This is a genomic window from Streptomyces sp. NPDC031210, from assembly GCF_055570395.1.
The window spans coordinates 230,263-286,781 of sequence record NZ_JBVIHH010000010.1 but is presented as its reverse complement, the minus strand read 5'-3'; the positions used below and the strand labels follow the sequence as shown (position 1 = coordinate 286,781).

The window sequence follows — 56,519 nt, the reverse complement described above, 5'->3', positions numbered from 1 at the left end:
CCCCCGCGGATGAGACGGACGCCGCGGCCTACGGGTTCCGCGGCCTCACCGGGACGCGTACGGCAGCAGCGCCATCTCCCGCGCGTTCTTGATCGCGCGGGCCAGCAGCCGCTGCTGCCGCGCGGTGACCCGGGTGATCCGGCGGCCGCGGATCTTGCCGCGGTCGGAGAGGAACCTCCGCAGCAGGTCGGTGTCCTTGTAGTCGATGTAGGTGACCTTCGCCGCGTCCAGCGGGTTGGGACGGGGCGTGGCCTTGCGACCGGGGTCGGGCCGGCGGCTCATGAGGGTGCTTCCTTCGGCGTGCGGGTTCGGTGTGCGGGTTCGGCCCGCGGGGTCAGCGGACGGGGTCGAGGAGTGCGTCGAAGGCGGGCGGCAGGCTCTTCCAGGCGGCGGGTCCGGCCGCGTACTCGGCGTCGGTGAGCACACAGGACTCCAGGAGGGAGGCGAGCCCCTCACGGTCCAGGCCGGGCGAGGTGAAGACCAGGTGCTGGGCGCGATCCCCGTGCTCGGGATGCCAGTCCAGCGCGGCGGCGGCCCGCCACACCGGCGGCACCAGCTCCCACGCCGCGTCGGGCAGCGAGGCCAGCCACGGCCCGGCGTTCTCGACGCACAGCGCGCCGCCCGCCGCGTCCCACGACAGCAGCGTGTCCGGACGGTCGGCCAGCCAGAACCGGCCCCGGCTGCGGGCGGCCGCGCAGGTCAGGTCCTCCAGTGCCGCGTGCAGCCGCTCAGGGTGGAAGGGGCGGGTGCGGTGCCAGACGAAGGTGCTCACGCCGTCCGCGTCGGCCTCCTGCGGCAGCAGCGCGCAGGCCGGATGCTGCCGGGCCGCGGCCGCCTCCGCGTCGAATCCGGCCCGCGCCAGGGCCGCCAACTCCCCTGATTCCACGGGCACCTGGCGCGCCGTCGGATGCAACTGCGCGAGCAGCGCCAGATCGGCGGGCTCGGCCTCCTCCTCCCCCGCCGCGAGCGCCAGCACCGGCGCGTACTCCAGTTGCCGCGCCCAGGTGTCGGCGACGGTGCGCTGGTCGGAGGCCGCGGCGGCGAGCCCGGCCTCGGCGAGGTCGTCGCCGCAGCCGAGGTAGGCGAGCACCAGCGCCGGATCGACGGCCGTGATCACTCCGGTCAGCGCCAGGCTCTCGCCGCCGCAGGCGGTGATCACCTCGGCCATCGCCTTGGGCTCGACCGAGTCCCACAGCTCCACGATCGCCAGATGGCATGTGCGTCCCGCGGCCAGCCGCTCCAGCTCGGGCACCAGGTCCTCGCGCAGCGCGCAGCAGGCGCAGTTGTTGACCAGCGGCGCCTCGCCCGCCGCGAGCGTCCCGTCGGCGTCGCGGACGGTGCGGTGGACGGTGCCCGCGGCGGCCGTCGCCAGGTCGTGGTGGAGGGCGACGCTGCCGGGGACGGCGCGCAGCAGGCTCTGGACGGCGGCCTGCCGCGCCTCGGCGTGCAGGCCGCCCACCACCACGACGTCGAGTCGCCGCATCAGCGGTCCCCGCGCTTGCCGTAGCGGCGCTCGAACCGCTCGACGCGGCCGGCGGTGTCCAGCACCCGGGCGGTGCCGGTGTAGAAGGGGTGGCTCGCCGAGGAGATCTCGACGTCGATGACGGGATAGGTGCCGCCGTCCTCCCACTGGACGGTCTTGTCGCTGGTGGCGGTCGACCGGCTCAGGAAGGCGAAGCCGGCGGCCCGGTCGCGGAAGACGACGGGCCCGTACGCGGGATGGATTCCGGGCTTCACAGGGCTCAGCGCTCCTCTCGGAAGGTGAGATGGCGGCCGGCGACCGGGTCGTACTTGCGCAGTTCGAGGCGGTCGGGGTCGTTGCGGCGGTTCTTGCGGGTCACGTAGGTGTAGCCGGTCCCGGCCGTGGACCGGAGTTTGACGACCGGGCGTAGTTCGTTGCGGGCCATGGGGCTAGTATACGCAAACGATTCTCATTTTCAATAAGCCCTCCCCAGGGGCCCGCCCGGAAGGACCGCACCATGTCCGCCCACTGCCAACTGACCGGCCGCAGGCCCGGCTTCGGCAACGCCATTTCGCACTCGCACCGCCGCACCCCGCGCCGCTTCGACCCCAACATCCAGCGCAAGCGCTACTGGCTGGCGAGCGAGGGCCGGCACATCCGGCTCACGCTCAGCGCCAAGGGCGTCAAAACCGTGGACATGATCGGGATCGAGGCGGCCGTCGCCCGTATCCGCGCACGAGGGGAGAAGGTCTGATGGCCAAGCAGAGCAAGATCGTCAAGAACGACAGGCGCCGCGCCACCGTCGCGCGCTACGCCACCCGCCGGGCCGTCCTCAAGGCCCTCATCCGCTCCCCGCACACCCCCGAGGCGGAACGCCGAGCCGCCCGGCAGGAACTGGCCCGCCAGCCGCGCGACGCCAGCGCCACCCGCGTGCGCAACCGCGACAGCGTCGACGGCCGCCCGCGCGGCTACATCCGGGCCTTCGGCCTCTCCCGCGTACGGCTGCGCGAGCAGGCCCACGCCGGCTACCTGCCCGGCGTACGGAAATCAAGCTGGTAGGCCCCTCGACCGGCAGCCCGGGGGCGGGGCCTACCTCCGCCCCCGGGCGCCACGGCGTGCGCGTCAGAGCTGATCGGTCCCCGCGACCCTGCCGAGCAGCTCCGTGAGAAGGCCCCCGCTTTCCTCGGGGTCCGCGCAGTACGTCTTCTCGTTGTGCGACATGCACTGATAGCCGATGGCGGCGGGCTTCTTCGGCTTGGGCGGGTCCTCGGGGGACTGCGCCGCCGCCGCTCCCGAAAGCGGGACCAGTGCGGCCGCGGCGATCACGGCCGCCGCCGCGGCACGTCCTGCGAATCTGCGCATGCTGCTCTCCTCGTGCGCGGAAATGAGTCGCCCCATGGGTACCGCCCGCCCCGCCCGGCCACCTGTCGCGACGCTTCGGGTGCGGCTGTTCGGGTCCTTCGGTTCGCCCACTTGCACCAGCTCCGCTCGCCACTGGCACCGAGGTGTGCCGGTCTTCGGGGAAACGCGGCGGTGGGCGCTTTCAAACGCCTGGGAGGCCGCACGTCCCACCAATGAGCGAAAGAACGATCCTTCCCGTGCCGGAGAGGGCTTTCACGCGTTGATCCGCACGTCCGTCGCACGACCCGCCGGGCGGCTTCCAGCCGCAGCGCCGCCCGGCGGCAGGGGATGCGACGGCGCGCGGTCGAGTCGTCCGGTGATGCCGACGGCCGCCTCGACCGGGCGGCCCAGGCCGAGCGGCCCGCCGGACCCGCTCGGCCGGCCGCCGAGAGCCCACCGGACCACCGATCCGGCCGACCCGCACACAGAAGCCGTACGGAGCCCCCGTACGGCTTCTGTGTGCGGGGCCTCACCCGAATCCTGCGCCCTCACCCCAAGAGGCGGCAGGTGCCTGCGCGCGGCCGGCATGCCAATGCCCCGGCAACCCCATCAATTCTGCGAGGGCATTGGCATGCGTCCCTCCACACACCCTTTTCAACGAACCGGCGGAGCACACGCAGTCACAAGCGAATAACAAAGGGAATGCCGCCGCAGTCGGAAATTCACACCGCTTACGCACAATCCGGCGGACAGCGAAAACCCGGGTCACCCGGAGGAAAAAGATCCGGGTGACCCGGGCGCCGATCAACCGATCACTGCTTACCCTTGGCCTTGCCCTTACCCTTGGCCTTGCCTTCGACCCGGGCCTGGATCTTTCCCTTGGCCTGCGTCGAGTTCTCGGCACACTGCCGGCCCTCCGGCGCGGACACCACGTTGATTTCCTGGAAGCGGACCGGGACGGCGTCGGCGAGCGGGCCGATCTTGTCCTTGGCGGGCAGCCCGAGGCAGGGCTTCTCCAGGGAACCCGGGAGCAGGCCGGCCTGCGGGCTCATCTTGCCGTGCGTGGTCGAGTTTCCGAACTTCTGCACCGCGCCGTTGCCGTTGACGGAACTCGCTCCCCGGTCGTGACCGAGGGCCATCGCCTCCGGGGCAGCGGCAGCGGCGACACCGACAAGGGAGGCCGCCGCGGCAGCGGACGCCAGAGCCTTGTTGATCATTGGTGATCCTTCGTATTGCGGAATGTCCTTGCGCCGGGCAATGGCGCCAGCGCGCAAGGGGAGTTTGATGGGCTCATTCACTGCATGAGCTTTCCGGGGTGCGGTGGTACCGCTCGCTCCGGTGATTACTTCACGAGGGAGATACCGCCGAGCAGCGGCCCCGCCTTCTTGGTGACGTCCGTGGCGCGCCCCAGAATCTTCTTGGGGTTGGCCTTCTTGACGGTGTTCGCCGTGTTCGCGACCGTCAGCAGCTTGTTGGGGTTGGTCCCCTTGACGTTCTTCGCCGTGGTCGCGACGTTCTTGACCGTCGGCCGGATCTGGTGGCCGTCCAGCCCCTTGCTGTGCAGCACGTTCTTCAGACCGCTGTTGAGGCTGACCACCGGGGTGCCGGGCGAGGCCGCGAAAGCGGGGGCCGCCGCGCCGAGCGCCATCACGGAACCGGCGATGACCGCTGCGGACTTCGCGTACTTCACTTTCAACTGTCCCTTCTCTGGCGGTGCTTGGAGGACCGCGACACAAGCGCCGCGTGAGCATTGACGTCGCTGCTCGACTCACCGCTTTCCTCTTACCTAACGAGGCCCGCCCCCCGGAGAAACTCTGCAGTTCGCTGTTCTTGGCGACGCCGCTCGGACAAGGCGGACGCGATTCAACTCCGGTGCTGCCGGGGACGCCAGGCACCGAACGGCCCCGGTGCGCATGGAGTGCGCACCGGGGCCGTTGACAAACAGCGGGGAGTTCGTTCTCCCGTGTCAGCGGTTGGTGCAGACGTTGCCGAACGCCGGGTTCAGCACGGTGACGAAGCCGACGGTGTTGCCGCAGACGTTGATCGGCACGTGGATCGGCACCTGAACGACATTGCCGGAGATGACGCCGGGGGACTTCTTGGCAACTGCCTTGGCACCCGAGTCGGCGAATGCCGGCGTGGCCGCACCCACTGTCATGAGCGTGCCGGCAGCGACCGCAGCGACCTTTGCGTACTTCACTTTCAGCCCTTTCGCAGCGGGTCCGTAGCGGACACGACCGTCGTGCCGCAACGGGCGCCAATCCGCTCGCCCGTAACTCCGCTGCCGCTATTGGTAACGAGTTTCCCTACCGTACGAAACTCCTCCGGAGGCAGTTTTCGAAAGGATCGCCCGAATGACGCAAGGGCGCGACGACGACTGCCACGACGTGTCACCACAGGGGAAATCCATCGGGCCCGAACAGGTGGGGGCCCGTCGAATTCGAATTCCTACGGAAAAGAGGTGGCGAGAACCGGCGGACCGGCCATCCCTCGAAACAGAGCGCTCCGGAGCTGGAGCGCCCTGGTCAACTCCCTTGGGGAAGTGCGGTTTCGCCCGTTCACCCGAATGCCGCGAACCATGACAGACCTCCGGGCGTCGTTGGGTCCCGGACGGCGGGGCCGGGCATGCCGAGGGCCGGTACGCGAAGACGTACCGGCCCTGGAATGCCGAAGGCCCGCCCGGCAGCGAGCGGGCCTCACCTTCCGGCTGTGGTCACTTGTTGGTGCACTTGTTGGCGAAGGCCGGGTTGAGGAGCCCGAACACGTTGACGGTGTTGCCGCAGACGTTGATCGGCACGTGGATCGGCACCTGGACGACGTTGCCCGAGATGACGCCCGGGGACTTCTTGGCAACGGCCTTGGCGACCGCGCCGCTGTGACCGTTGGTGGCGCTGGCGACACCGGCACCGCCGACGACCGCGACGCCCGCGGCGGCGGAGAGCAGGACGGCCTTGGAGACAAACTTCACGGCGAACCTCTTAACTGTGCAGCGTTCAGGGTCTGTAGAGACGTCGCCTGGAGCGACAAGCTGCTCAACGCCCCCGGTCCTGGGGAGGTATCGGTGCATTCGGGTGAACGTGTGTCCTGAGTGGACGAAGATGCTGTAGGGAACCAGCTCCGGGCCGGCCGGCGCCGCGCGGCGCTCCCTGGCCGGCTGCCCGCCCTCCTCGCACGCCGAAGCTGCTGGTCAGTGGCATTGTCAGACCCTGGTGGAAGACTTCGGGGTATGAGGTGGGCGGTGGCGGAGACGGGCGACGGGGGTGCGCGTCTCTGCCCGCTCGCCCCGGACGGCCGGCCCGCCGGGCCGGTGGTGGCGGAGCCCTCGATCGTCGAGGCCGTGCGGGCCCGGCCGCAGGTCGAGCGGTGGGTGTGGCGGTCCACCGCGGAGATCTACCGGCGGCTGCTAGGCGCCGGGGTGCGCGTCGAGCGCTGTTACGACGTCGAGGCCGCCGAGGCGCTGCTGATCGGCCACGAGGAGGGGCAGTCGGGCCAGCCGCGGTCGCTGGCCGCCGCCTGGGCGCGGCTGCACGGCCTGCCGGTTCCGGCGGACGCGCCGGCCCGGGCCGCCGACACCCAGCCCTCCCTGTTCGAGCCCGGACCGGTGCCGCTGCCGCCCGGCACGGACGGCCTCACGGCCCTGCTGGAGGTCTACGCCGGCCAGGTGGCGCGTACGGCTGCGGCCGAGCACCCGGAGCGGATGCGGCTGCTGCTGGCCTCGGAGTCCGCGGGCATGCTCGTCGCCACGGAAATGGGGCGGGCCGGGGTGCCCTGGCGGGCGGATGTGCACCGCGCGCTCCTGGACGGGCTGCTCGGCGAGCGCTATCCGGGCGGTCTGGAGCCCCGTCGGATGGCGGAGCTGGCGGAGGAGGTGTCGCGGGCCTTCGGGACACGGGTGCGCCCCGACCTGCCGAACGAGATCATCAAGGCGTTCGCCGGCGCCGGGATCGCGCTGACCTCCACCCGTAAGGGGGAGTTGGGGCGGATCGACCACCCGGCGGTGGAGCCGCTGCTGGAGTACAAGACGCTCTACCGCCTGCACACCGCCCATGGCTGGTCCTGGTTGCAGCAGTGGGTGCGGGACGGCCGCTTCCGCCCCGAGTACCTCCCCGGCGGCACGGTCTCCGGCCGCTGGACCACCAACGGCGGCGGCGCGCTGCAGATTCCCAAGGTGATCCGGCGGGCCGTGCTCGCCGATCCCGGGTGGCGCCTGGTCGTCGCCGACGCCGACCAGATGGAGCCGCGCGTGCTGGCCGCCGTCTCGCGCGACCGCGGGCTGATGGAGCTGGCGGGCAGCGGCAGGGATCTGTACGCCGATCTGGCGGCCCGCGCCTTCGGCGGCGACCGCGAGCGGGCCAAACTCGCCCTGCTGGGCGCCATTTACGGCCAGACCTCCGGCGACGCCCTCAAGCACATGGCCGACCTGCGCCGCCGCTACCCGGCCGCGGTCGCCTACGTCGACGACGCGGCGCGGGCCGGCGAGGAGGGTCGCCTGGTGCGCACCTGGATGGGGCGCACCTGCCCGCCCGCGTCCGTGGCCGCGCCCGACGAGGCGGGGCTGCCCCAGGAGGAGGAGCCGCCGACCGGCTACGGCAGCGGCTCGGCGGCCCGGGCCCGCGGCCGGTTCACCCGTAACTTCGTCGTGCAGGGCAGCGCCGCCGACTGGGCGCTGGTGATGCTGGCGGCGCTGCGCCGCTCGCTGTCGGCGGCCGGCCTCCGGGCCGAGCTGGTCTTCTTCCAGCACGACGAGGTGATCGTGCACTGCCCGCGCGAGGAGACGGCGACGGTGACGGAAGCGATCACTCAGGCGGCCGAGGCGGCGGGCCGGATAGCGTTCGGGCGGACGCCGGTGCGGTTTCCGTTCACGACGGCGGTGGTGGGGTGTTATGCCGAGGCCAAGTGAGGACGGTGAGGTGGCGCCGGCGGCCTGGCGGGCCGACGTCGCGCCCGGCGTCGATCCGGACATCCGCGGCCGACGCCTTCCCCCGAAGGAGCGGGACGCGCTTGAATCCTGGCAGGCGTGGGGCGAATCGGCGGCGGAAGGGGCACATCGGTCATGAGCGGTGAGAGCGGCACGGGCCGGGGCGGGGAGACGGGCTCCGCGCGCGGCGGCGGTGCGGGGCTGGAGCGCGTCAATCCGCCGCACCTGGCGCCGCCGACGGGCTTCAGCCATGCCGTGCGGGCCGTCTCGGGCACGATGGTCTTCCTCGCCGGGCAGACGGCCCTGGACGGCAGGGGCCGGATCGTCGGGCACGGCGTCGTGGAGCAGTTCGAGCGGGCGCTGGCCAACCTGTTGGAGGCGGCGGCCGCCGCCGGCGCCGGCCCGTCCGACCTCGCCAAGCTCACCGTCTTCGCCGTGGACGTGGCCGACTACCGCCGGCACGCACGGGACATCGGCCGGGTGTGGAAGCGGCTGGTCGGTGGCGACTATCCGGCCATGGCCGTGATCGGCGCGACCCGCCTGTGGGACGAGGCCGCCCTGGTCGAGGTGGAGGGCATCGCGGTCGTCCGCTAGGCCCTGCCGCGGGTGCCCGGCGGACGGGGGCGGTCCCCCGGACCGGGGTGGCCACCGCTCCCCTGCGACGCGAAGGCGCCCGCCCCCGGATTTCCCCGGGGACGAGCGCCCTCGAACCGTTCGTACGCTCACCGATGACGCGACCGCGCCTGCCGGGCGGCCGGCCGTTGGGTCATTTCCTGTCGCGGGCCGCTCCGACCGGGTCCTTCTTGAAGGCCCAGGTCATCTTCGGCTCCATCGCGAAGCGGAAGGCGCGCTGCACGGGGGGCGTGCACAGCACGGTGATCACGGTGCCCGCGATGAGCGTCAGCAGCACCGCGCCCCAGGGGGTATGCATCCACGGGTTGTCGTACCAGTCCCAGAAGCGGGAGCCCTTGGCCAGGAAGCCGTGCAGCAGGTAGCCGTAGAGGGTGCCCGCGCCGAGCGCCGTGCACCACATCGTGCGGCCCGGGATCCAGGCGAAGAAGCAGGCCACCAGCACCAGGGAGCAGCCGAACATCGCGAGGGTCATGACCGCGCCGCTCCACCACGGGGCGGCGAGTTCCTGCGCGGCGTCGCGGTGGTAGAACCACGCGGCGTTCATACGCGGCGCGGCCCAGTAGGCGAAGACCAGCGCGGCGGCGAAGACCGGGACGGCCACGATGCGGGCCTGGCGGCGGCGTACGAGCTTGAAGTGCTCCGGCCGCAGGCACAGGCCGATCACGAAGAACGGCAGGAACTGGAGCACCCGCTGGAGGTCCAGATCGTTGCCGATGTCCGGGGAGAGGGACGCCAGGACGGCGATGGCCAGCGCGAGGGGAACGGGCCAGCGCACGATCTTCCACAGGGGTGTGGTCAGCCGCCAGATGAACAGCGCCGCCAGGAACCAGGTCAGGTACCAGGGGTCGGTGAGGCTGATCGGATAGCCCGGATCGTCGTCCGCCCACCTCTTGAAGAGCGTGTAGGCCACTTCGAAGAGAATGTAGGGAACGGCGATGCCGGTGACGAGCCGTTGCAGGCGGTCCTTGCGCATGTCGAAACTGCGCGAGAAATAGCCGGAGATGATGATGAACGCCGGCATGTGGAAGGCGTAGACGGTGATGTAGAGCGCCGCCGCCGACCGGCTGCCGTCCCGCAGCGGTTCCCAGGAGTGGCCCATCGCGACGAGCACGATGGCCAGGTACTTGGCGTTGTCGAAGAACGCGTCGCGCGGCTTCGCCTTCGCGTCGGTCCTGGCGTGCGCCTTGCCGCGTCCTTTGGCGTGCCCCGGGCCCTTGCGCGCGGGAGCCCCGGCTCGCGGGTCGGCCTCGGGCCGCGGCTGGTTGGTGGTCGTGACGCCGGCGGGCGGCGCCATCGTGGCCGTCGCCGTGCCGGAGCGCGGCGCGTCATGGGGTACCTGCCGCGGCGGGGGAAGGGGCACCCGCCGGTCGCCGTACGCCGGAAATTCGTTCGTCAAGGGCCCTCCCGGAACGAACCCAGGGAAGGAGCTGGACGCTGGCCCGCACCGGGCCGCAAATCGGAACCCAAAAGCCAAATCCTGCGTCTTAGTTCTTTTACGGGGAGTGTGGCGGCGTCGAACATCTCAGGCACCTTAGCCCCGCCACGCGAATCCCGTAAATCCCCGCCCGCCGCAGGCCACACGCCACCCGTCCGGCCCACACACATCCTTCACGCGGCGCGTCCGACAGGCGGAGTACGGGTGATATGCCTGGCTGAAAAGTGACCGACGCCATTCAGACAATGAGCCCGTCGATGCCTCGAGTCGAGGCCACTCGCGCACTCATATTCTCCCCCACGTCCCAGGCGTAGACCTCCAACGGCCTGCCGTGCGCCCCGCGCAGTCGGTGCACGGCCGCGACCCAGCGCGAACTGGCGTCCGACATCCGGGGGTTGATCTGGTCGGCGAAGCGCGCGTAGCGGGCCAACTGCGCGGGGGCCGGGGCGCCGAGAATTCCCGTACGCACCCGTGGCGCCAGCTTGTGCACCCTTCTGACACACCGCACACAGAAGCTCTGGATCACCAACCGGTGCCTTACATGGGCACGATCCAGCCACCCGCGTCGGCGTAGTTCGCGGAGGGCCTGGGCCTCGATGCCGCGGTAGCGCTCGGGCGCCTTGAGTTCGAGCAACAGCCGCTGCCGGTTGCGGTCCAGACGGCGCAGGTAGGCGGCGAGGGTCGGCACCCGTTCTCCGGCGAACCGCTTGCCGAACCAGCTTCCGGCGTCCAACCGGGCGATCTCGGCGGCCGTGAAGTCGGCCACCCGCCAGGGCGCTCGCCGCGGGAACACCTTTTCGGCGTCCGTCGTCCGCTCCAGCGTCGTGTCGTGCAGGACCACCAACTGGCCGTCCTTGGTGCGCTGCACGTCGTTCTCGACCCAGACCAGCCCGCGCCGGTGCGCGGCGTCCACGGCGGCGAGGGTGTTCTCCGGCGCGTCGCGGGCGGCGCCCCGGTGCGCGATGACCAGCGGCGCGCGGACACCCTTACGGGCCCACCCGGCGGCTCCTGGTCCCCCGCCGTGGCCCGCGGACGACGGCATCGCCGCGGCGGACGACGCCACGGCCGCCGTGAGCAGGAACGCGACACCGCCGGCGGCTATCCGCCCCGTTTTCCGCAGCATGCACCGGCCTCCTGGTCGCTCGTCACAGACGACAACACCCGCGTCGGGCCCGGCCGCTGGGGCACTTTTGGCCATGCGCCGTGCCGGCCCACGCCCATGCCCTGCCGTCCGGGCCCGTTCGTCCGGATACGCGGCTTCTCCCTCAACATGCCTCCATCTGGCCGCGCACGCCACGCGAGCCCCTCACCCGCCCTGCGCCCCACCCGTCCCCCTCTTCACTTTTCCGCAGGTCAACAGGGCCGTCAGCCGGTTGCCGGACGGCCACCCATCCGTGGGCGCGGCATCCGCGCCCGGGCCGTGACCGTCAGTAAGTTGTGACCGTCCGCACCGTCCGGTCCGCGCGCTCGCCTCCCCGCCGAACCGCCCGGCCGCTCCCCGCCGCCAGGAGAGCCGATGGTCTCCCCCTCCCTCCGCCCCTTCCGCCCCGGTGACGGCCCCTCCCTCGTGGCCTCCTGGTGCCGCGCCGCCCCGGCCGATCCGATCACCGCCACCCGCTTTCGCACCCTGGTCCTCCTCGACCCGAATTTCGACCCCGAGGGGCTGCGGGTGGCCGCCCTGGACGGCCGGGTGGTGGGCGCCGCCTACGCCGTCCGCCGCCTGGTCCCCCTCGCGGGCACCGACCTGGAGCCGGAGCAGGGCTGGATCCCGTTCTTCTTCGTGGACCCGTCGGTACGCACCCGGGGCCTGGGCCGCCGCCTGCTCACCGACGCCCTGGACTGGCTGCGCGGTCACGGCCGTACCCGCGTCGACTTCGCCCCGTACACGCCGCACTACGTCCTGCCCGGCCTGGACCGCACCGCCTATCCGCACGCCGACCGGCTGCTGGCGGACCTCGGCTTCCGGCCGCACGGCGAGGCCGCCGCCATGGACCGCTCCCTGGTCGGCTACCGCGTGCCCGACGACGTACGGCAGCGGGAGGACCACCTCCTGGCGCGGGGGTACCGCTTCGGCACCCCCGCCGACGACGACCTGGTGGGCCTCCTGCGCCTGGCCGGCGAGGAGTTCGGCCCGGACTGGGCCGGGGCCATCCGGCGGTGCCTGTCCACCGGCACGCCCCTGGACCGCGTCGTCCTCGCCCGCGAGCCGGGCGGTCGCCTGGTCGGCTGGGCGATGCACGGCGCGTACGACGACGTGCACGAGCGGTTCGGCCCCTTCGGCGTGGCCGCCGAGCAGCGCGGCACGGGCGTCGGCAAGGTGCTGCTGCACCGGACGCTGGAGCGGATGCGGGCCGGTGGCGCGCACAGCGCGTGGTTTTTGTGGACGGGCGAGCGGAGCCCGGCGGGCCTCCTCTACCGGTCGGCCGGTTTCGCCACCACCCGCACGTTCACGGTGCTGCGGCGGGAGGCGGCGTGAGGCGGCGGGCGTTCGCCGCGGGGGCCGCGCGCGCACTGCTCTCCGGCGCGGGGGCGCGGGCAACCGCCGGGGCCCTGCTGTCGGCCGCCGGGGCCGCCGGATGCGGCGTTCTGGGTGACGACGGCGAGCGCGGCGGCGGGGAGCCGGGCGGCCCGCACACCGGCCACCCCGGCGGCCGCACCACCCGTGGCCGCACCCCCCGCGCCCCCGTCGTCCTGACCCTCCTCTCGCACTACGCCGGCGATCCGCTCGCCCCCGCCCTGCGCGCGGCCGTCGACGCCTGGAACACCACGCACCCGCACATCACGGTGCGCACCGCGGCCGTCAAGTTCTCCGATCTGCTGACCACTTACATGGTTCGCCAGGCGGCGGGACAGGGCGCCGACCTGCTGCACCCGTACTGCCTGTGGGCCGGGCAGTTGGTCCGAGCCGGCGTCCTGCGGCCCGCCCCGCCCGAGGACGCCCGCCGCATCCGCCGCGACTACTCCCCGGCGTCCGTGACCGCCTCCTCCGTGGACGGAACGCTCTACGGCTATCCCACCGAGGTGCAGACCTACGCGCTCTTCTACAACCGGCGGCTGCTGCGCCGCGCCGGTTTCTCCGCTCCGCCGCGCACCTGGCGGGAGTTGGAGGAGATCGCGTACCGCACCGCCCGGCGCGACCGGCACGGCAACACTCTGGTGCAGGGCTTCGGGATGTCGCGGGCCGACGACGCGACGGTCGTGGGCCAGACGCTGGCGCTGCTGGCCGCGCGCGGGGGCGCGTTCCTCACCCCGGGCGGCCGCCGGTCCGCTCTCGACTCCACCGCCTGGCGCGACGTACTCGACCTGGAGCGCCGCCTCATCGCGCGCGGGGCGAGCGACCCCGGCGTCCCCCTGTTCAAGGCGTTTCCCTCCGGCCGGGTGGCGATGGCGGTCAACGCGGGCTGGTGGACGGCCAACCTCAGGGCCCTGATGGGCGACGATTACGGCGACGTCGGCGTGGCGCCGGTGCCGGGCCGCGCCCCTGGCGACCGCGGCACCCTCGCCACCGGCTTCCTGCTCGGCGTGAACACCGCGTGCCGGCATCCGGAGGAGGCGTGGGAGTTCCTGCGCTGGCTCAACGCCGTACGGGTGCCGCTGCGGGTTCCCGGGCGGCCGGGGCAGCGCGCGGGCCGGCAGGTGACGGTGACGCGGATGAGCGCGCTCCAGGTGTCGGTCGGTTCGATGACCGGCCGTGACGCCGACATGCGGGCGCTGCTCGGGCCCGGCGGCGGAAGCGATCCCCGTCTCGGCCCGTTCCTGGACGCGCTGGCCTACGCCGTACCGGAACCGAACGGTCCGCGCGCCCAGAAGGCCAAGGCGCTGCTGCGCGGCAACATCGAGACGGTGTGGACGGGCCGCCGGTCGGTCGACGAGGCCCTGCGCACCGCCGCCCGGCAGATCGACCAGGAACTCTCGCGGCCCGGCTGACCCGCCGTGCCTCCCCGCGCGCCCCGCACTCCCACCCTCCAGAGAGGTGACGCCATGGCATCAGCCACCGGCGGCCCCGTACGGGCGGCCCGGCGGCGGCAGACCGCCGTCGCCTATCTGTTCCTGGCCCCCACCCTGCTGTTCTTCGCCGTCTTCCTCGCCCTGCCGCTGCTGTTCGCGGTCGTCCTGGCGCAGTCGCGCTGGGCCGGATTCGACCTGACCGCCATGAAGCCCGTCGGCCTGGACAACTTCGCCGCCCTCTTCGCGCGCGGCTCGACCTTCCTGACACCCATCCTCACCAACACGCTGCTCTACGCCGCCGGAACGGTGACCCTGGCCCTTTCGGCCGCGCTGGCCATCGCCGCCTGCCTCGACCGCCTCCGCTTCCAGGGGTTCTGGCGGACGCTGTATTTCCTGCCGATCGTCACGACCGTCGTGGCCGTCGGCAACGTGTGGAAGTACATGTACGAACCCGGCGGGCTCATCAACGGCGTGCTCAACGGACTCGGCCTGGACTCCCTCGCCTTTCTCCAGGACCCGGACACCGCCCTGCCGTCCGTCGTCGTGGTGCAGGCATGGGCGTCCGTCGGAACCGCGATTCTCATCCTCACCGCGGGGCTGAAAGCCATTCCGGAGGTCTATTACGAGGCGGCGGAGCTGGACGGCGCGACCGGATTCACCCTCTTCCGGCGGATCACGCTGCCCCTGCTCCGCCCGTCCCTGCTGTTCGTCTGCGTGACCCAATTCATCACCGGACTCCAGTCGTTCGCGCTCATCAACGTCATGACGGGCGACGGCGGACCGGGCGACGCCACGAACGTCGCGGCCCTGGAGATGTACCGGCTGGCTTTCACCTACGGCGACTGGGGCGTGGCCGGAGCCGCCGCCTTCGTCCTTTTCCTGGTGATCGTGGTGACCACGCTGGCGCAGTTGCGGCTGTTCCGCCGGACAGGGGAGGAGACATGAGAGGGAGAGGAGTCATGAAAAGGGGAGGAGTCACGAAAGGGAGAGGAATCATGAGCGGACGGGGCACGCCGAGGCACCGCCGTTTCCCCTGGGCCTCGTACACGCTGGTGGCCGCCGGCGCCGCCCTGACCGTCGTGCCGTTCCTGGACATGCTGCTGACCTCGTTCAAAGGCCCCGGCGAATTCGGCAGACTGCCCTACCGCTTCCTCCCCCAGGCATTCGATCTCACCAACTACCGTGCCGCGATCGACCGCTTGGACCTGCCCCTGCTCTTCCGCAACAGCGTCCTGGCCACCGCCCTCATCACCGGCTCCATCCTCCTGACGTCCTCGCTCGCCGGCTACGCGCTGGCCAAGCTGCGCTTCCCCGGCCGCGACCTGCTCTTCCGGCTGGTCCTTTCGACGATGATGTTTCCGCCGTTCCTCTTCTTCATCCCGCATTTCCTGATCCTGGTGCACTGGCCCGGGGCCGGCGGAAACGACCTGGCCGGCCGCGGCGGCGCGGGCCTGACCGTCAGCCTCGCCGCCCTCGTCATGCCCTTTCTGGTGTCCGGCTTCGGGATTTTCCTGATGCGGCAGTTCATGGTGGCCATCCCTGACGAAATGCTGGAGGCGGCCCGCATCGACGGCGCCGGGGAATTCGCCCTGTGGTGGCGAATCGTGGCACCACAGACGAAACCCGTCGCGGTCACCCTCACCCTGCTCACCTTCGTCAACGCCTGGAACGAATACCTCTGGGCCCTATTGATCTCCACCGCCAACCCCCACCTGATGACCCTCCCCGTAGGCATCCAACTCCTACAGGACCACCTCGACCCCGACCGCATGGTCCCCGTCATGATGGCCGGCCTCGTACTGAGCGTCCTGCCGGTACTGCTGCTGTTCCTGCTCCTGCAGAAGCATTACTTGCGGGGGGTGCTGCTGAGCGGGCTGAAGTGAGGGGCGTCGGTCTGCCTCGGGCGCGATCATGGATACGTTCCCAGTTGCGTTCATCGGTGCGTACGGGAACCAGCGGGCGGAAACGGCTCCGCGGCGTCCAGGGCCAAAACGGCCAGCGCCGTGACTTGGATGACGGCGTCCCACTCGTCCTGGGTCAGGTCCGGAAATTCGTCGAGCACGCTCCTGGGGACGGGGCAGCCATCCGCGCCCAGAAGGACCTGCGCGAAGGCGAACCCCGAGCTGCTGAGGCACAGGCGCACCCCTCGCCGCAGCCCTGTCTCCTGGACGCTGACGTGCTGAGCGGCGTCCCGGTTGTCGGGAGTCTCCGACGCGAAATCCAGCATCGCCGCAGCCGGGCAGTGAGCTCGTCGTGGTGCCGGTCTGCTCGCTCTGCAAGTGCGGCAAGCGCCTGACAAAACCGCTCTCTGGCTACAGACCGGGTCGACCTCATGGAGCGCCCCCGCTGCCGGCCGGCATCGTCGGGCACAGGCACAGGCTCCGGCTCCGGCTCGAGCACCATAAGGATGAGCTTGGAGACCAGCAGCACGGCTTCCCACTCGTCCTGCCCCATCGTCGGGCAGCCCTGCCGCACCTGCGGTGGGAGATCGCTCCCGTCTGCGCTCCAGAGCAGGTGTGGCAGCCCTACGTCATAGCTCGCGAGCCGCAGACCGAGGCTACGACCCCATCTGTGATCCTCGCCGGCGACGGTGACAAGTCCGACGCGGGAACGCTCACCCAGCGTCTCCTCGCCCAGTTCCCGCAGCGCGACGTCGACTTGGGCCCTGAGCTCCGCCTCGGAAGCGTCTCCCCTCTCGCCGACGTGCAGCAGGGCATCGCGCAGGCGCTCGCGCGGCGATGACGGCTTCATCGTCTCCTTCTACCAGTGCTGCCGAGTCGAGCGACTGTCCCGCCGGCGCATCCGAGAAAAGCAAAAGCCCCAGGTCACGGCGAGTGAGTCCTGGGGCTTCTACAGAGCCGCCTTCGGGATTCGAACCCGAGACCTACGCATTACGAGTGCGTTGCTCTGGCCAACTGAGCTAAGGCGGCGTGGTGCGCGGCCTAGTCTACACATGGCCAGGGGGTGCTTTGGCACCGGTTTACGGGCTGGTCAGGGGGGTGGGGTGGGCGGTGTGGGGTGGGTCACTTGCAGCGCTTGTTCCTGGGTGGGGTGGTGCCTTCCAGGAGGTAGGTGTTGATGGCGGTGTCGACGCAGTCGCTGCCGCGGCCGTAGGCGGTGTGGCCGTCGCCCTCGTAGGTGAGGAGGGTGGCGCTGGAGAGCTGGGCGGCGAGGCCCTTGGCCCAGGCGTAGGGGGTGGCCGGGTCGCGGGTGGTGCCGACGACGACGATCGGGGCGGCGCCCCTGGCCTCGATGCGGTGGGGGACGGCGGTGGCCTTGACCGGCCAGTAGGCGCAGCTCAGGGCGGCCCAGGCGAAGGAGTCGCCGAAGACCGGGGACGCCTTGCGGAAGGCGGGCAGGGCGGCGCGTACCTGGGCGGGGTTGGTGAAGGGGGCCGGTAGGTCGAGGCAGTTGACGGCGGGGTTGGCGAACATCTGGTTGGCGTACGCGCCGTCCGAGTCACGCTCGTAGTAACTGTCGGAGAGGCTGAGCAGGCCGCGGCCGTTGCCGCTCCGGGCCTGGGCGAGGTATTCGCGCAGCAGGGGCCATGCCTGTTCGTCGTACATGGCGGCGACCACACCGTTCGTGGCCAGGGATTCGGTGAGCGGGCGGTCCTCGCCGGTCTCGGCCGGGTGCGCGTCGAGCTGTTTGAAGAGCGCGGAGAGCTGCTTGCCGGCGTCCTCGGGGCTCTTGGTGCCCAGCGGGCAGTCGCTGTGCTTGACGCAGTCCGCGGCGAACGCCAGGAAGGCGGTGTTGAAGCCCGCCGCCTGATCGATGTTGGTGGCGCGGGAGCTGATCGCCGGGTTCATCGCGCCGTCGAGGACGAGGCGGCCGACGCGGGAGGGGTAGAGGCCGGCGTACGTCGCGCCCAGGAAGGTGCCGTAGGACGCGCCGACGTAGGTGAGCTTCTCGTCGCCCAGGACGGCGCGCAGCACGTCCATGTCGCGGGCCGCTTCGATGGTGGAGACGTGCGGGAGGATCTTGCCGGAGCGGGACTGGCAGCCCTTGGCGAAGTCGCGGTAGGCGGCGGTGAGCTTGTCGATCTCGCCCTGGTCGTCCGGGGTCTGGTCGGTCCGGGTGTAGGCGTCCATCTCCTTGTCGGAGAGGCATTCGACGGGCTCGCTGCGGGCCACGCCGCGCGGGTCCATCGCCACCATGTCGTACCGGGCGCGGACGGCCGCCGGCTGCGGCGCGTACTGCTGGAGGTAGTCGATCGCCGATCCGCCGGGACCGCCCGGATTGACCATCAGGGAGCCGATGCGGCTACCGGGGCCGGTGGCCTTCTTGCGGGCCACCGCGAGCTTGATGTCCTTCCCCGCGCCGGGCTTGGCGTAGTCCAGGGGCGCCTTCATCGTCGCGCACTGGAACCCGGACACCCCGCAGTCGCGCCAGCTGAGTTTCTGGGCGTAGTACGGGCGGAGGGCGGCCGGGGCGGCGGCGGGGAGAGGTCCGAGGGAGGGGTCGCCCTCGGGGGTGGCACGCCCGTCGCCGCTTCCCGTTTCCTGGCCGGAAGGTTCCCCGGTGCCGGGGGATTCACCCCCGGAGGAGCAGCCGGAGGTCAGCAGGGCGGTGACCGCGAACACGGCGGTCGCGACGGTGCGGAGCGGGCGGCTGGTGGCCATGGGCGTCCCTAGGTCTCGATCTTGATCTTGATCCGGACGGTCTCGGTCTCATTGTCGATCTCATTGTCGATCTCGGGCTTGGTGTCGGGCTCGATCTGGGTGGCGATCGGGTTCCGAACCCGGGGGGGAGGGGAGGGGCGCGAGGGCCGCGGTCACGGGCGAGGTGACGGGCAGCGTTGACGGGGGGGGTGACGTGGCGGCGTTGACGGGGGGGTGGTGACGTGGCGGCGGTGACGCCGGCGGTCGTAACCCTGGTGGCGGCTGGGCCTGTGGCTGGCTGTGGCTGGCTGTGGCTGGTGTGGCGAACGGCGGCGGGCAGGGAGGCGGCGAACGGCCGTTGGGGCGCGCGGACTCCTCGGCCGTCTTCGGAGTGTGAAGGGGCGGCGGGAGTCGTCCGGAGGGCCGTCAGCCGGCGCGTAGGGCGGCGGTCATGGCTTCGACGGCCAGGAGGGGCGCGACGTTACGGTCGAGGGCCTCGCGGCAGGCGATGACCGCTTCTATCCGGCGCAGCGTGCGTTCCGGGGTGGAGGTGGCGGCGATGCGCTGGATGCTGTCGCGGACCTCTTCGTTGGCGAGCGGGACCGTGGCGCCGACCTGGACGGCGAGTACGTCGCGGTAGAAGCCGGTGAGGTCGATCAGGGCCAGGTCGAGGCTGTCGCGCTGAGTACGGGTGGAGCGGCGCTTCTGCTTGTCCTGGAGTTCCTTCATGACGCCGGCCGTGCCGCGCGGCAGCCGGCCGCCCGTACCGGAGGCGGCGCCCAGCGCGGCGCGCAGTTCGTCGGTCTCCTTGGTGTCGACCTCCTCGGCGACCTGCTTGGCGTCCTCCCCCGCCGCGTCGATCAGTTCCTGGGCGGCCTTGAGGCAGCCGCCGATGTCGTCGATGCGCAGCGGGAGCTTGAGGACGGCGGCGCGGCGGGCGCGGGCCCGCTCGTCGGTGGCGAGGCGGCGGGCCCGGCCGATGTGCCCCTGGGTGGCGCGGGCGGCGAGGGCGGCGGCCCCCGGCTCGATGCCGTCGCGCCGGATCAGGACGTCGGCGACCGCGCTGATCGGGGGCGTGCGCAGGGTGAGCAGGCGGCAGCGGGAGCGGATGGTGGGCAGGACGTCCTCGATGGAGGGGGCGCACAGCAGCCAGACCGTACGGGGCGCGGGCTCCTCGATGGCCTTGAGCAGGACGTTGCCGGCGCCTTCGGTGAGGCGGTCGGCGTCCTCCAGGACGATCACCTGCCAGCGGCCGCCGGCCGGGGAGAGGGACGACCGCCGGACCAGGTCGCGGGTCTCCTTGACGCCGATGGAGAGCAGGTCCGTGCGGACGATCTCGACGTCGGCGTGGGTGCCGACCAGGGAGGTGTGGCAGCCGTCGCAGAACCCGCAGCCCGGTGCGCCGCCGAGCGCGCGGTCCGGGCTGACGCACTGGAGCGCGGCGGCGAACGCGCGGGCGGCGGTCGACCTGCCGGATCCGGGCGGGCCCGTGAACAGCCAGGCGTGCGTCATCTCGGAGGCGCCGATCCGCGCGGGCGTCACCGGGGCGCCGGGCGCGGCCGCCGCGCGGGAGGACGCCGTGGCCGCCGCGCGGTCGGCGGTCACCAGGGCGTCGGCGTCCCGTGCGGCGGCGGCCAGCTTCTCCGTCACCCGGTCCTGGCCGACCACGTCGTCCCATACCGTCATCGCGCTGCCCGCCGTCCTGTCCCTGTCCGTCCTGCCTGCGTGCCTGTTCGTTGCGCTGTGGGCCCGGGTCGCGTGCCGTGCAGCCGTGCAGCCGTGCAGCCGTGCAGCCGTGCGCCAGACGTAGCACGCACGTAGCACTCGCCCGTCACCCGTCACCCGTCGCCCGTCACCCGTCACCCGTCACCCGCGTCGGTCGTACGTCCCGCGCGTGCCGGTGCCTCGCGCGGACCCATGAGGACCCGCGTCCGGTGCCTTGCGCGCCGCCCGTGAACCACCCACGCCGGGTACCTCACGCGCAGCCCGCGAACCACCCACGCCGGTGCCTCCCACGCAGCCCGTGAGTCACCCACGTCCCGTGGGACATGCGCCTCCCGTGAGACACGAGCCCGCCCGTGAGGCACGCCATCCCGCGAGTCCCCCAGCCACGCCCGCCCTACGCCCGCGGCGCACCGCCGTGCGTCCGACCTGCCCGGACCCCCGGAGTACCCGCGTGGGACCCATTGTGGTGCAACCCACTGACAATCGAATCCCGGGAGCCGGCCACGGCCACCGCCACGGCCGCCGCCACACCTTCCGCCGCCACACCCTCCCGGCACCATCCCCCCGGCACCGGAAACGGCCGTGGGGGGGGGGGGGGGGGGGGGGGGGGGGGGGGGGGGGGGGGGGGGGGGGGGGGGGGGGGGGGGGGGGGGGGGGGGGGTGTTTGGGGGGGGGGGAGTCGTCCCCCCCCCCCCCCCTCCCCCCCCCCCCCCCCCCCCCCCCCCCCCCCCCCCCCCCCCCCCCCCCCCCCCCCCCCCCCCCTCACCAACCCCCCCCCCCCCCCCCCCCCCCCCCCCCCCACGGCCGGTGTCACCTGCGGGCGATCGGCTACCGGCCGCGCCGCCTGCCGTTTTCCGGGCCGTGGCGACCGTCGTCGCCGTGCGCGCCGGCGTCCGGGTCCTCGTCGCCGCGCGGGCCGAGGAGTTCGTCGGCCAGCGTGGGGAGATCGTCCAGCGGCGTCTCCTCCGCCCACTCGGGGCGGGGGCGTGCGCGCTGCTCCGTGGGGCGGCCGGTCGCCGGATCGATCTGCGGGAGTTCGCGGGTCCGTTCGACGCCGGACTCAGCCGGGCGGCGAGCCGCCGCCTCGTTCGTGTCCGTGGGCTCCTGCTTACGGAACATCCACGGCGGCACCCGGTCGGCCGGGTCCCCGCCGCGCGCCGCGTCCTGATGACGGGGAGTGGGGGCGCCGGCGGCACCGTGGGCCCCAGAGGTCCCAGAAGCCCCATACGCGGACTCCTGGCCGTACCCGTGGCCGCCGCCCTCACCCCGGTCACGTACGGGCGGCAGCACCGCCGTCTCGTCCGCCGCCGGGCCCGTATGCCGGGCGTCGCCCACCGACGGAAGGACCGTCGTCTCGTCCCCCGCACCGGCATCGCGCACCGGAGGAAGGACCGTCGTCTCCTCGCCCGCGCCGGGCGCCTGGTGCGCCTCCGGCCGCGGCAGCGAAGCCGTCCGCTCGCTGTCCCGGGAGCTGCCTCGGGAGTTGTCCCCGGCGGCGTCACGGGAGCCCGCCCCCGCACCGCCCCAAGAGCCCTCCCCGGAGCCGTCACGGGAGGTCTCCCCCGCACCGCCCCGAGAACCGCCCCAAGCACCCTCCGGCCCCGACTCCGACTCCGTCCCCGGCCCCGACTCCGCCACCCGCTTCCGCAGATCCGCCACCGGAGTCTCCGCCGTAGGCGCGTCCGCCGCCTCGGCCGCCTCGGCCGCCGCCCGGGCCTCCTCCGCGGCCGCCGCCTCCGCCGCCGCCACCCGGGCCTGTTCGGCGCGCAGCAGCGCCGCCTCGGCCTTGCGCTGCTTCTCCAGGCGGCGTTCCTCCGCCTCGCGCCGCAGCCGTGCCTCTTCCTCCGCCTGCTTGCGCAGCCGCTCCTGCTCGGCCTGGCGGGCCCGCTCCTCGGCCTCGCGGCGCTGCCGCTCCGCCTCCGCCGCCTGCCGGGCCTCCTCGGCGCGCCGGCGGGCCTCCTCGGCCTGACGGGCGGCCTCCCGCGCCTTGGCCTCCTCGATCTCCCGGCGCTTGCGCTCCTCCTCCTCGGCGCGCAGCCGGGCGAGCTGCTCCTGGCGCTCGCGCTCCAGGCGCTCCTCCTCCGCCTTGCGCGCGGCCTCTTCCTCGGCCTTGCGGCGGGCCTCCTCCGCGGCGGCCTTGCGGGCCTCCTCCTGGGCCTTCAGCTCCGCCTCGGACAGCGGCAGGACCTGGTCGAGCCGGTGGCGTACGACGGTCGTGACGGCCTCCGGTTCCTGTCCGGCGTCGACGACGAGATAGCGCGCCGGGTCGGCGGCGGCCAGGGTCAGGAAGCCCGCGCGTACCCGCTGGTGGAATTCGGCGGGCTCGGACTCCATCCGGTCCGGTGCCTCGGTGAAGCGCTCGCGGGCGGTCTCCGGCGAGACGTCCAGCAGCACCGTCAGGTGCGGGACGAGGCCGTCGGTGGCCCAGCGCGAGATGCGGGCGATCTCCGTGGGCGAGAGGTCGCGCCCGGCGCCCTGGTAGGCGACCGAGGAGTCGATGTAGCGGTCGCTGATGACGACCGCGCCCCGCTCCAGCGCGGGCCGGATGACGCTGCTGACGTGCTCGGCGCGGTCCGCGGCGAACATCAGGGCCTCGGCGCGGTCGGAGAGCCCGGAGGTGGAGACGTCCAGGATGATCGAGCGCAGCCGCTTGCCGATGGCGGTGGCGCCCGGCTCGCGGGTCACCACGACCTCGTGGCCCTTGTTGCGGATCCACTCCGCGAGCGCCTCGACCTGGGTGGACTTACCGGCGCCGTCGCCGCCCTCCAGGGCGATGAAGAAGCCGGTGGCGGCGGGCGCCTGGTCCGGGTCGCCGCCGCGCAGCGCCTCGCGCAGGTCGCGGCGCAGCGGTACGCCCTGCCGGTCGTCGGTCTTGCCGAGCACCCACGCGGCGACCGGCAGCAGCAGCGCGCCGACCAGCATCAGGGTGAACGCGGCGCCGCCGTGCGCGAAGTCGAAGGTGTCGTTGCCGACGCGGTGCGGGCCGATGACGGCGGCCAGCAGCGGCGCGACGATGACGGCCAGCGCGACGGCGAGCCGGACGACGGCCTGGAGATGCCCGGTGATCCGGGCCGTACGGAACTCCTCCGTCTCCTGCTCCAGCAGGATGTGGCCGGTGTTGGCCGCGATGCCCGCGCTGACGCCGGCCAGCAGCCCCAGCAGCAGCACCGTGGTCTGGTCCGGGACCAGACCCATGGCCAGCAGCGCCAGGCCCGTGACGGCGACCGCCAGGGCGAGCAGCCGGCGCCGGGAGAGGGCGGGCAGCACCTTGTGGGCGCCGCGGATGCCGGCGACCGTGCCGCCGGTCAGGGCGAGGACCAGGAGCGCGAACGTGACCGGTCCGCCGGTCAGGTCGAAGGCGTGCAGGGCGGCGAGGGCGACGGCCGCGGCGATCGCGGCGGCCACCGCGGCGCAGGCGAGCACCAGCAGCGGGACGGCGCCCGTACGTCCCTTGTCGACGCCGGACCCGGAGGCCGCCTTCGGCCGGCGCAGCCCCTCCAGAGGGGAGCGCGGACGCGGGGTGGGGACACCGGGGAGTTCGATGAAGTAGAGGATCGACACGGAGGCCGCGAACAGGCCGGCGGCGACGTAGGAGCCGAGCGCGGCCTGGTGGGTGTGGAACCAGTCGACACCGGTGCCCAGCAGCCTGCCGATCAGGGTGACGACCACCAGGGCGGCGGCCGCCAGGGGCAGCGACACGAAGGTGGTGCGCAGCGAGAGCCGGCGCAGCGCGTCCATGTTGTCCGGCAGCGGCCGTACGGCGGCGCCCTCGGGCGGCGGCGCGGGCAGCAGGCCGGGCGCGGCGCTCTCGCGGGCGACCGTCCAAAAACGTTCGGCGACGCCGACGACGAAGACCGTGATCAGCAGCCAGGCGAGGGCGTCGCCCGGCGTCCAGTCGATCCACAGGGGGGCGATGACCAGGAGTGCCAGCCGGATCCCGTCGGCGCCGATCATCGTCCAGCGTCGGTCGAGCGGTCCGGCGGGCGCGGTCAGCGCGGACAGCGGCCCCAGGAGGACGGCTCCGAAGAGGAGGGTGGCCAGCATCCTGGCCGCGAAGACCACGGTGACGGCGAGGGCGGCGCCGCGATAGCCACCGCCGAAGACGGCCTCGCCTCCCACCGGTACGTACAGCGCCGCCTGAAGGGCGAGCAGTACCAGGACAAGCATGGACAGGGCATCGCCGATGCCCCCGACGAATTGGGCGCTCCACAGTCGCTTCAGTGGGGGGAAGCGCAACAGGGCTCGCACGGCGCGCTCGCGGGAGTCCGCGGCAAGGGCGCCTGAAGTGGGGGTCACGACCGTTGGCTGCTCGGCACGCGTCATTTCGCCAGCCTATCGGGACGGTGCGCGCCCACGGGCGCCCGCCCGAACAAACGGGCGGGCGCGGCGGATCACTGTCCGCCTTGCCCGCCCTTGTCCTGTCCTCGGCGCCCGCCGCCGACGGCTTCGCGGGCCGCCGGCGCCGTGCCGCCTCAGTCCTCGGCCGAAGCCGCCGTCTTCTTGGCCGCCGCCGTCTTCGCGGTGGCCTTCTTGGCGGTCGTCTTCTTCGCCGTCGTCTTCTTGGCCGCGGTGGTCTTCTTCGCCGCGGTCTTCTTGGCCGTCGTCTTCTTGGCCGTGGTGGCCTTCTTGGCCGTGGTGGCCTTCTTCGCCGGCGCCTTCTTGGCGGTCTTCTTCGCCGGCCCCTTGGCCCGCTTGTCCGCCAGCAGCTCGTACCCGCGCTCAGCAGTGATCGTCTCGACGTCGTCGTCCCGGCGCAGCGTCGCGTTGGTCTCGCCGTCGGTCACGTACGCGCCGAAGCGGCCGTCCTTGACCACCACCGGCTTGCCGCTGACCGGGTCGGTGCCCAGCTCCTTCAGCGGCGGCTTGGCGGCGGCCCGACCGCGCTGCTTGGGCTGGGCGTAGATCGCCAGCGCCTCGTCGAGCGTGATCGTGAAGAGCTGGTCCTCGCTCTCCAGGGAGCGCGAGTCGGTGCCCTTCTTGAGGTACGGGCCGTAGCGGCCGTTCTGCGCGGTGATCTCCACGCCCTCGGCGTCCTTGCCGACGACGCGCGGCAGCGACATCAGCTTGAGCGCGTCCTCCAGCGTCACCGTGTCCAGGGACATCGACTTGAACAGCGAGGCGGTGCGCGGCTTCACCGCGTTCTTGCCGGTCTTCGGGGTGCCCTCGGGCAGGATCTCGGTGACGTACGGGCCGTAGCGGCCGTCCTTGGCGACGATCTGGTGGCCGGTCGCCGGGTCCATGCCCAGCTCGAAGTCGCCGCTGGGCTTGGCCAGCAGCTCCTCGGCGTACTCCACCGTCAGCTCGTCGGGCGCCAGGTCGTCGGGCACGTCGGCGCGCTGGTGCCCCTCGGAGTCCTTCTCGCCGCGCTCGACGTACGGGCCGTAGCGGCCGACCCGCAGCATCACGCCGCCGCCGACGGGGAACGAGGAGATCTCCCGGGCGTCGATCGCGCCCAGGTCCTCGACCAGCTCCTTGAGACCGCCGAGGTGGTCGCCGTCACCGTTGCCGGCGTCGGCGGCACCGGCCGCGCCGGTCTCGCCCTCGGCGCCCTCGCCGAAGTAGAAGCGGCGCAGCCACGGCACGGCCTGCGCCTCGCCCCGCGCGATGCGGTCGAGGTCGTCCTCCATCTTGGCGGTGAAGTCGTAGTCGACGAGCCGGCCGAAGTGCTTCTCCAGCAGGTTGACCACGGCGAAGGACAGGAACGAGGGGACGAGCGCGGTGCCCTTCTTGAAGACGTAGCCGCGGTCGAGGATCGTGCCGATGATCGACGCGTACGTCGACGGGCGGCCGATCTCGCGCTCTTCCAGCTCCTTGACGAGCGTCGCCTCGGTGTAGCGGGCGGGCGGCTTGGTGGCGTGCCCGTCGACCGTCATCTCGCGGGCCGCGAGCCCGTCGCCCTCGGAGACCTGCGGCAGCCGCCGCTCGCGGTCGTCCAGCTCGGCGTTGGGGTCGTCGGCGCCTTCGACGTAGGCCTTCATGAAGCCGTGGAAGGTGATGGTCTTGCCGGACGCGCTGAACTCGGCGTCCCGGCCGTCGGACGCCCGGCCACCGATCTTGACGGTGACGGAGTTACCGACCGCGTCCTTCATCTGGGAGGCGACGGTCCGCTTCCAGATCAGCTCGTACAGGCGGAACTGGTCGCCGCTCAGGCCCGTCTCGGCCGGGGTGCGGAAGCGGTCGCCGGAGGGGCGGATCGCCTCGTGCGCCTCCTGGGCGTTCTTGACCTTGCCGGCGTACGTGCGCGGCTTGTCCGGCAGGTAGTCGGCGCCGTAGAGCTGCGTCACCTGCGCCCGGGCCGCGGCGACCGCGGTGTCGGACAGGGTGGTGGAGTCCGTACGCATGTAGGTGATGAAGCCGTTCTCGTACAGCTTCTGCGCCACCTGCATCGTGGCCTTGGCGCCGAAGCCGAGCTTGCGGCTGGCCTCCTGCTGGAGGGTGGTCGTACGGAACGGGGCGTACGGCGAGCGGCGGTAGGGCTTGGACTCGACCGACCGCACCGCGAACGCGGAGTCCTCAAGGGCGGCGGACAGCGTGCGGGCGCCGCCCTCGTCCAGGTGGAGCACGGCCTCGCTCTTGAGGCGGCCGTCGGAGCCGAAGTCCCGGCCCTGCGCGACACGGCGGCCGTCGACGGTGGTCAGCCGGGCCGTGAGCGTGGCGGGGTCGGTCCGGTCGCCCTCGCGGCCGGTGGAGAAGGTGCCGGTCAGGTCCCAGTACTCGGCGGAGCGGAAGGCGATGCGCTCGCGCTCCCGCTCGACGACGAGACGGGTGGCCACCGACTGGACACGGCCGGCCGACAGCCGGGGCATGACCTTCTTCCACAGGACCGGCGAGACCTCGTAGCCGTAGAGGCGGTCGAGGATGCGGCGGGTCTCCTGGGCGTCGACGAGCTTCTGGTTCAGCTCGCGCGGGTTGGCGACGGCCTCGCGGATCGCGTCCTTGGTGATCTCGTGGAAGACCATCCGGTGGACGGGCACCTTGGGCTTGAGGATCTCCTGGAGGTGCCAGGCGATGGCCTCGCCCTCGCGGTCCTCATCTGTGGCGAGGAAGAGTTCGTCGGACTCGGCCAGGAGCTGCTTGAGCTTCTTGACCTGGTCCTTCTTATCGCTGTTGACCACGTAGATGGGCTGGAAGTCGGCGTCGACGTTCACACCGAGACGGGCCCAGGGCTCGCCCTTGTACTTCGCCGGGACCTCTGCCGCGCCGTTGGGAAGGTCGCGGATGTGCCCGACGCTGGCCTCGACCACGTAGCCCGGGCCGAGATAGCCCTTGATCGTCTTCGCCTTGGCAGGCGACTCGACGATGACGAGTCGGCGGCCGCCGCCCTCTGCGGTCTCGCTGGTCGGGGACAACTTCGCTCTTCTCTCCGGTCGACGCTTTCGATGCTCCCGGGCCGGACGCTCGGGGCGTACTGCGGTGACGCTTGACGCTGCGGAGTGTGACGGTACCTCCCGGCCCCGTGTCAAACGGAAAAACCCCGCAACGCCACTCGAACGGTAACCCGACTACATACCTTCATGCCGCCCGGACCGCTCCGGGCACTCCCCGCGGGCCCTGGACGATCTTCTCCGGCGCGTCCGGCGTCCCGAGACGTACCCCGCGCCGCCCCGCGCCGGCCGCCGCCCCGCCCCTGTCGGTGATCTCTCACAGTGACGGTGCCCACCCGGTCCGGCCCCCCGGTGCGGCCCCGGACCGCCCCTCCGCCTGTCATAAGGCGGCCGCCGATGTCGCCGTTGTCTTGATACGGCCCCGAAGGCGACTGGCAGGATGGACGCGGCACGGCTCACCGCTGGAGCCGAGGACTGCCGTCATCACGCACTCTCGGGGGGAACACCATGGCGAACCAATACCCCGGACCGCCGCCGGAGCAGCCGGGCCACAATCCGTACGCCACGCCGCAGGGCGGCCAGCCGGCCGACGGCGGCTACGGCTATCCGCAGGGCGGCGTCCCGGGCGAGCCCGGATACGGCTACCCGCAGGCCGCGCCGCAGCCGGGATACGGCTATCCCAAGGACGCCGGCCAGCCGGCCGCGCCGGGCTTCGCGCCGGGCGCGCCGCCGCAGTCCGCGCCCGGCGGGTTCGGTGCCCCGCAGCCCGCGCCGGGCGGTGGCGGCATGGCCCTCTCGCTGGGTGACATCGCCGTGACCGGTAACACGATCATGACGCCCGCCGGTCCGATGCCGCTCAGGGGCGCGGTGTGGACGGCGACGGACATGTCGCGGACGGAGGAGAAGATTCCGCCGCACGCCGTCGTACTCGCCATCGTCTTCTTTTTCTTCTGCCTGCTCGGCCTGCTCTTCCTGCTGATGAAGGAGAAGACCACGACCGGCTTCGTGCAGGTCACGGTGAACAGCGGGGGGCGGCACCACTCCACGATGATCCCCGTGCAGTCCCGTGAGCAGGTCATGTTCGTGCTCAACCAGGTCAACTACGCCAGGTCACTGAGCGCGTGAGTCACGCCGAGCCCACCGGGCCCGGCCGGCCCGCCGAGCCCACCCGGCCCACCGAGCCCGCCCGGCCCACCGAGCCGGCCGGGCCCGCCGAGGTCCGCCGCCGTACCCTGCTCGGCGCGGCGGCGGCCCTCGGCGCCGGCACGCTCGGCGCCGTGTATCTCTGGCACACCAATCCGCACCAGCCCGGGCAGTTGCTGCCGCCGTGCCCGTTCGCCTGGGCCACCGGGCTGCTGTGCCCGGTGTGCGGCGGAACGCGGATGGCGTACGACCTGATGCACGGCGAGGTCCTGGCGGCCTTCCACGACAACGCCGTGCTGCTGACGCTGGGGCTGCCGGCCGTCGGATATCTCGTCGTCCACCGCCTCGCCGCGGGGCTGCGCGGGCGGCCCTCGCGGCTACGGCTGTCCACCCGCGGCAGCGCCGTCGTGGCCGGAATCGCCGCGACGTGGATGGTCGCCCGCAACCTCGTCGGCTGACACCGGCGCGGACGGGGCCCGCCGGGGTCAGCGGACGGTGACCGCGACCACCGGGGAGAGTGTGCCGCCGGCGGCGATCCGGAGCTGGTTGACGCCCTTGAGACCGAGCTTGACGCGCACCGAGTACGTACCGGTGGAGTTGACCGGCGCCTGGGCGGGCAGCGAGACCCACTTGGCGCCCTGCTTCTGCTGCACGGTGACCTTGGTGCCCGCGGCGAGGCCCTTGGCCGCGCCGGATATCCGGAACTCCTGCCAGGCGTTGACCGTGCTCGCACTGGCCTTGGCGGTGAGCCCGGCCGCCGCCGGTGCCGTGGCCACCACCGGGGTGGGCGAGTGGACGTGCGCCGGCGCGGCGAACGCGGCGGCCGAGCCGCCGGCGAACAGGGCGAGAGCGACCACGCCGACGGTGGTGTGGCGAAGTGCACGGTTCATGCCGGATTCCTCACTGCTGGGCTGTTGACGACCTTCACCCAGGAACACGGACGGAATCGGACGAAGGTTCCTGCCGACCCGCGCACTCAGGCCACTCGGCGGCGAACTGGCCGGAAACGAAAGGGAGTACGGCAGCCGGGACGGGTGCGGCAGACGCCGAGACGGTCGCCGAGGGAACGTCGGCGGACCCCTGAGTCGCCCGACCCCTGAGTCGCCGGACCCCTGAGTCGCCGGACCCGCTAAAGAGACGCCAGCAGACCCCACCCGGCGGCCAGGAACGCCACCGCGAACAGCACCGCCACGGTCGTGCCCAGGGGCCGGCTGACGCCCTCCGCGACGGGCGCGCCGGTGCGTACGCTGACGCCCGTCCACATCAGCAGTCCGGCGCCGAAGAGTGCGAAGGCCGCGCCGGCGAAAGCCTCGGGTCCATTCTCCATGCGGGCAGCGTGGCACCTGCGGGCGGCGCCCGGGCGAACGGCGGATGAACGCCGTCCGCTTGTTCGGGCGCCCCCCGCCGGCACGGATCGCGACACGCCGCTCGCCTCCAGGCCACCGGCCGCTCAGCCCGCCGCGACCACCGGCTCCAGGAACCCCTGCTCGATCAGCATCCGGATGGACTCCGGCGTACGGTCACGCAACAGGACCGGGTCCTCGCCGACGAGTTGGGCGATGGCGTCCAGGATGCGCCCGGCCGGCAGCGATCCGTCGCACACCCCCGCGAAGCCCGCGCCGACCGTGTCCACCTTCGTCGCGCGCCGCATCCCGCGGTTCTGACGCAGCACCACATGCTCGGGGTCCTCCGCCCCGGGAAGCCCGACCTGCTCCTGCACCACCTCGTCCGCGAGCCGGAAACGGCCGGCGAGCAGCGCCGCGTCATCCGTCGCCCGCAGGTAGTCCTGGCGCTCGAAGTGGCGCACGACGCTGTCCCCCAGCGGCTGTTCGACCGGATGCGGCCATTCCTCAAGGGTGATGGAGGGCGCGTCGGAGCCGGACTTGCGCAGGGTGATCCACCCGAAGCCGATGGCTTTCGTCTTGCGGGCCTCGAATTCGTCGAGCCAGGCGTCATACCGCGCGGCGTAGGTGTCTTCCCCGGCACGGTGGTCCCCGCTGTCGCGCAACCACAGCTCGGCGTACTGCGTGGGGTCCTGCACCTCGCGCTGCACGATCCAGGCGTCGCAGCCGCGCGGGACCCAGGAGCGCAGCCGGTCCGACCACTCCTCGCCCTCCACGTGCTGCCAGTTGGCCAGCATCTGGCAGTAGCCGCCGTCGGTCAGATGCGCCGCGGACTGCTGGACGAGGGTGCGGCACAGGTCGTCGCCGGCCATGCCGCCGTCGCGGTAGGTGAGCCGGGCGCCGGCGTTCGCCCGGCCGGTGACCAGGGGGGAGATCACGAACGGCGGGTTGGAGACGATCAGGTCGAACGTCCGCGGGCCGTGCTCCCCCGCGTCGACCGGCTCGAACAGCGAGCCCTCCCGCAGGTCCGCCGGCCCGGCCCCGGAGAGCGCCAGCGTCAGGGCCGCGATCCGCAGCGCCCGCGGGTTGAGATCGGTGGCGGTGACGCGGGTGGCGTGCTGGGCGGCGTGCAGCGCCTGGATGCCCGAGCCCGTACCGAGGTCGAGCGCGCTCGCGACGGGCCGGCGCACGGTGAGCCCGGCGAGGGTCGTGGACGCGCCGCCCACGCCGAGCACCAGCTCCGAGCGGTCCGCCCCCTCGATGCCCCGGATGCCGCCCGCGCCGCCGACCGCGCAGCCCAGGTCGGAGACGATCCACCAGTCCTGGCCCTCCGGGCCGCCGTACGGGCGGACGTCGACACTGGCGCGCACCTCCTCGCCGTCCTGCGTCAACCAGCCGTCGGCGAGGCAGTCCGCCACCGGCAGCGCGGCCCGCGCCCGCCGCAGCGGAACGGGGCGCTGCAGCAGGAACAGCCGCACCAGGGTCTCCAGCGGGCCGTCGCCGCGCGTCGCCCGCAGCGCGGGAACGGTCTCGCTGCGCGCCAGCGCGGCATAGGCCGGCGCGCCGAGCAGGTCGAGGAGCCCGTCGGCGGTGAAGGCGGCGGCCAGCAGCGCCTCGCGCAGCCGGTCGGTGCGGGCGGCGCTCTCGGGGTCCTGGGCATCTGCGGTGGGGAGGTGCGTACTCACTCCCCCATTGTCAGCCCAACCACCGACAATCGGCGACGGCCCGGCGCCGGGCCCTCTCGGGCGCGTCGCCGGGCCGCGTGGCCGACCGTCGTACCGACCGGTGTCCCCGCTACGCCTTCTTCGACGGCTGGGGGGACGGGGAGCCGGACGCGGTCTGGCTCTGGCAGCCCTTCTGGTTGGCCATGGCCTTGCCGACGTCGCCGGACTCCAGCTTCTTGAAGGCGGCCTCGCTCTGCTTGTTGAGCCTGTTGATGCCGTCGGACAGGCTGCGCAGGCCGTCCGCGAACTTCAGCTTGTCGTTGGTGTCGAGGCCGTCGACCTGCTTCTTGAGGTCCGCGTACCCCTTGGAGAGGGAGTTGAGTTCCTTGACCGCGTTCTTCTGGGCCTGGTCGCCGCCTTCGCTGGGCGGGGGGCCCGCCTTGTCCAGGGACTTGGCCAGCGAGGAGTAGGCGACGGAAATCTTCTGGAAGGCCGCCGAGTCGGTCTGCTGGACCTTCTTGGAGTCCGTGTTGCCGTCGTCCGCCGTCTGCATGGCGGCGTTGGCGTCCTGGATCTGCTTGAACTGGGCCTGCGCGGGGTCGCAGAACTTCTTCGCCCAGTCGTCGAGCTTCTTGCCGCTGTCGTCGCTGCAACCGGTCAGCGCGAGCAGGAGTGCCGCACCGCCGGACAGTGCAGCCACAAGCTTCTTGTTCACCGGATTGGTCCCTTCCATGGCTCTCGGCCCCGGAACATACACGCCAAAAGAGCCCGGCCGAGGGGTCGGGCATCCCGGCCGCCCCTCATTGCAGCCATTTGCACCAAGGAGCGCAGGGCCACCCGGGCACGAAGAGAGCGGGTGGCCGGCGCCCGTAAGGTGCGCCGTCCACCCGCCCGTTGAGCGGTTTTCCGCCTTCCTCCGGCTAGGAGGCGACCACCGTCTCGGCCGACTTGGCACTCTTGTCGGCGGCTTCGGAGTTGCCTTCGTCACCCATGGCGATTCCCCGCCGCTTGGAGACGTAGACCGCGCCGACGATGACGGCGATCGCGAGCCCCGCGACGACGATCCGTACGCCGCTGCTCTGGTCGTCGCCGTAGCTGAACTTCACCACGGCCGGCGCGATCAGCAGGGCCACCAGGTTCATGACCTTCAGCAGCGGGTTGATGGCCGGTCCCGCGGTGTCCTTGAACGGGTCGCCGACCGTGTCGCCGATGACCGTCGCGGCGTGCGCCTCGCTGCCCTTGCCGCCGTGATGGCCGTCCTCGACCAGCTTCTTGGCGTTGTCCCAGGCGCCACCGGAGTTGGCGAGGAAGACCGCCATCAGCGTGCCGGTGCCGATCGCGCCCGCGAGGAACGAGCCGAGCGCGCCGACGCCGAGCGCGAAGCCGACCGCGATGGGTGTGAGCACCGCCAGCAGCCCGGGGGTCGCCAGCTCGCGCAGCGCGTCCTTGGTGCAGATGTCGACGACCCGGCCGTACTCCGGCTGCTCGGTGTAGTCCATGATCCCGGGGTGCTCGCGGAACTGCCGCCGCACCTCGAAGACCACCGCGCCGGCCGACCGCGAGACCGCGTTGATCGCCAGGCCCGAGAACAGGAAGACGACCGAGGCGCCCAGCACCAGTCCGACCAGGTTGTTGGGCTGGGAGATGTCCAGGCTCAGCCCCAACCCGGTCGCGGCCTTGCCCACGTCCCGGACGGCCGTGGCGATCGCGTCCCGGTAGGAGCCGAAGAGCGCGGCCGCCGCCAGCACCGCCGTCGCGATGGCGATGCCCTTGGTGATGGCCTTGGTGGTGTTGCCGACCGCGTCGAGGTCGGTGAGGACCTGGGCGCCGTCGCCGGTCACGTCGCCGGACATCTCGGCGATGCCCTGCGCGTTGTCGGAGACCGGGCCGAAGGTGTCCATCGCCACGATCACGCCGACGGTGGTCAGCAGGCCGGTGCCGGCCAGCGCCACCGCGAACAGCGCCAGCATGATGGAGGTGCCGCCCAGCAGGAACGCCCCGTAGACGGCCAGGCCGATCAGCACCGCCGAGTAGACCGCCGACTCCAGGCCGATCGAGATGCCGGAGAGGATGACGGTGGCCGGGCCGGTCAGCGAGGTCTTGCCGATGTCCTGTACGGGCCGCCGGGTGGTCTCGGTGAAGTAGCCGGTGAGCTGCTGGATCAGCGCGGCGAGCACGATGCCGATGGCGACCGCCACCAGCGCCAGGATCCGCGGATCGCCGCTGTGGCTCAGGATTTCGCCGTCGGTGACGCCGGCCAGGTCCCGGTAGGTGGACGGCAGGTAGGTGTAGACCGCGACGGCCACCAGGACGAGCGAGATGGCCGCGGAGATGAAGAAGCCGCGGTTGATGGCGGTCATGCCGCTGCGGTCGGAGCGCCGGGGCGCGACGACGAAGATGCCGATCATCGCGGTGAGCACGCCGATGGCCGGCACCAGCAGCGGGAAGGCGAGCCCGGCGTCGCCGAAGGCCGCGGTGCCCAGGATGAGCGCGGCGACCAGCGTGACGGCGTAGGACTCGAAGAGGTCGGCGGCCATGCCGGCGCAGTCGCCGACGTTGTCGCCCACGTTGTCGGCGATGGTGGCGGCGTTGCGCGGGTCGTCCTCGGGGATGCCCTGCTCGACCTTGCCGACGAGGTCGGCGCCGACGTCCGCGGCCTTGGTGAAGATGCCGCCGCCGACCCTCATGAACATCGCGATCAGCGCGGCGCCCAGGCCGAAACCTTCCAGCACCTTGGGCGCGTCGACGGCGTAGACGAGCACCACGCAGGACGCGCCGAGCAGGCCGAGCCCCACGGTGAACATGCCGACGACGCCACCCGTACGGAAAGCGATCTTCATCGCCGTGTGCGAGACGGCCGTCAGATCCCTTTCCCGGGTATCGCCCTCGGCCGGCGTCGCTTCACGGGCGGCGGCCGCCACGCGCACATTGCTGCGCACGGCGAGCCACATGCCGATATAGCCGGTGGCCGCGGAGAATCCGGCGCCGATCAAGAAAAAGACACTGCGTCCTGCGCGCTGCGTCCAATCGTCCGCGGGCAGCAGCATGAGCAGGAAGAACACCACGACGGCGAATACGCCAAGGGTCCGCAACTGCCGGGCCAGGTAGGCATTCGCGCCTTCCTGCACGGCGGCCGCGATCTTCTTCATACTGTCGGTTCCCTCGCCGAACGAGAGCACTTGGCGCACCAGCACCGCCGCGACGGCCAGCGCCGCGAGCGCGACGACGGCGATCACCAGCACAAGGGTGCGGTTGCCCGACGTCAGTGACGGTCCGGCCAGCAGAGAGGGGGTGTCCAACAACTGAGGGGTATAAGGCCCCGCCATTCGTCCTCCTTGACGTTTGGCACATGGGCGCGCGGAAGCACGCTCAGGCGTCCTGAGCAAGATGTGGACGGATTGTAGGGAGCCGCACTAGATCAAAACAGTACGCGTCAAAGGGAATTCGCCCGCAGCCTCGAAGATCAAAAGGATGGCGGCCACAGAATTCGCCCGCACGAAGGAAAGCGACGAATTCGCTGACCACGGCCCGATGATCTCGATGTCCTACTGATCGCCGCTGCTCAAAGACGTGCCACCGCGCCCGGCATCCCCCGCGTCCGGCGCGACGAGGAAGAGAATTGATCGTCCTGGCTACCGCCGAACGGGTGGCGGGCGAGGACGCGTCGGCACCCGACGGCCGGTGATGGCGCGTCAGATTGAGTCCTGATCGGTATGGGAGATCGGCGGGGTGGGGTGGGAAGGGTGACGGCGGGGCGGGGCCGGAAGGGTGAGGGTGGGGGTGCGGCGGGTCCGTGGCCGGGGCGGCTCTGTGGCTCGGGGCGGCTCTGTGGCCGCGTCCTCGCCATGTCGGGGGCCTCGCCGTGTCGGGGGCCTCGCCGTGTCGGGAGTCCCGCCGCGTCAGGGCGTCGCCTCGTCGGGGCCCGCCGCATCGGGGCGTCGCCTCGTCGGGCTCTCGGCGGCTCCTACGTACGCTCCTCGCGCGCCGCGACCGACCGGAGCCCGCTACCCCGCGAGAGGCGGCAGCGGGGCGGCCAAGGGACGCCCCCAGCCCCCGCTACGGCAGGACCTGAGCCGGCGCCGTCGACCAGGTCATGCGGATCACGCCGCCGCCCTCGCCGGTCGAGACCTCGACGTCGTCGACCAGTCCGCTGATGACCGCGAGGCCCATCTCGTCCTCGCCTTCGGCGTCGCTCTCGGCGCCCTGGGGCCCGGCGCCAGCCGCGCCCGGCGCACCGGCCGCGGCGGTGCGGACGCCGTCGCCGACCTCGATCGAGAACTTCTTCTCGTCCTCGATCAGCAGCACCCGCACGGGGTCGTCGATGTCGTTGCTGGCGTGCAGCCCGACGGCGCGACTGCACGCCTCACCGACGGCCAGACGCACCTCGTCGAGCACGGCCTCGTCCACCCCCGCGCGCCGTGCCACGGCAGCCGCGACCAGACGCGCGGTCCGGACGTGCTCGGGAAGGGCACTGAAACGAAGTTCGACGGTGGCCATGCCATCCCCCTCGATATGCGGGCGTGCAACGCAGGGGGCCGGACCGCCAGGTCCGGAACCCCCCACTACTTCCTCCCCCGCGCCTGGGACGCGGGGCACCGTGAAGCCGTCAGTCAGTCGCCGAGACGGCTTCCTCCACCGAGGTGTGAATCGGGAACACCTTGGTCAGTCCGGTGATACGGAAGATCTTCAGAATGCGCTCCTGGTTGCAGACCAGGCGCAGCGAGCCCTCGTGGGCACGCACCCGCTTGAGCCCACCGACCAGCACGCCGAGCCCCGTGGAATCCAGGAAATCGACACGCTCCATGTCCACCACGAGGTGGTAGCTTCCGTCGTTCACAAGCTCGACCAGCTGCTCCCGCAGCTTGGGCGCGGTGTATACATCAATCTCGCCACCGACCTCGACGACCGTACGGTCGCCAACGGTCCGGGTCGACAGGGACAGGTCCACGGATCCTCCAGCACCTTGCTATCGAGCGGTCGCCCCCCTGGGGCTTCCCCACCATGGTGGGGGCGGATCGGCAGCCGCGATGGCATTCAATCACTTACCAGCAGGCGCGCACGACGCCTTGTCAGCATTGTCCGTCACTCCGGTGACACACTCGGTGCCGATGGCCTCCAATCGACTTCCGCCGGACGCGGGCGCGCGACCCACCCCAGGCATGATTCTCGACAGTCTCGCCCGGGGAGCGACCCGCGCTGCACGCATCACTCATACGGAGCACTTGCCCCCGCGCATCGGCAGCCATGCCGACTGGCCCGAACAGATCCGGCCGGAAGTGATCGCCGCCATCCATTCGTCCGGAATCGAGCGCCCCTGGGCCCACCAGGCACGTACATCCGAACACGCGCTGCGCGGCGAGTCGGTCGTCGTCGCCACCGGCACCGCCTCGGGCAAGTCCCTGGCCTACCTCGCGCCGGTCCTGTCCACCCTCCTGGACGGCTCCGAGGCGCCGAACGGGCGGGGCGCGACGGCGCTGTACCTGGCCCCCACCAAGGCGCTGGCCGCCGACCAGCGGCGCGCCGTACGCGAACTGGCCGCCCCCCTGGGCACCGCCATCCGGCCCGCGGTCTACGACGGTGACACCCCCGTCGAGGAGCGCGAATGGGTCCGCCAGTACGCCAACTACGTCCTGACCAACCCCGACATGCTGCACCGCGGCATCCTGCCCGCCCACCCCCGCTGGGCCTCCTTCCTGCGCGCCCTGCGCTACGTGGTCATCGACGAATGCCACTCCTACCGGGGCGTTTTCGGCTCGCACGTCGCCCAGGTCATCCGCCGACTGCGCCGCATCTGCGCCCGCTACGGCTCCGAACCGGTGTTCCTGCTGGCCTCCGCCACCGCCGCCGAGCCCGCCCGGGCGGCCACCCGGCTGACCGGGCTGCCCGTGGTGGAGATCACGGAGGACACCTCGCCACGCGGCGAGTTGGTCTTCGCGCTGTGGGAGCCGCCGCTGACCGACCTGCACGGCGAACAGGGCGCGCCGGTCCGCCGTACCGCCACCGCCGAGACCGCCGACCTCCTCACCGATCTCGCCGTCCAGGGCGTACGCACCGTCGCCTTCGTCCGTTCCCGGCGCGGCGCCGAACTGATCGCGCTGATCGCGCAGGAGCGGCTCGCGGAGGTGGACCGCGCGCTCCCCGCCCGCATCGCCGCCTACCGGGGCGGCTATCTGCCCGAGGAGCGCCGCGCCCTCGAACGAGCCCTGCACAACGGCGACCTCCTCGGCCTGGCCGCCACCACGGCCCTGGAACTGGGCGTGGACGTCTCCGGCCTCGACGCCGTGGTCATCGCCGGCTACCCCGGCACCCGCGCCTCCCTGTGGCAGCAGGCCGGCCGGGCGGGCCGCTCCGGACAGGGCGCCCTCGCCATCCTGGTGGCCCGCGACGATCCCCTGGACACCTTCCTCGTCCACCACCCCGAGGCGCTCTTCGACCAGCCCGTCGAATCCACCGTCCTCGACCCCGACAACCCCTACGTCCTCGCGCCGCACCTGTGCGCCGCCGCGTCGGAAGTGCCGCTGACCGAGGCCGACTTCCCGCTCTTCGGACCGGAGACGGCGGAGCTGCTGCCGCAACTGGAGGGCGCCGGCCTGCTGCGCCGGCGCGCCAGGGCCTGGCACTGGACGCGCCGCGAGCGGGCCGTCGACCTCACCGATATCCGCGGCCAGGGCGGCTCGCCGGTGCAGATCGTGGAGGCCGGCACCGGGCGGCTGCTGGGCACGGTGGACGCCGGCGCCGCGCACACCACCGTCCACGAGGGCGCGGTCCACCTCCACCAGGGCCGCACGTACGTCGTCGACCGCCTCGACCTGGAGGACGACGTCGCCCTCGTCCAGGAGGCCAACCCGCCCTATTCGACGACCGCCCGCGACACCACGGCCATCTCCATCCTCGAAACCGACACCGAGATCCCGTGGGGCCAGGCGCGGCTGTGCTTCGGGTCCGTCGAGGTGACCAACCAGGTCGTCTCCTTCCTCCGCCGCAAGCTGATCACCGGCGAGGTCCTGGGCGAGACCAAGCTGGACCTGCCGCCCCGTACGCTGCGCACCCGCGCCGTGTGGTGGACCGTCACCGAGGACCAACTCGACGCCGCCCGCGTCAATCCCGAGCAGCTCGGCGGGGCCCTGCACGCCGCCGAACACGCCTCCATCGGCATGCTGCCGCTCTTCGCCACCTGCGACCGCTGGGACATCGGCGGCGTCTCCGTCCCCCTCCATCCCGACACCCTCCTCCCGACCGTGTTCGTCTACGACGGCCACCCCGGCGGCGCCGGCTTCGCCGAACGCGCCTTCCACACGGCCGCCGACTGGATTACCGCCACCCGCCACGCCATCGCCGCCTGCGAGTGCGACGCCGGCTGCCCCTCCTGCATCCAGTCCCCCAAATGTGGCAACGGCAACGACCCCCTCCACAAACGGGGCGCCATCCGCTTGCTGGGGGAGCTGCTGCGGGGGGTGCCGGGGGAGGCGGGGGACGAGGCGGCTTCGGGGGAAGCGGGCTGACGGGCTCGGGCGGGGCGGGCGGCGGGCCGCGGAGGCCCGTCGGGCGGCGGCGTGAGCGGAGGTCGCCGCCGGGGGCCGGGTGCGGGCCGACTTACCCGGCGAACCTGCGTGGCCTGTGCTGCCGTGGCGCGCTGTGTCGCCTGGCGGCAGCCCCTGTCACTCATTCGTGTGCATGTTCCCACCGACGGCATGGACCCCAAATGCGATGGAAACGGGTCATTTTACACCTACTGATAGGAGAGCGCCATGCGAGTACGTACTCACTTGACCGCCGTCGCCCTGGCCGCCGTCGCCATCCTGGCCACCGCGGGAACGGCTGCCGCCGACCCCGGCGACGGACCTCACGGCACCATCGTCCAGACCGCCGACTCGAACCCCCAGATGCCCGACTTGAACAACGGAAGCTGGGACAACGGAGGGCTCTTCGGCCCCAACGGCATGAACTGAGCGCCTCTCCTCCCACCCACCAGAGCACTCAGGGAAGCGGCGCGGCCTGGGGGAAGCGGCGCGGTGGCGACCGGGCGGGGGCGCCCGGGGCCCTGGCCGGGGCCCCGGGCAGCGCGTCGGGCCGGTGTGGGCGACGCGTGGAGGTGTGAGCGAAGAGGGCGTCCCGGGGGCGTCCGGCCGGGCGCCAGGACATCCGCCGGGTCGCCACCGCTCCGGCGTGACGGCTCGGCGGGTCCGTCGTCAGGGGCGGACCCGCCCGAGCCCGTACGCGGGACGTGAACGGGCTGCTGCCGGCCTCGGCCGATACGTCGGCGACCGCCGCGACCACGGAGCAGCGCACGAGGCGGGCGTGCTGGGCCGCCGCCACCCGCCGTGCCGCCCCACACGCCACGGCGGGCCCCTCCAGCGCGTGATCCGCGGCGGCCAGCGCCGCGAGGTCCGCCGCTCCGCCGGCCCGGTGGCGGGCGGTGACGGCCTGCCCCATCGCGATCAGCGCCATGAACACCGCGCACAGCGCCGCCGCCGCGAAGACCGTCCACACCGTCGCGGAACCCTCATCGCCCCACCGTTTCCTCCGCGAGAGCCACCGCCTCCCCACCGACCGTCACCCCCAGCCGCCCCATCCCCGGCAGGTCGGCCACCACTCGCACACGCACCAGCTCCCCCTCCCGTGCCAACGCGACCCGGGCACCACGCGGAGCCGCGCCCCGGGTCACCCGAAGCACCGCCACCCGCGGCTCGGAACGCGCCGCCGCCCGCGCTCCGGCCCGTGCCGCGTCCACGCACTCGATGCGGGCACAGACCGCCATCAGGCCCCAGATGAGCGCCGCCGCGACGGCGACCAGCACGGGCATCACCACGGCCGTCTCCGCCGTCACGTATCCGGCATCGCGAGCGATCCGCCCGGCCAGGTGGCCCCGGGAGCGGCCCTCGCCCGCGCCCGGGACCGCCCAGTCGCACCGGAGGACGCTGTTGCCCCGCAGGGCTCTGCCGCACGGGACGGCTCTGCTGGACATCGCCGCTCCCCTGGGCGTGGGCCGTGCCCGAGCCGTGGGCCGCCCGGCGGGCCCGGGTCGGCGGCGCCCCCGCCTCGGCAAGCCCCCGCGAACGCCCCCGCCGTCAGAACTGGACATCGATCGCCCTCTGGATCACCGACCGCAGCATCGCCTGCACCGGTCCACTCGTCACGGCCTTGTAGAGCACCGCCGCGAAGGCGCACGCGGCGAGCGTTCCCACGGCGTATTCCGCCGTGGTCATCCCCCGGTCCCCTCCCGCCGTACGCAGCTCCCGCCACCACCGTCGAAACATCGCCATCCCCCTTGAATTCGCTTGTCCACAAGATCAGTTACGTCCCAGCAGGCCGCCGGCCAACCCGATCAGCACCGGTGCCACCCCGAGCGTCAGGAACGCCGGCAGGAAGCACGCCGACAGCGGCAGGGTGACCAGCACCCCCGCTCGGCGGGCGCGTGCGGCCGCCGCGCGCGCCCACTCCGCCCGGAACTCCGCCGCGATACGCGATACCGACTCGACGGCCGGCACCCCCGATATCCCGGCGCGCTCCATGTACCGCGCGAGCCCCTCGGCTCCGGGGAGGGCGGCCAACCGGGGCCACACGACGGCCGGTTCGCCGCCGAGCCGCAATTCGGCCGCCACATGGCGCAGCCGCTCGGCGACCGTCCCCTGGAGCGTGCGGCCCACCGCCTCGGCCGCCTCCCGAGGGCCGGCCCCCGCCGCGAGACACGCGGCCAACAGGTCACCGGCGGGCGCCAGTTCCTCCCGCACCCGTGCCCGCGCCAACCGGTCGGCTTCCGCGGTGCGTTGCCGGGCCATCCAGCGATGCGCCGCGAAGCCGACGGCGAGCCCCGCGCCCGCTCCGGCCGCCCCGCCCAGGACAATGGCCACGAAGCCGGCCGCCCCAAGAGGCCCCGCCCATCCCTTCAGTTCCTCAAGGCGACGGCTTTCCGCACGCCTCCCACGACCCGCGCGCGAGGGTCGGCCCGTCAGCCGACGGCGACGCCCTCCCGCACCGATGGCGCGCCGACTCAGCCCGGCGCCCCAGATGGCCGACGCCCGTCTCCTTACGAACCGCCCGCGGCGCGCCTCCCTTGTCCAAGCCACGGCGCAGAGCACCGCCACCATGACGCAGACCGTCATCCCCACCCTGTGGATAACTTCTGGACTCCATGACACTCGTCTCGCCCCTCCTCTCCTTTTCGTTGCGTTCTCTTCGTTGCGCTCTCTTCGTTTCGTTCGCCACTTCGCGCCGTCCATCCCCGTCCGCCCCTGTCCGTGCCTATTCGTCCGCCCCGCCGGTCACCTCCCCGCGGCGCGGGCATCGGTGGCGGGCGACGACGGTGGTATCGCCTCGGCGACGATCCGGGCCGTCCAGGCCACGCCGCCCCATTCCAGGAGGCCGCCGAGCATCAGGCAGCCCCAGCCGGCCGGCGTGTGCAGCAGCACCCGCAGCGGGTCGGCGCCCAGCGCGCTGCCCATGAGGAGCCCGCAGACGGGGAGGAGTGCGAGCATCAGCGCCGTGGCCCGGGGGCCCGCCAACTGGGCGCGTAGCTCGTCGCGTTGATCACGCTGAGCCCTCAGTCCGGACGCGATGCGTTCCAGCCCGGCGGCCAGTCCGGCGCCGCCCTCCACCGCGACCTGCCAGCACGCCGCCATGCCGGTCAGCCCCTCGGCTCCGGGCAGCCGCGCCGCCGCACGCAGGGCGCGGGGAACGTCGCCTCCGTAGCGCGCCGCCGCCACCACCGCCGAGCCCGCGCTGCCCAGGCCGTGCGTCCCCACGGCGAGCAGCGCATGGGCCGGTTGCCGACCGGCACGCAGCTCGCCCGCCACCGCCGCACACAGGTTGATCACCGCGGCGGCCCGCCGGTCCCGCACACGCTCCGCCCCACGGGCGCTCAGCCGACGGCGGACGACCCCTACGGCCAGTAGGGAGAGGAGCACGGGCACTACGGAGCCGCCCAGCAGTCCGAGTCCGATCCCCACCGGCAGGCACCAAGCCTCGCGTCCCACCTCCCCCCAACGCCCCACACGCCACCTCGGGCCCGCGTCTCCCTCCACCAGGCGCCCCCTGAGCCACCTCCGCACCTCCTCCCCGGGGCGGCAACTCACGCGTCGCACACGGCCGCCACCAGGTGCACCGCCCGCACCGTGCGCTCTGCGGACGCATCCCGGGCCGCGGCCGAGGGCGGCGGGGATCGCCACCCGCGCACGGAACCCCTCGTCATGACCGGCATGGGCGCCACCAGCCTCGCCACGACCGGCGTGGTCATCACCGTCCTCAGCACGGCCCGCCCGGTCACTGCCGCGCCGTCCATGCCCTGGACCGCCCGTGCCACTCGTGCCACCCGTGCCACCCGTGCCACCCGTGCCACCGACGAGCAAAGCCCGCGCCCGTCGCCCCACATCACCCCGATCGCCACCGGCCAGCCACCCCGCAGCCCCCGCGCAGAGCACAGCCATCACCGACATCATCGCCATGCCCGCCGATAGCGCTCCCGTCTCGGGAGCCCCCGTTCCGAAGATCACCGGACCTCACCTCCCACGTCACGTCGTCACCTCGCCAACTCGCCCCTCTTCTCAGCCGCCACCCCGCTCGCACAGCGCCATCAACCGGTCCCATCCCTCCGCCTGTTGGAAGCCCGTCGGGGCCCAGACCGCCGCCGGCACGGTCACCACGAAGCCGGCGGGGTCGCGCCCCAGGACGTGGATCTGGGCGATCCGCCGGCGGCCGTCGCGGTCGCGTACGAGATGCAGTACGACGGAGAGCGCGGCCGCCAACTGGCTGTGCAGGGCCGCCCGGTCCAGGCCCGCGGTCGAGCCGAGGGCCTCCAGGCGTGCGGGGACGTCGCTCGCGGCGTTCGCGTGGACGGTGCCGCAGCCGCCCTCGTGGCCTGTATTGAGGGCCGCCAGCAGATCCGTGACCTCGGGGCCGCGCACCTCGCCGACCACGAGCCGGTCCGGCCGCATCCGCAGCGCCTGCCGTACGAGATCCCGCAGCGTCACCCGGCCGATGCCTTCCTGGTTGGCGGGGCGGGTCTCCAGGCGGACCACATGGGGGTGGTCCGGGCGCAGTTCGGAGGAGTCCTCGGCCAGCACGATCCGCTCCGACGGCCCCACCAGTCCCAGCAGGGTGCTCAGCAGCGTCGTCTTGCCGGAGCCGGTGCCGCCGCTGATCACGAACGACAGCCGGGCCGCCAGCACCGCCCTGAGCAGCCGATCGCCTCCCGGCGGGACCGTGCCGGCCGCCATCAGCTCCGTCAGGTCGAAGGCCCGGGGCCGCAGCACCCGGAGCGACAGGCAGGTTCCGGCGACCGCCACCGGTGGCAGCACGGCGTGCAGCCTGGTGCCGTCCGGGAGGCGGGCGTCCACCCACGGCCGGGCGTCGTCCAGTCGGCGTCCGGCCACCGCCGCCAGCCGCTGGGCCAGCCTGCGGACCTCCGCCGCGTCCCGGAAGCGGACCGGCGTACGTTCGAGGCCGGCGCCGCGGTCCACCCAGACCTCGTCCGGTGCGGTGACGAGTACGTCCGTCACGTCAGGCGCGGCCAGCAACGGTTCCAGCGGTCCGCTGCCCACCATCTCCGACCGCAACGCGGCCACCACGCCCAGCACTTCGGCATCGCCCAGGAGCCGTCCCTCCTCGCGGAGGGCGACCGCTACCCGGGAGGGCGTCGGTTCCTCACCCGCCTCGGCCAGCCGCCTGCGCACCCCGTCCAGGAGTTCCCGGCTCATGACCGGCCACCGGCCCAGGCCCGGAAGTCCGCACAGCACGCGAAGCGCCCGCCCGGCGGCCCCCAACCGGGACCACCCGGTACCGGTGCCGGTGTCGTCCGCGTCGGCCACCAGCCCGGGCTCCACGGCCACCACCGGGCGCGCACGGGCGCCCGGCCGCCCGTGCCCGGCAGCCCGAGGTCCGGGCTCGCCGAGGTTCGCCCGGTGTCCGCCGGTGTCCGCCCCGGGCCCGTCGGCTGCGGCCCCTGGCTCGTCGAGCCGCAGCTCGGGGCGGCAGTCACGCACCCGCCACCGTCCGGCTGCGACCGCGGTCCTAGCAGCCCCCGCCAGCGACCCGCCGGGCCGCGCTCCGGCCTCCTACGGCCCGGGCCCGCCCCGTCCCTCTGCACGCCGGACCACCACGCCGCACCGCACCAGAGCTCCTCCAGCCACCGGCGCACCACCCACCACGACAGCCCCGACACCGGGACACCGGGCCCGATGCCATCGCCAGACCGGCCCCGACCGGCCACGTTCACCCCACCGACAACCTCCGGGTTCGTCCCCGCGCCGTTCACCCCACCAACCTCTGTGCTCGCCCCCGCACCGCCGACCCCGCCGACCCCCGAATTCGCACCCGCACCGCTCGACACACCGGCCCCCGGCCTCTGCCCCGCACCGTTCGCCATCGGGTTCATCCCTGCTCTCCTCCCGTCACCGTTCCGCCGCCTCATCCCAAAACTGCTCACGACACCCCTCCGCCCCTCCTGCCACGCCACGCGGCTCACGGCGCCACGCCCTCGTTCTCGCCGAAGCCACTCACGACGCCAACCGACGCCCGTCCCAACCCGCTCGTCCCCGCCCGCTCCACCACTCGGCACGCCCCCGCTCCCTCGGCCGACCGTGCCCTCGCCTCATCCCGCCGCCCCCGCCACCGGCCCCACCTCACGTCGTCCCAGCCCCAGCGCACCCGACCTCACACCCCGCCCCACTCAGCCCCCGCCCCGCCGCCCGGCAATCCCCGAATACGCCGAACCCCCCGCAGCGCCCGCATCTCCCTCACCCCCCGCGTCTCCCGAACCCGGCCGCCCGCCGCCGGCCCCCACCCGCCGCCAGAACTCCGCGCAGAAGCGGGCCAGGGGGCCGCGGGGGTTTGAGCCCGGGGGCAGGCCGCGGGCGAGGTCGGAGGGCAGGCCCGGTTCCCAGGGGAGGTCGCCGGCCAGGGGGAGGTCCAGGAGGCGGGCGGTTTCCTCGGGGGACAGGTCCGTGTGGGAGGCGGGTGTGGTGCGGGTGACGACGCGTAGGTCACGGAGCACCATCTGCGTGCCGGCCGCGACCCGTTGGGCCGCCGCGGTCGCGCGCAGTTCCGTGGGGGCGAGCAGCAGCCCGATGTCGACCTGGGCCAGCGCCTCCGCCACCGCCTCGTCGACCCGGCGTGGCAGGTCCACCACCACGACGCCGCCGCGTCGGCGCGCCGCCGCCATGACCGCCCGCATGGCCTCGGGCGGGATCGCGACCTCCGCGCCCCGGTCCCAACTGAGCACCCGGAGGGAGTGCACGCGCGGCAGGGATTCCTCCAGGGCGTCGCACGCCACCCGGCCGCGCGACTCGGAGAAGGCCGGCCAGCGCAGGCCCTTCTCCTTCTCCCCGCCGAGCAGGACGTCGAGTCCGCCGCCGAGCGGGTCACCGTCCACGAGCATCGTGCGGGCTCCGGTGCGGGCCGCGGTGACGGCCAGCGCGCCGGCGAGGGTGCTGGTCCCGGCGCCGCCGCGGCCGCCGATGACCCCGACCGTGAGCGCGGGCGGGCCGACACCTTCGGTGGCGTCGGCGATCCGGTCCACCAGCCAGCGTTCTCCGTCGGGGAGCGTCAGGACGCGCTCGGCGCCGAGGGCCACGGCCAGCCGCCACACGGCGGGATCGTCGGCGTCCCGTCCGACGAGGACGACATCGGGACGCCGCGCGGCGCCGCGTAACCGGGGCGCGCAGTCATCACCGACGATCACCAGCGGCGCCGCATCCCAGCCGCCCCCACCGGCGGGATGGCGCGCCGGCAGCCCATGCGCGACTTCGGGCAGCGCGCCGGCCGCCGCGCACAGCCGGAGAAGATCGTCCAGGAGCCGTTCGTCCTCGGTGATGATCAGCGGCCCGCGCCGCTCCCCCCACCCCGGCTCCCCGCCGCCACCGCCCGCCTCACCGGCTCCCGGCCCCGGCTCCCCGCCGCCACCGCGCCCCTTACCGGCTCCCCACTCCTCGCCGCCCGCACCCCACTCCTCGCCCGCGTCCCGCTCCCGGCCCGCATGAGACGGCCGGTCGGATGCCATGGATCCAGCCACGTTCTGTCCCCTATCGCCACACAACACACTCATCCGCGAACTCTGTGGACTCCGCGGACTTTTACGGTGCAGCGATCGGGAAAATCGCGGGGATCTTGACCCAAAACTGTGGACAACTTCCGCCCTGTGAATATCCCTGTCACCTATTCCGGCTAGCGGGGCTTCTTCTCAAGGCGAAGAGGGGATTCCGTAGAGCAGCGCTCCAACTACGGTAAGTAAGCGCACGGAAGCGTCGGCGAGGGCGACGGCGTCCGGGAAAGGCGAGGAGGGAAGGCCCGTCCGGCGGTTCAAAAACGCGTCCGGACATGCGACGACCCCCGCCGGGGGGGAGAGCGGGGGTCGTCCCCACGGCCGACTCGGGGGGGGAGGAGTCGGACCGGGTTAGCACGGTCGCGAACGATCCGTGACTTCCATGGTGTACCCGAGAGCCTTCTCAGGCAAACCCACGCGCCACACCTTACGCCGAATGGTGGGCGCCTATGCTCACCCCGTGGAAAACCACTCCGTGCTTCACTCGACGCCCCGTACTGCCGCGTTCTTCGACTTGGACAAGACCGTCATTGCAAAGTCGAGCACGCTGACCTTCAGCAAGTCGTTCTACCAAGGCGGCCTGATCAATCGCAGGGCCGTTCTGCGCACCGCATACGCACAGTTCGTGTTCCTCATCGGGGGCGCGGACCACGATCAGATGGAGCGGATGCGCGAGTATCTCTCCTCCTTGTGCCGCGGCTGGGATGTAGCCCAGGTCAAAGAGATCGTCGCCGAAACGCTGCACGATCTGATCGATCCGATCATTTACGACGAGGCGGCTTCGCTCATCGAGGAGCATCACGCCGCCGGCCGTGACGTCGTCATCGTTTCCACCTCCGGCGCCGAGGTCGTCGAGCCGATCGGCGCCCTTCTGGGGGCCGACCGGGTCGTGGCCACCCGGATGGTCGTCGGCGAGGACGGCCGCTTCACCGGCGAGGTGGAGTACTACGCCTACGGGCCGACCAAGGCCGAGGCCGTCCGCGAGCTCGCCGCGTCCGAGGGCTATGACCTGGAGCGTTGCTACGCCTACAGCGATTCGGTGACCGATGTGCCGATGCTGGAGGCGGTGGGCAACCCGTGCGCGGTCAATCCGGACCGGGCGCTGCGCAGGGAGGCCCTCGCGCGCGGCTGGCCGGTCGTTTCCTTCAACCGCCCGGTGCCGCTCAAGCAACGCCTGCCCGCACTGTCGCTGCCCTCGCGGCCGGTGCTCGCCGCCGTCGCCGCGGTGGGTGCGGCCGCCGCCACGGCGGGACTGGTCTGGTACACGAGCAGGCGCAGAACGGCCCGGGAAAGCCTTGCCCACATTGCCCGCATTTGAAGGCGACGGTAAAGATCTGAGGCATAGCCTTCCACTTGCCCCTCGCAGGTAGTACAAAGGGGTTAACGGCCCGCGAGACCAAGGACATCCGAGAGGAACACCTGTAACGCAGTAAGGCCCACGGACCGAAGCATGAATGTCGGGCACCCACGCGACGCCGACCCGTCGATTACGGGCCAGCCGCACCAGGTAACCGGACGAAGATTCCGACCTGATGGGCAAACTTCGTGCACGCTTGGTAACCCGGCAGACGTGCCAGCGGCGGTACCGGTCTCCGTACTGGTACCGCCGCAACCCTGTCCGGACGGGCACAGGGCCCCGAGCTTCCTCAAGCCTCTCGGGTCACAGCGACCCCAGGCGCTCGCTCCCCTTACGCCGCCCCTCGTTGCAGCGCCTCGCAGACCGCCGTGCTCTCCCGCGACCCCAGCTCCACCGCGCGCCCGCAGTGCGCGATCCACGCCGCGACACCTTCGGGGGTGCCCGAGACGTAGCCCTCCAGGGCGGCGACGTAGGCCGCGCGCCCCTGTTCGGCGTGCCCGACCTCGGCCGGGCAGATGGACTTCGGGTCGAGCCCGCTGCCGACCAGGACGATCCGCTCGGCCGCCCGTGCGACCAGCCCGTTGTGCGAGCCGAACGGCCGCAGGGCGAGCAGTTCGCCGTGCACCACCGCGGCGGTCACCAGCGCCGACGCCCGCGTGCCCGCCAGGAGCAGGCGCGCGAGCCCGTCCAACCGTCCGGCGACCTCGTCGGCGTCCGGCAGCGGCAGCTCGACCAGGGGCTCCTCCACCGGCTCGCCGGCCAGCCGGGGCCGGCCCACGGCGTCGTCCGCCACGCCGCCGCCGGCCGCCACCAGGTGGAGCCGCGCCAGCACCCGCAGCGGCGACTGCCGCCACACGCTCAGCAACTGGCCCGCCTCGGCGGTCAGCCGCAGCGCCGCGCCGACCGTCCGGGGCTCGCCGTCCACGCCGAAGTCCGTGCGGCGCCGGACCTCTTCGAGCGCCCAGTCGGCCCCCGCGAGCGCCGCGGAGGCGCGCGCTCCGCGCAGTGCCGCCTCGGCCGTGACCTCGGTGCCGCGGCGTCGCATGATGCGGTGCCCGTAGACCCGGTCGACGCCCTTGCGTACGGAGTCCACGGCGTCCGCGACGCCCGGGAGCGAGGCCAGGGTGGCGAGCGGATCGTCGCTCGCGGTCGGGGGTTCGGGGGTCGTCCCCGGGGGGTTTGCAGCCATGGGTATGACCCTACGCATCACGGGGCCGGACCCCTCGAAGGAGTGGTCTTCTTCACGCAAACCTCTCACCCAAAGCGATACTACGATTACCCTTGGTGAACATGAAGATCGCTTTCGTAGGCAAGGGCGGCAGTGGCAAGACCACGCTGTCCTCCCTGTTCATCCGTCATCTCGCCGCGGCCCGTGTCCCCGTGATCGCGGTGGACGCCGATATCAACCAGCATCTGGGCGCCGCCCTCGGCCTGGACGAGGCGGCGGCCGCCGCGCTGCCCGCCATGGGCGCCCATCTCCCGCTGATCAAGGACTACTTGCGCGGCGACAACCCGCGGATCCCGTCCGCCGAGACGATGATCAAGACGACGCCGCCCGGCGAGGGGTCGCGGCTGCTGCGGGTCTGCGGCGACAACCCCGTCTACGACGCCTGCGCCACGACCGTGCCGCTCGACGACGAGTCCGTGCGCCTGATGGCGACCGGCCCGTTCACCGAATCCGATCTGGGCGTGGCCTGCTACCACTCCAAGGTCGGCGCGGTCGAGCTGTGCCTCAACCACCTCGTGGACGGCCGCGGGGAGTACGTCGTCGTCGACATGACGGCCGGTTCGGACTCCTTCGCGTCGGGGATGTTCACCCGTTTCGACATGACCTTCCTGGTGGCCGAGCCGACCCGTAAGGGCGTCGCCGTCTACCGCCAGTACAAGGAGTACGCCCGGGACTTCGGCGTCCCCCTCAGGGTCGTCGGCAACAAGGTCCAGGGCCCGGACGACCTGGCGTTCCTGCACGCCGAGGTGGGCGAGGACCTGCTGGTGACGGTCGGGCACTCGGACTGGGTGCGGGCCATGGAGAAGGGGCGCCCGGCCCGCTTCGACCTCCTGGAGGAGGCCAACCGCCGCTCGCTGCGCACGCTGCACGACACGGCCGATGCCGCCTACGAGCGGCGCGACTGGGAGCGTTACACCCGCCAGATGGTCCACTTCCATCTGAAGAACGCGGAGAGCTGGGGCAACGCGAAGACGGGGGCCGACCTGGCAGCCCAGGTCGACCCCGCTTTCGTGCTGTGCGAGGGGGCGGCTACTCCCCAGCCTGCCTGACCTCCGCGCGGGCCGGTTCGGCCGGCACGGGGGACCGTCGGTGGTGCGACGCGCGGGCCGGTACGGGCGAGGCCGAAGCGGCGGAGGTGTCGGAGAGGTACGACGCCCAGCCGCCCTTGGGCGCCTCGCCCACGTGCAGGGCGCGCAGCTTGGCCAGCACCTTCGGGTCCTGTGCGTCCAGCCAGTCACTCAGTTGCTTGAAGCTGACACACCGCACGCCCTTCTTGGGGCAGACGGTTTTGATGGTGTCCTCGACGGCCTTCATGTAGGTGCCGCCGTTCCAGGACTCGAAGTGGTCGCCGATGAACAGCGGCGCCCGGTTGCCGTGGTAGGCGCGCCGGAAGGCGGCCAGCAGTCCGTCCCGCATCTGCTTGCCCCAGGTGCCGTGCATCGCGGGGTTGCCCTTGGTGGTGCCCGACTGGTTGGCCAGGAAGTTGTAGTCCATGGAGAGCGTCTCGAAGGCGCGTCCGGGCATCGGGATCTGCTGCAACGGGAAATCCCATACGCCGTCGATCTGCCGCGGCCAGGTCTGCAGGCCGCCGACCGAGCTGGCGTCGTAACGGAAGCCCATCTCCTTGGCCGCGGGGATCAGGTTGCGCTGCCCCTCAAGGCACGGCGCCCGCCCGCCGACGAGCTCCTTGGAGTAGTCGAACGGCAGTGGCGGCTCGCTCTTGAGGCCCGCGTTGGTCTTCCAGCTCTTGACGAACGACTCGGCCTGGCGGATCTCGCTCTTCCACTCCTCGGGCGACCAGGTGCCGACGCCGCCGTTGGGGCCGCAGAAGTGGCCGTTGAAGTGGGTGCCGATCTCGCTGCCGTCCTGCCAGGCGCCGCGCATCTGCTCCACGGTCGCCTTGATGCCCTTGACGTCGTTGAAGCCGATGTCCGAGGCGCCGGGCCGGTGCTTGGGCGGGTGGTACAGCTCCTTCTTGTCGCCCGGGAGCATGTAGACGGCGCTGAGGAAGTAGGTCATGGTCGCGTCGTACTTCTTGCCGATCGCGCGGAAGTGCGAGAACAGCTTCTGGCCGTCCTCGCCCGCGCCGTCCCAGGAGAACACCACGAACTGCGGGGGGCGCCGGCCCTTTTTGAGCCGGACCGGCCTGGGCTGGTGGGGTTGCGCCCCGGTGTACGCGGTCGAGCCGTCGCCGATGAGTTTCACCGCCTGGGCGGGGGCCTTGGGAGCCGCCCGCCCCTTCTCGGTGTTCCGCTCCGGCGGGCCCTGTGGCGCCGCGGAGCAGCCGGCGGCGGTCGCGACGGCGACCGCGACCGCGATCCCTGTCGTGACCCTGGATGCGGCTGCCATCAGCCACCTCTTTCCTGGTGCTGGGAGCACCTTCCGAGTGATTAATCGGAAAAACTACCCAGATGACCGCAAACACCAACGAGAGGGGTGGAAGCGACACGCCAATGGTCATAACAATCACCCGATAGACGGAACGATTGGTGCACCTGCCCGAAAAGACTTCTCCCGCCCTTTACGCGACATTACGATTCATTTACCGATGCTTGAGAGTCACCGGACCGTCACTCACCGCGACGTCCCCCGGCCGGCTCGCGTCCCGCCGCAGTACACCGCCGCCCACGATCGCGCCCCGCGCGACCGCGTCGCCCCGGAGGAGACGGGAATGTCGCAGACCGAGAAGCAGACCGAGAAGTCGCCGCAGCACCCCCCGCGCACCGCGCACCGCACCGATGTCCCGCCCGAGCCCGGCGAGAAGGGAGCGGCACGAGCGGCCCGCCGAGGGGACCTGTCCGCCTCGATCGTCGTCTTCCTGCTCGCCGTCCCGCTCTCGCTCGGCATCGCCCTCGCCACCGGCGCGCCGGCCCAGGCCGGCCTCGTCGCCGCGGTCGTCGGCGGTCTCGTCGCCGGCCTGCTGGGCGGCGCACCGCTCCAGGTCAGCGGGGCGGCCACCGGCCTCCTGGTCGTCACGGCCGACCTGGTCCAGCGCTACGGCTGGCGCGCCACGTGCGCGATCACGATCCTCGCCGGACTGGTCCAACTCGCCCTGGGCGCCCTGCGGGTGGCCCGCGCCGCGCTGGCCATCAGCCCGGCGATCGTGCACGGCATGCTGGCCGGTATCGGCGTCACCATCGCCATCGGACAGCTCCATGTCGTCCTGGGCGGCAGCCCCGACAGCTCCGCGCTCGCCAACGCGGCGGACCTGCCCGCCCAGTTGGAGCACCCGCACGCCGCCGCCCTGCTGATCGGCGCTCTCACCGTCGCCGTGCTCGTCGGCTGGGACCGGCTGCCGGGCCGCGCCGGGCGCTGGGCGCGGCTGCTGCCCGCCCCGCTGACCGCCGTGCTGGCCGCGACGGCCGTCAGCGCGACGATGGCCGTACCCCGGGTCGACCTGCCGTCCTGGCGGATGCCCGAGTTGCCCGCACTGCCGGACGCCTCCGTCCCCGCCCTGGCCGCCGCCGTGCTGACCGTCACCCTCGTGGCCAGCATGGAGTCGCTGCTGTCGGCGGTGGCGGTGGACCGGCTCGCCGCCGAGCGGCCGGGCGCCCCCGTGGGCCGGGCGCGCCTCAACCGCGAACTGGCCGGTCAGGGCGCGGCCAACACCGTCTCCGGGCTGCTGGGCGGCCTGCCGGTCTCCGGGGGCGCGATCCGCGGCTCGGCCAACGTGCGGGCCGGCGCGGCCGGCCGCCGGGCCACCGTCCTGCACGGCGTGTGGGTGCTGCTGTGCGCGGGCCTGCTGGCCGGGGCGCTGGAGCGGATCCCCCTGGCCGCCCTGGCCGCGCTCGTCATGGTCGTCGGCGTACGGATGGTGAGCTTCGCGCACATCCGGCACGTACAGCGGCACCGGGAATTCCCCGTCTACGCCGCGACCTTGGGCGGCGTCGTCGTCCTCGGCGTGCTCCAGGGCGTCCTCACCGGCATCGTGGTCGCCGTCTTCCTGGCGCTGCGCCGGCTGACGCACACCCGCATCACGGTGACCGAGGAGTCCGGCAGCCACCGTGTCCGCGTCAGCGGCCAGTTGACGTTCCTCGCGGTCCCGCGGCTGACCCGCGCACTGGCCCTGGTCCCCGCGGGCTCCGATGTGGTCGTCGAACTGTGCGGTTCGTTCATGGACCACGCGGCCTACGAGGCGCTGCGGTCCTGGTCGGCGGCCCACCGGGCGCACGGCGGCTGGGTGACGCTCGGCGGCCGCTCGGGCCGGCCGATCGCCGAACCGGCCAGCGCGCACGCCTGCCGGCCCTGGACGCCGTGGCGCAACCACCACTGCACCCGCCCCGCCCCCGCCCGCGAGGCCGCCGCCGAGACCAGCGGCAGCCAGCTCCTCGGCGGCCTGAGCGCCTTCCAGCGCCACACCGCCCCCCTGGTGCGCGAGGAGCTGGCCCGTTTGGCGCGCGAGGGCCAGCGCCCCACCCAGCTCTTCCTGACCTGTGCCGATTCCCGCCTGGTCACGAGCATGATCACGGCCAGCGGGCCCGGCGACCTGTTCACCGTCCGCAACGTCGGAAACCTGGTCCCGCCACCCGGCTCGGACAGCTCCTGCGACTCCGTAGGAGCGGCGATCGAGTACGCGGTCGAGGTCCTGGAGGTCGGCTCCATCACGGTCTGCGGCCATTCGGGCTGCGGCGCGATGGGAGCACTGCTCAACTCCGCGGCGCCCGACGCCCAGGGCGCGCCCCCCACCGCCGAGGCGACCCCGCTCGCCCGCTGGCTGCGCCACGGACGGCCGAGCCTGGCCCGCATGGCGCGGATCGGGCGGCTGGGCAGGGGCGAAGTCGCCCTCGCCGAACGGCCGGTGGCCGACGACCACGAGCGGCTCGCCCTGGTGAACGTCAGGCAGCAGCTCGACCACCTGATGGCGCACGCCTGCGTGGCCCGCCGGGTCGCCGAGGGTTCGCTCACCCTGCACGGCATGTACTTCCATGTCGCCGAGGCCCAGGCGTACGTGCTGGACGAAACCACCGGCCGCTTCTCGGCGGTACGCGCGGAACCGGTGCCGGTGACGGTCTGACCTGCGGGGCGATGCCACCCGGCGGCCCGCACGCCCTGCGGGCCGCCGGGAATCCCTCGGCGTTTGCCCAGGTCACGCCCCCGGACCGCGCGCCTCCCCGCTCCGCCTCGTGGAAGGCTGCTGTACCCGCCCGTGCGTTAGTGCCAGGATTTCAGCGGGGGTTGACCAACCTCCGCCGATCACTGAGCATTCGGGTAATTGGTCATTGGTCTACACCACGCGATACGCACCGGGAGCCGAGACATGGACAAGCGTCCTTCCATCTCCAACATGCTCAAGGAGGACCGGCGGTTCGCACCGCCCGCCGACCTGGCCGCGAACGCCAACGTCACGGCAGCCGCGTACGAGCAGGCCGCGGCGGACCCGCTGGGCTTCTGGGCCGAGCAGGCCAAGCGCCTGACCTGGGAAACCGAGCCGACCCAGACACTCGACTGGTCCAATCCGCCCTTCGCCAAGTGGTTCGCCGACGGCAAGCTCAACGTCGCCTACAACTGCGTGGACCGGCATGTGGAGAACGGCCTCGGCGACCGGGTCGCCCTCCACTTCGAGGGCGAGCCCGGCGACACCCGCGCGCTCACCTACGCCGAGCTGCGAAGCGAGGTCTGCAAGGCCGCCAACGCGCTGACCGAACTGGGCGTGCGGGCCGGCGACCGGGTCGCCCTCTACCTGCCGATGATCCCCGAAGCGGTCATCGCCATGCTGGCCTGCGCGCGCCTGGGCGCCCCCCACTCCGTCGTCTTCGGCGGCTTCTCCGCGGACGCGCTGGCCACCCGCATCCAGGACGCCGACGCCCGCGTCGTGATCACCGCCGACGGCGGCTACCGCCGCGGCAAGCCCTCCGCCCTCAAGCCCGCCGTCGACGAGGCGCTGACCAGGCCCGGCACCGAAAACGTCCGCAGCGTGCTGGTGGTACGCCGCACCGGCCAGGACCTCCAGGAGGCGGGCGGCACCTGGGCGGAGGGCCGCGACGTGTGGTGGCACGACCTCGTCGGGCGGCAGAGCGAGAGCCACACCCCCGAGGCGTTCGACGCCGAGCACCCCCTGTTCATCCTCTACACCTCCGGCACGACGGGTAAGCCCAAGGGCATCCTGCACACCACCGGCGGCTACCTCACCCAGGTCTCGTACACCCACCACGCCGTCTTCGACCTCAAGCCCGAGACCGACGTCTACTGGTGCACCGCCGACGTCGGCTGGGTCACCGGCCACTCGTACATCACCTACGGCCCGCTCTCCAACGGCGCGACGCAGGTCCTCTACGAGGGCACGCCCGACACCCCGCACCAGGGCCGCTGGTGGGAGATCGTGCAGAAGTACGGCGTCACCATCCTCTACACCGCGCCGACCGCGATCCGCGCCTGCATGAAGTGGGGCGACGACATCCCGGCGAAGTTCGACCTGTCGTCGCTGCGCGTCCTGGGGTCGGTGGGCGAGCCCATCAACCCCGAGGCGTGGATGTGGTACCGCAAGCACATCGGGGCGGACGCCACGCCGATCGTCGACACCTGGTGGCAGACCGAGACGGGCGCGATGATGCTCAGCCCGCTGCCGGGCGTCACGGCCACCAAGCCGGGCTCCGCCCAGGTGCCGCTGCCCGGCATCGCCGCGACCGTCGTGGACGACGACGCCAACGAGGTGCCGGACGGCGCCGGCGGCTATCTGGTGCTGACCGAGCCGTGGCCGTCGATGCTGCGCACCATCTGGGGCGACGACCAGCGCTACCTCGACACCTACTGGTCCCGCTTCGAGGGCCGGTATTTCGCGGGCGACGGCGCCAAGAAGGACACCGACGGCGACATCTGGCTGCTCGGCCGGGTGGACGACGTGATGCTGGTGTCCGGCCACAACATCTCCACCACCGAGGTCGAGTCGGCGCTGGTGTCGCACCCGAAGGTGGCCGAGGCGGCCGTCGTCGGCGCGACCGACCCGCAGACCACCCAGGCCATCTGCGCCTTCGTGATCCTGCGCGGCGGCGCCGACGCCGCGGACGAGGGCCTGGTCGAGGAGCTGCGGGCGCATGTCGCCCGGCAGCTCGGCCCGATCGCCAAGCCCAAGCGGATCATGCCGGTCGCGGAGCTGCCCAAGACCCGCTCCGGCAAGATCATGCGGCGACTGCTGCGCGACGTGGCCGAGAACCGCGACCTCGGTGACGTGACCACGCTCACCGACGCCTCCGTCATGGACCTGATCCAGGCGCAACTGCCGAGCGCGACCACCGAGGACTGAGCGGAGCGGAAGGGGCGAGGGGGGGGGGGGGGGGGGGGGGGGGGGGGGGGCCCCCCCCCGCCCCCCCCCCCGCCCCTCACCCGGCCACAACAAGGACACACAACCCCAACACCCCCTCCGAG

At 72.6% G+C, this 56,519-nt stretch carries 49 protein-coding genes and 1 tRNA gene; 17 read left to right on the top strand and 33 right to left on the bottom strand.

Going from position 1 to position 56,519, the window contains the following annotated elements; genetic code table 11:
- Positions 1–45: 45 nt before the first annotated feature.
- From rpsR to rpmG, 4 genes are read right to left on the bottom strand one after another with little or no spacing between them, the layout of a single operon-like run.
- Positions 46–282, bottom strand: a complete 237-nt coding sequence (gene rpsR / locus ACZ45Z_RS20530) for a 30S ribosomal protein S18 (protein ID WP_468364129.1) — start codon at positions 280–282, stop codon at positions 46–48.
- A 52-nt stretch (positions 283–334) separates the two neighbouring features.
- A complete protein-coding gene (locus tag ACZ45Z_RS20525) occupies positions 335–1,483 on the bottom strand; it encodes a CobW family GTP-binding protein (RefSeq protein ID WP_468364126.1) in 1,149 nt (382 codons plus the stop codon).
- Positions 1,483–1,737 carry a type B 50S ribosomal protein L31 gene (locus ACZ45Z_RS20520; RefSeq protein WP_468364123.1) on the bottom strand — a complete coding sequence of 85 codons (255 nt, stop codon included), beginning with the start codon at positions 1,735–1,737 and terminating at the stop codon, positions 1,483–1,485. Before ACZ45Z_RS20520 ends, ACZ45Z_RS20525 begins: the two co-directional genes overlap by 1 nt.
- A gap of 5 nt (positions 1,738–1,742) precedes the next feature.
- Positions 1,743–1,907, bottom strand: a complete 165-nt coding sequence (gene rpmG, locus ACZ45Z_RS20515; RefSeq protein ID WP_468364120.1) for a 50S ribosomal protein L33 — start codon at positions 1,905–1,907, stop codon at positions 1,743–1,745.
- Positions 1,908–1,979: 72 nt separating this feature from the next.
- Here rpmG and rpmB point away from each other — a divergent pair, with 72 nt between their 5' ends.
- Positions 1,980–2,216 carry a 50S ribosomal protein L28 gene (gene rpmB / locus ACZ45Z_RS20510; protein ID WP_468364118.1) on the top strand — a complete coding sequence of 79 codons (237 nt, stop codon included), beginning with the start codon at positions 1,980–1,982 and terminating at the stop codon, positions 2,214–2,216.
- Entirely contained in the window at positions 2,216–2,521 is a 306-nt protein-coding gene (gene rpsN, locus ACZ45Z_RS20505; RefSeq protein WP_468364114.1) for a 30S ribosomal protein S14, read from the top strand. The genes rpmB and rpsN overlap by 1 nt, the downstream gene beginning before the upstream one ends.
- Before the next feature lie 63 nt (positions 2,522–2,584).
- On the opposite strand, the gene ACZ45Z_RS20500 is transcribed toward rpsN, so the two are convergent.
- The 5 genes from ACZ45Z_RS20500 to ACZ45Z_RS20480 all read right to left on the bottom strand — a co-directional run bounded on the left by ACZ45Z_RS20500 (position 2,585) and on the right by ACZ45Z_RS20480 (position 5,771).
- Complete coding sequence (locus tag ACZ45Z_RS20500) at positions 2,585–2,824, bottom strand: hypothetical protein (RefSeq protein ID WP_468364111.1); 240 nt, start codon at positions 2,822–2,824, stop codon at positions 2,585–2,587.
- Positions 2,825–3,615: 791 nt separating this feature from the next.
- Positions 3,616–4,101 carry a rodlin gene (locus ACZ45Z_RS20495; RefSeq protein ID WP_468364108.1) on the bottom strand — a complete coding sequence of 162 codons (486 nt, stop codon included), beginning with the start codon at positions 4,099–4,101 and terminating at the stop codon, positions 3,616–3,618.
- A gap of 44 nt (positions 4,102–4,145) precedes the next feature.
- Positions 4,146–4,493: a hypothetical protein gene (locus ACZ45Z_RS20490; RefSeq protein WP_468364105.1), complete on the bottom strand. Its 348-nt coding sequence runs from the start codon at positions 4,491–4,493 to the stop codon at positions 4,146–4,148.
- Positions 4,494–4,769: 276 nt separating this feature from the next.
- Positions 4,770–5,003, bottom strand: a complete 234-nt coding sequence (locus ACZ45Z_RS20485; RefSeq protein WP_468364103.1) for a chaplin — start codon at positions 5,001–5,003, stop codon at positions 4,770–4,772.
- A 513-nt stretch (positions 5,004–5,516) separates the two neighbouring features.
- Positions 5,517–5,771, bottom strand: coding sequence for a chaplin (locus ACZ45Z_RS20480; RefSeq protein WP_468364100.1), 255 nt, complete (start codon positions 5,769–5,771; stop codon positions 5,517–5,519).
- 258 nt (positions 5,772–6,029) lie between these two features.
- On the opposite strand from ACZ45Z_RS20480, the gene ACZ45Z_RS20475 reads away from it, so the two are divergent.
- Positions 6,030–7,703 (top strand): bifunctional 3'-5' exonuclease/DNA polymerase, encoded by a 1,674-nt coding sequence (locus tag ACZ45Z_RS20475; protein WP_468364098.1) that lies wholly within the window; start codon positions 6,030–6,032, stop codon positions 7,701–7,703.
- A 153-nt stretch (positions 7,704–7,856) separates the two neighbouring features.
- A complete protein-coding gene (locus ACZ45Z_RS20470) occupies positions 7,857–8,315 on the top strand; it encodes a RidA family protein (RefSeq protein ID WP_468364096.1) in 459 nt (152 codons plus the stop codon).
- Between the two features lie 172 nt (positions 8,316–8,487).
- Here the strand turns inward: ACZ45Z_RS20470 and ACZ45Z_RS20465 are convergent, their stop codons facing one another.
- Together ACZ45Z_RS20465 and ACZ45Z_RS20460 are read right to left on the bottom strand one after the other, a co-directional pair.
- The gene (locus ACZ45Z_RS20465; protein WP_468364093.1) at positions 8,488–9,750 is read right to left on the bottom strand and encodes an acyltransferase family protein; all 1,263 of its coding nucleotides are present in this window, start codon (positions 9,748–9,750) and stop codon (positions 8,488–8,490) included.
- Positions 9,751–10,027: 277 nt separating this feature from the next.
- The gene (locus tag ACZ45Z_RS20460) at positions 10,028–10,912 is read right to left on the bottom strand and encodes a glycerophosphodiester phosphodiesterase (protein WP_468364091.1); all 885 of its coding nucleotides are present in this window, start codon (positions 10,910–10,912) and stop codon (positions 10,028–10,030) included.
- A gap of 393 nt (positions 10,913–11,305) precedes the next feature.
- Here ACZ45Z_RS20460 and ACZ45Z_RS20455 point away from each other — a divergent pair, with 393 nt between their 5' ends.
- Genes ACZ45Z_RS20455 through ACZ45Z_RS20440 form a run of 4 tightly spaced genes read left to right on the top strand, consistent with a single transcriptional unit; the run spans position 11,306 to position 15,620 of the window.
- On the top strand, positions 11,306–12,265 hold the full coding sequence (locus ACZ45Z_RS20455; protein WP_468364088.1) for a GNAT family N-acetyltransferase: 960 nt from the start codon (positions 11,306–11,308) through the stop codon (positions 12,263–12,265).
- The gene (locus ACZ45Z_RS20450) at positions 12,262–13,716 is read left to right on the top strand and encodes an extracellular solute-binding protein (protein WP_468364085.1); all 1,455 of its coding nucleotides are present in this window, start codon (positions 12,262–12,264) and stop codon (positions 13,714–13,716) included. The genes ACZ45Z_RS20455 and ACZ45Z_RS20450 overlap by 4 nt, the downstream gene beginning before the upstream one ends.
- Positions 13,717–13,770: 54 nt before the next feature.
- A complete protein-coding gene (locus tag ACZ45Z_RS20445; protein ID WP_468364082.1) occupies positions 13,771–14,682 on the top strand; it encodes a carbohydrate ABC transporter permease in 912 nt (303 codons plus the stop codon).
- 50 nt (positions 14,683–14,732) lie between these two features.
- Positions 14,733–15,620, top strand: a complete 888-nt coding sequence (locus ACZ45Z_RS20440) for a carbohydrate ABC transporter permease (RefSeq protein WP_468364079.1) — start codon at positions 14,733–14,735, stop codon at positions 15,618–15,620.
- 50 nt (positions 15,621–15,670) lie between these two features.
- Here ACZ45Z_RS20440 and ACZ45Z_RS20435 read toward each other — a convergent pair whose 3' ends face one another.
- Positions 15,671–15,964: a hypothetical protein gene (locus ACZ45Z_RS20435; RefSeq protein ID WP_468364077.1), complete on the bottom strand. Its 294-nt coding sequence runs from the start codon at positions 15,962–15,964 to the stop codon at positions 15,671–15,673.
- Positions 15,965–16,308: 344 nt separating this feature from the next.
- On the opposite strand from ACZ45Z_RS20435, the gene ACZ45Z_RS20430 reads away from it, so the two are divergent.
- A complete protein-coding gene (locus ACZ45Z_RS20430) occupies positions 16,309–16,479 on the top strand; it encodes a hypothetical protein (protein ID WP_468364075.1) in 171 nt (56 codons plus the stop codon).
- A 114-nt stretch (positions 16,480–16,593) separates the two neighbouring features.
- Here the strand turns inward: ACZ45Z_RS20430 and ACZ45Z_RS20425 are convergent.
- The 5 genes from ACZ45Z_RS20425 to topA form a co-directional block, all read right to left on the bottom strand.
- Positions 16,594–16,667, bottom strand: a tRNA-Thr gene (locus tag ACZ45Z_RS20425).
- A 93-nt stretch (positions 16,668–16,760) separates the two neighbouring features.
- Positions 16,761–18,359 carry an alpha/beta hydrolase gene (locus tag ACZ45Z_RS20420; protein ID WP_468364073.1) on the bottom strand — a complete coding sequence of 533 codons (1,599 nt, stop codon included), beginning with the start codon at positions 18,357–18,359 and terminating at the stop codon, positions 16,761–16,763.
- A 405-nt stretch (positions 18,360–18,764) separates the two neighbouring features.
- On the bottom strand, positions 18,765–20,024 hold the full coding sequence (locus ACZ45Z_RS20415; RefSeq protein ID WP_468364071.1) for a DNA polymerase III subunit delta': 1,260 nt from the start codon (positions 20,022–20,024) through the stop codon (positions 18,765–18,767).
- 867 nt (positions 20,025–20,891) lie between these two features.
- Entirely contained in the window at positions 20,892–24,386 is a 3,495-nt protein-coding gene (gene tmk / locus ACZ45Z_RS20410) for a dTMP kinase (RefSeq protein ID WP_468364068.1), read from the bottom strand.
- A 149-nt stretch (positions 24,387–24,535) separates the two neighbouring features.
- Entirely contained in the window at positions 24,536–27,412 is a 2,877-nt protein-coding gene (gene topA, locus ACZ45Z_RS20405; protein ID WP_468364065.1) for a type I DNA topoisomerase, read from the bottom strand.
- Positions 27,413–27,895: 483 nt separating this feature from the next.
- Here topA and ACZ45Z_RS20400 point away from each other — a divergent pair, with 483 nt between their 5' ends.
- Positions 27,896–28,513 (top strand): hypothetical protein, encoded by a 618-nt coding sequence (locus ACZ45Z_RS20400; protein ID WP_468364062.1) that lies wholly within the window; start codon positions 27,896–27,898, stop codon positions 28,511–28,513.
- A complete protein-coding gene (locus tag ACZ45Z_RS20395) occupies positions 28,510–28,989 on the top strand; it encodes a DUF2752 domain-containing protein (protein ID WP_468364060.1) in 480 nt (159 codons plus the stop codon). The genes ACZ45Z_RS20400 and ACZ45Z_RS20395 overlap by 4 nt, the downstream gene beginning before the upstream one ends.
- A gap of 27 nt (positions 28,990–29,016) precedes the next feature.
- Here the strand turns inward: ACZ45Z_RS20395 and ACZ45Z_RS20390 are convergent, their stop codons facing one another.
- The 7 genes from ACZ45Z_RS20390 to bldG form a co-directional block, all read right to left on the bottom strand.
- Positions 29,017–29,421 carry a hypothetical protein gene (locus ACZ45Z_RS20390; RefSeq protein WP_468364058.1) on the bottom strand — a complete coding sequence of 135 codons (405 nt, stop codon included), beginning with the start codon at positions 29,419–29,421 and terminating at the stop codon, positions 29,017–29,019.
- A 239-nt stretch (positions 29,422–29,660) separates the two neighbouring features.
- On the bottom strand, positions 29,661–29,858 hold the full coding sequence (locus tag ACZ45Z_RS20385; protein WP_468364055.1) for a hypothetical protein: 198 nt from the start codon (positions 29,856–29,858) through the stop codon (positions 29,661–29,663).
- Between the two features lie 123 nt (positions 29,859–29,981).
- On the bottom strand, positions 29,982–31,559 hold the full coding sequence (locus ACZ45Z_RS20380; RefSeq protein ID WP_468364052.1) for a DUF7059 domain-containing protein: 1,578 nt from the start codon (positions 31,557–31,559) through the stop codon (positions 29,982–29,984).
- A 109-nt stretch (positions 31,560–31,668) separates the two neighbouring features.
- Positions 31,669–32,253, bottom strand: coding sequence for a small secreted protein (locus tag ACZ45Z_RS20375; protein WP_468364049.1), 585 nt, complete (start codon positions 32,251–32,253; stop codon positions 31,669–31,671).
- Between the two features lie 205 nt (positions 32,254–32,458).
- Positions 32,459–34,864: a sodium-translocating pyrophosphatase gene (locus ACZ45Z_RS20370; RefSeq protein ID WP_468364046.1), complete on the bottom strand. Its 2,406-nt coding sequence runs from the start codon at positions 34,862–34,864 to the stop codon at positions 32,459–32,461.
- A gap of 730 nt (positions 34,865–35,594) precedes the next feature.
- Positions 35,595–36,035 (bottom strand): ATP-binding protein, encoded by a 441-nt coding sequence (locus ACZ45Z_RS20365; RefSeq protein ID WP_468364044.1) that lies wholly within the window; start codon positions 36,033–36,035, stop codon positions 35,595–35,597.
- 109 nt (positions 36,036–36,144) lie between these two features.
- Entirely contained in the window at positions 36,145–36,486 is a 342-nt protein-coding gene (gene bldG / locus ACZ45Z_RS20360; RefSeq protein ID WP_018089983.1) for an anti-sigma factor antagonist BldG, read from the bottom strand.
- A 79-nt stretch (positions 36,487–36,565) separates the two neighbouring features.
- On the opposite strand from bldG, the gene ACZ45Z_RS20355 reads away from it, so the two are divergent.
- Both ACZ45Z_RS20355 and ACZ45Z_RS20350 read left to right on the top strand, forming a co-directional pair.
- Positions 36,566–39,040, top strand: a complete 2,475-nt coding sequence (locus tag ACZ45Z_RS20355; protein WP_468364041.1) for a DEAD/DEAH box helicase — start codon at positions 36,566–36,568, stop codon at positions 39,038–39,040.
- Positions 39,041–39,286: 246 nt separating this feature from the next.
- The gene (locus ACZ45Z_RS20350; protein ID WP_468364039.1) at positions 39,287–39,487 is read left to right on the top strand and encodes a hypothetical protein; all 201 of its coding nucleotides are present in this window, start codon (positions 39,287–39,289) and stop codon (positions 39,485–39,487) included.
- A gap of 28 nt (positions 39,488–39,515) precedes the next feature.
- On the opposite strand, the gene ACZ45Z_RS20345 is transcribed toward ACZ45Z_RS20350, so the two are convergent.
- The 7 genes from ACZ45Z_RS20345 to ssd all read right to left on the bottom strand — a co-directional run bounded on the left by ACZ45Z_RS20345 (position 39,516) and on the right by ssd (position 46,530).
- Complete coding sequence (locus ACZ45Z_RS20345) at positions 39,516–40,028, bottom strand: Rv3654c family TadE-like protein (protein WP_468364037.1); 513 nt, start codon at positions 40,026–40,028, stop codon at positions 39,516–39,518.
- 13 nt (positions 40,029–40,041) lie between these two features.
- The gene (locus ACZ45Z_RS20340; RefSeq protein ID WP_468364205.1) at positions 40,042–40,341 is read right to left on the bottom strand and encodes a TadE family type IV pilus minor pilin; all 300 of its coding nucleotides are present in this window, start codon (positions 40,339–40,341) and stop codon (positions 40,042–40,044) included.
- Between the two features lie 265 nt (positions 40,342–40,606).
- Positions 40,607–40,795: a DUF4244 domain-containing protein gene (locus ACZ45Z_RS20335; RefSeq protein ID WP_468364203.1), complete on the bottom strand. Its 189-nt coding sequence runs from the start codon at positions 40,793–40,795 to the stop codon at positions 40,607–40,609.
- Positions 40,796–40,828: 33 nt separating this feature from the next.
- Entirely contained in the window at positions 40,829–41,389 is a 561-nt protein-coding gene (locus tag ACZ45Z_RS20330; RefSeq protein ID WP_468364034.1) for a type II secretion system F family protein, read from the bottom strand.
- Between the two features lie 411 nt (positions 41,390–41,800).
- Complete coding sequence (locus ACZ45Z_RS20325; RefSeq protein ID WP_468364032.1) at positions 41,801–42,703, bottom strand: type II secretion system F family protein; 903 nt, start codon at positions 42,701–42,703, stop codon at positions 41,801–41,803.
- A gap of 375 nt (positions 42,704–43,078) precedes the next feature.
- Positions 43,079–44,230 (bottom strand): TadA family conjugal transfer-associated ATPase, encoded by a 1,152-nt coding sequence (locus ACZ45Z_RS20320; RefSeq protein WP_468364201.1) that lies wholly within the window; start codon positions 44,228–44,230, stop codon positions 43,079–43,081.
- A 971-nt stretch (positions 44,231–45,201) separates the two neighbouring features.
- Positions 45,202–46,530 (bottom strand): septum site-determining protein Ssd, encoded by a 1,329-nt coding sequence (gene ssd / locus ACZ45Z_RS20315; RefSeq protein WP_468364029.1) that lies wholly within the window; start codon positions 46,528–46,530, stop codon positions 45,202–45,204.
- Between the two features lie 478 nt (positions 46,531–47,008).
- Here ssd and ACZ45Z_RS20310 point away from each other — a divergent pair, with 478 nt between their 5' ends.
- Positions 47,009–47,890: an HAD family hydrolase gene (locus ACZ45Z_RS20310; protein ID WP_468364027.1), complete on the top strand. Its 882-nt coding sequence runs from the start codon at positions 47,009–47,011 to the stop codon at positions 47,888–47,890.
- A gap of 370 nt (positions 47,891–48,260) precedes the next feature.
- On the opposite strand, the gene ACZ45Z_RS20305 is transcribed toward ACZ45Z_RS20310, so the two are convergent.
- Positions 48,261–49,118 carry a Fic family protein gene (locus tag ACZ45Z_RS20305; RefSeq protein WP_468364024.1) on the bottom strand — a complete coding sequence of 286 codons (858 nt, stop codon included), beginning with the start codon at positions 49,116–49,118 and terminating at the stop codon, positions 48,261–48,263.
- A 101-nt stretch (positions 49,119–49,219) separates the two neighbouring features.
- On the opposite strand from ACZ45Z_RS20305, the gene ACZ45Z_RS20300 reads away from it, so the two are divergent.
- Positions 49,220–50,206, top strand: a complete 987-nt coding sequence (locus tag ACZ45Z_RS20300; protein WP_468364022.1) for an ATP-binding protein — start codon at positions 49,220–49,222, stop codon at positions 50,204–50,206.
- Here the strand turns inward: ACZ45Z_RS20300 and ACZ45Z_RS20295 are convergent.
- Positions 50,187–51,506: a polysaccharide deacetylase family protein gene (locus ACZ45Z_RS20295; RefSeq protein ID WP_468364019.1), complete on the bottom strand. Its 1,320-nt coding sequence runs from the start codon at positions 51,504–51,506 to the stop codon at positions 50,187–50,189. The two genes, ACZ45Z_RS20300 and ACZ45Z_RS20295, sit on opposite strands and share 20 nt — an antisense overlap.
- A gap of 322 nt (positions 51,507–51,828) precedes the next feature.
- Between ACZ45Z_RS20295 and ACZ45Z_RS20290 the strand changes: the two genes are divergently transcribed.
- A complete protein-coding gene (locus ACZ45Z_RS20290; RefSeq protein ID WP_468364199.1) occupies positions 51,829–54,171 on the top strand; it encodes a SulP family inorganic anion transporter in 2,343 nt (780 codons plus the stop codon).
- A gap of 243 nt (positions 54,172–54,414) precedes the next feature.
- Complete coding sequence (gene acs / locus ACZ45Z_RS20285; protein WP_468364016.1) at positions 54,415–56,397, top strand: acetate--CoA ligase; 1,983 nt, start codon at positions 54,415–54,417, stop codon at positions 56,395–56,397.
- The last annotated feature ends 122 nt before the right edge of the window (positions 56,398–56,519 follow it).

Excerpts from the sequence above, each read along its gene's own strand:
- rpsR (WP_468364129.1), bottom strand. The coding sequence starts at position 282 with ATGAGCCGCCGGCCCGACCCCGGTCGCAAGGCCACGCCCCGTCCCAAC.
- ACZ45Z_RS20525 (WP_468364126.1), bottom strand. The coding sequence starts at position 1,483 with ATGCGGCGACTCGACGTCGTGGTGGTGGGCGGCCTGCACGCCGAGGCG.
- rpmG (WP_468364120.1), bottom strand. The coding sequence starts at position 1,907 with ATGGCCCGCAACGAACTACGCCCGGTCGTCAAACTCCGGTCCACGGCC.
- rpmB (WP_468364118.1), top strand. The coding sequence starts at position 1,980 with ATGTCCGCCCACTGCCAACTGACCGGCCGCAGGCCCGGCTTCGGCAAC.
- rpsN (WP_468364114.1), top strand. The coding sequence starts at position 2,216 with ATGGCCAAGCAGAGCAAGATCGTCAAGAACGACAGGCGCCGCGCCACC.
- ACZ45Z_RS20500 (WP_468364111.1), bottom strand. The coding sequence starts at position 2,824 with ATGCGCAGATTCGCAGGACGTGCCGCGGCGGCGGCCGTGATCGCCGCG.
- ACZ45Z_RS20475 (WP_468364098.1), top strand. The coding sequence starts at position 6,030 with ATGAGGTGGGCGGTGGCGGAGACGGGCGACGGGGGTGCGCGTCTCTGC.
- ACZ45Z_RS20470 (WP_468364096.1), top strand. The coding sequence starts at position 7,857 with ATGAGCGGTGAGAGCGGCACGGGCCGGGGCGGGGAGACGGGCTCCGCG.
- ACZ45Z_RS20460 (WP_468364091.1), bottom strand. The coding sequence starts at position 10,912 with ATGCTGCGGAAAACGGGGCGGATAGCCGCCGGCGGTGTCGCGTTCCTG.
- ACZ45Z_RS20455 (WP_468364088.1), top strand. The coding sequence starts at position 11,306 with ATGGTCTCCCCCTCCCTCCGCCCCTTCCGCCCCGGTGACGGCCCCTCC.
- ACZ45Z_RS20445 (WP_468364082.1), top strand. The coding sequence starts at position 13,771 with ATGGCATCAGCCACCGGCGGCCCCGTACGGGCGGCCCGGCGGCGGCAG.
- ACZ45Z_RS20440 (WP_468364079.1), top strand. The coding sequence starts at position 14,733 with ATGAGCGGACGGGGCACGCCGAGGCACCGCCGTTTCCCCTGGGCCTCG.
- ACZ45Z_RS20435 (WP_468364077.1), bottom strand. The coding sequence starts at position 15,964 with ATGCTGGATTTCGCGTCGGAGACTCCCGACAACCGGGACGCCGCTCAG.
- ACZ45Z_RS20420 (WP_468364073.1), bottom strand. The coding sequence starts at position 18,359 with ATGGCCACCAGCCGCCCGCTCCGCACCGTCGCGACCGCCGTGTTCGCG.
- ACZ45Z_RS20415 (WP_468364071.1), bottom strand. The coding sequence starts at position 20,024 with ATGACGGTATGGGACGACGTGGTCGGCCAGGACCGGGTGACGGAGAAG.
- tmk (WP_468364068.1), bottom strand. The coding sequence starts at position 24,386 with ATGACGCGTGCCGAGCAGCCAACGGTCGTGACCCCCACTTCAGGCGCC.
- ACZ45Z_RS20400 (WP_468364062.1), top strand. The coding sequence starts at position 27,896 with ATGGCGAACCAATACCCCGGACCGCCGCCGGAGCAGCCGGGCCACAAT.
- ACZ45Z_RS20390 (WP_468364058.1), bottom strand. The coding sequence starts at position 29,421 with ATGAACCGTGCACTTCGCCACACCACCGTCGGCGTGGTCGCTCTCGCC.
- ACZ45Z_RS20385 (WP_468364055.1), bottom strand. The coding sequence starts at position 29,858 with ATGGAGAATGGACCCGAGGCTTTCGCCGGCGCGGCCTTCGCACTCTTC.
- ACZ45Z_RS20370 (WP_468364046.1), bottom strand. The coding sequence starts at position 34,864 with ATGGCGGGGCCTTATACCCCTCAGTTGTTGGACACCCCCTCTCTGCTG.
- ACZ45Z_RS20365 (WP_468364044.1), bottom strand. The coding sequence starts at position 36,035 with ATGGCCACCGTCGAACTTCGTTTCAGTGCCCTTCCCGAGCACGTCCGG.
- ACZ45Z_RS20355 (WP_468364041.1), top strand. The coding sequence starts at position 36,566 with ATGGCATTCAATCACTTACCAGCAGGCGCGCACGACGCCTTGTCAGCA.
- ACZ45Z_RS20350 (WP_468364039.1), top strand. The coding sequence starts at position 39,287 with ATGCGAGTACGTACTCACTTGACCGCCGTCGCCCTGGCCGCCGTCGCC.
- ACZ45Z_RS20340 (WP_468364205.1), bottom strand. The coding sequence starts at position 40,341 with ATGCCCGTGCTGGTCGCCGTCGCGGCGGCGCTCATCTGGGGCCTGATG.
- ACZ45Z_RS20335 (WP_468364203.1), bottom strand. The coding sequence starts at position 40,795 with ATGTTTCGACGGTGGTGGCGGGAGCTGCGTACGGCGGGAGGGGACCGG.
- ACZ45Z_RS20320 (WP_468364201.1), bottom strand. The coding sequence starts at position 44,230 with ATGAGCCGGGAACTCCTGGACGGGGTGCGCAGGCGGCTGGCCGAGGCG.
- ssd (WP_468364029.1), bottom strand. The coding sequence starts at position 46,530 with ATGGCATCCGACCGGCCGTCTCATGCGGGCCGGGAGCGGGACGCGGGC.
- ACZ45Z_RS20310 (WP_468364027.1), top strand. The coding sequence starts at position 47,009 with ATGGTGGGCGCCTATGCTCACCCCGTGGAAAACCACTCCGTGCTTCAC.
- ACZ45Z_RS20305 (WP_468364024.1), bottom strand. The coding sequence starts at position 49,118 with ATGGCTGCAAACCCCCCGGGGACGACCCCCGAACCCCCGACCGCGAGC.
- ACZ45Z_RS20300 (WP_468364022.1), top strand. The coding sequence starts at position 49,220 with ATGAAGATCGCTTTCGTAGGCAAGGGCGGCAGTGGCAAGACCACGCTG.
- ACZ45Z_RS20295 (WP_468364019.1), bottom strand. The coding sequence starts at position 51,506 with ATGGCAGCCGCATCCAGGGTCACGACAGGGATCGCGGTCGCGGTCGCC.
- ACZ45Z_RS20290 (WP_468364199.1), top strand. The coding sequence starts at position 51,829 with ATGTCGCAGACCGAGAAGCAGACCGAGAAGTCGCCGCAGCACCCCCCG.
- acs (WP_468364016.1), top strand. The coding sequence starts at position 54,415 with ATGGACAAGCGTCCTTCCATCTCCAACATGCTCAAGGAGGACCGGCGG.